This window comes from Cupriavidus sp. GA3-3, assembly GCF_000389805.1.
GTDB lineage: Bacteria > Pseudomonadota > Gammaproteobacteria > Burkholderiales > Burkholderiaceae > Cupriavidus > Cupriavidus necator_D.
This window is the reverse complement of the sequence record NZ_KB944506.1, coordinates 1-56,577: the sequence shown is the minus strand read 5'-3', so window position 1 is coordinate 56,577 and position 56,577 is coordinate 1. Positions and strand designations below refer to the sequence as shown.

General features: G+C 68.0%; 49 protein-coding genes. 28 read left to right on the top strand and 21 right to left on the bottom strand.

Translation table 11 applies throughout. The features are described from left to right. Positions 1-7 precede the first annotated feature (7 nt). Together fur and C265_RS30755 are read left to right on the top strand one after the other, a co-directional pair. Positions 8-496, top strand: a complete 489-nt coding sequence (gene fur / locus C265_RS30760) for a ferric iron uptake transcriptional regulator (RefSeq protein WP_011616358.1) — start codon at positions 8-10, stop codon at positions 494-496. Positions 497-524: 28 nt separating this feature from the next. Continuing rightward, complete coding sequence (locus tag C265_RS30755; protein ID WP_010814037.1) at positions 525-788, top strand: hypothetical protein; 264 nt, start codon at positions 525-527, stop codon at positions 786-788. Positions 789-810: 22 nt separating this feature from the next. On the opposite strand, the gene C265_RS30750 is transcribed toward C265_RS30755, so the two are convergent. Both C265_RS30750 and C265_RS30740 read right to left on the bottom strand, forming a co-directional pair. Next, positions 811-1,140, bottom strand: coding sequence for a helix-turn-helix domain-containing protein (locus C265_RS30750; RefSeq protein WP_010814038.1), 330 nt, complete (start codon positions 1,138-1,140; stop codon positions 811-813). Between the two features lie 314 nt (positions 1,141-1,454). Continuing rightward, the gene (locus tag C265_RS30740) at positions 1,455-2,384 is read right to left on the bottom strand and encodes a DMT family transporter (RefSeq protein ID WP_037025814.1); all 930 of its coding nucleotides are present in this window, start codon (positions 2,382-2,384) and stop codon (positions 1,455-1,457) included. A 519-nt stretch (positions 2,385-2,903) separates the two neighbouring features. On the opposite strand from C265_RS30740, the gene C265_RS30735 reads away from it, so the two are divergent. Beyond that, positions 2,904-3,227: a PadR family transcriptional regulator gene (locus tag C265_RS30735; RefSeq protein ID WP_010814041.1), complete on the top strand. Its 324-nt coding sequence runs from the start codon at positions 2,904-2,906 to the stop codon at positions 3,225-3,227. Positions 3,228-3,309: 82 nt separating this feature from the next. Here C265_RS30735 and C265_RS30730 read toward each other — a convergent pair whose 3' ends face one another. The 4 genes from C265_RS30730 to C265_RS30715 form a co-directional block, all read right to left on the bottom strand. After that, positions 3,310-4,338 (bottom strand): putative 2-aminoethylphosphonate ABC transporter substrate-binding protein, encoded by a 1,029-nt coding sequence (locus C265_RS30730; RefSeq protein ID WP_010814042.1) that lies wholly within the window; start codon positions 4,336-4,338, stop codon positions 3,310-3,312. A 61-nt stretch (positions 4,339-4,399) separates the two neighbouring features. After that, positions 4,400-6,127, bottom strand: a complete 1,728-nt coding sequence (locus tag C265_RS30725; protein ID WP_037025812.1) for a putative 2-aminoethylphosphonate ABC transporter permease subunit — start codon at positions 6,125-6,127, stop codon at positions 4,400-4,402. Further along, the gene (locus tag C265_RS30720) at positions 6,124-7,218 is read right to left on the bottom strand and encodes a putative 2-aminoethylphosphonate ABC transporter ATP-binding protein (RefSeq protein WP_010814044.1); all 1,095 of its coding nucleotides are present in this window, start codon (positions 7,216-7,218) and stop codon (positions 6,124-6,126) included. The genes C265_RS30725 and C265_RS30720 overlap by 4 nt, the downstream gene beginning before the upstream one ends. Positions 7,219-7,381: 163 nt before the next feature. Beyond that, complete coding sequence (locus C265_RS30715) at positions 7,382-10,639, bottom strand: EAL domain-containing protein (protein WP_037025810.1); 3,258 nt, start codon at positions 10,637-10,639, stop codon at positions 7,382-7,384. A gap of 224 nt (positions 10,640-10,863) precedes the next feature. Here C265_RS30715 and C265_RS30710 point away from each other — a divergent pair, with 224 nt between their 5' ends. Next, positions 10,864-12,855 carry a diguanylate cyclase domain-containing protein gene (locus C265_RS30710; RefSeq protein ID WP_010814046.1) on the top strand — a complete coding sequence of 664 codons (1,992 nt, stop codon included), beginning with the start codon at positions 10,864-10,866 and terminating at the stop codon, positions 12,853-12,855. 18 nt (positions 12,856-12,873) lie between these two features. On the opposite strand, the gene C265_RS30705 is transcribed toward C265_RS30710, so the two are convergent. After that, positions 12,874-13,248: a hypothetical protein gene (locus C265_RS30705; protein WP_010814047.1), complete on the bottom strand. Its 375-nt coding sequence runs from the start codon at positions 13,246-13,248 to the stop codon at positions 12,874-12,876. A gap of 323 nt (positions 13,249-13,571) precedes the next feature. Between C265_RS30705 and C265_RS30700 the strand changes: the two genes are divergently transcribed. After that, positions 13,572-13,922, top strand: coding sequence for a four-helix bundle copper-binding protein (locus C265_RS30700; RefSeq protein ID WP_010814048.1), 351 nt, complete (start codon positions 13,572-13,574; stop codon positions 13,920-13,922). On the opposite strand, the gene C265_RS30695 is transcribed toward C265_RS30700, so the two are convergent. Continuing rightward, the gene (locus C265_RS30695; protein WP_010814049.1) at positions 13,919-14,809 is read right to left on the bottom strand and encodes a LysR family transcriptional regulator; all 891 of its coding nucleotides are present in this window, start codon (positions 14,807-14,809) and stop codon (positions 13,919-13,921) included. The genes C265_RS30700 and C265_RS30695 overlap by 4 nt on opposite strands. 134 nt (positions 14,810-14,943) lie before the next feature. Between C265_RS30695 and fumC the strand changes: the two genes are divergently transcribed. Then, a complete protein-coding gene (gene fumC, locus C265_RS30690) occupies positions 14,944-16,350 on the top strand; it encodes a class II fumarate hydratase (protein WP_010814050.1) in 1,407 nt (468 codons plus the stop codon). A 72-nt stretch (positions 16,351-16,422) separates the two neighbouring features. On the opposite strand, the gene C265_RS30685 is transcribed toward fumC, so the two are convergent. Then, the gene (locus C265_RS30685) at positions 16,423-17,193 is read right to left on the bottom strand and encodes a ferredoxin--NADP reductase (protein ID WP_010814051.1); all 771 of its coding nucleotides are present in this window, start codon (positions 17,191-17,193) and stop codon (positions 16,423-16,425) included. Between the two features lie 261 nt (positions 17,194-17,454). Here C265_RS30685 and C265_RS30680 point away from each other — a divergent pair, with 261 nt between their 5' ends. Next, entirely contained in the window at positions 17,455-18,204 is a 750-nt protein-coding gene (locus C265_RS30680) for an SDR family oxidoreductase (RefSeq protein WP_010814052.1), read from the top strand. Between the two features lie 23 nt (positions 18,205-18,227). Here C265_RS30680 and C265_RS30675 read toward each other — a convergent pair whose 3' ends face one another. Continuing rightward, the gene (locus tag C265_RS30675) at positions 18,228-18,566 is read right to left on the bottom strand and encodes a hypothetical protein (protein WP_051398545.1); all 339 of its coding nucleotides are present in this window, start codon (positions 18,564-18,566) and stop codon (positions 18,228-18,230) included. A 504-nt stretch (positions 18,567-19,070) separates the two neighbouring features. On the opposite strand from C265_RS30675, the gene C265_RS30670 reads away from it, so the two are divergent. Next, positions 19,071-20,000: a LysR family transcriptional regulator gene (locus C265_RS30670; protein WP_010814054.1), complete on the top strand. Its 930-nt coding sequence runs from the start codon at positions 19,071-19,073 to the stop codon at positions 19,998-20,000. Positions 20,001-20,082: 82 nt separating this feature from the next. Beyond that, positions 20,083-20,556 carry an aminoacyl-tRNA deacylase gene (locus C265_RS30665; protein ID WP_010814055.1) on the top strand — a complete coding sequence of 158 codons (474 nt, stop codon included), beginning with the start codon at positions 20,083-20,085 and terminating at the stop codon, positions 20,554-20,556. 99 nt (positions 20,557-20,655) lie between these two features. Here the strand turns inward: C265_RS30665 and eutC are convergent, their stop codons facing one another. Together eutC and C265_RS30655 are read right to left on the bottom strand one after the other, a co-directional pair. After that, entirely contained in the window at positions 20,656-21,441 is a 786-nt protein-coding gene (gene eutC / locus C265_RS30660) for an ethanolamine ammonia-lyase subunit EutC (protein ID WP_010814056.1), read from the bottom strand. A 10-nt stretch (positions 21,442-21,451) separates the two neighbouring features. Continuing rightward, the gene (locus C265_RS30655; RefSeq protein WP_010814057.1) at positions 21,452-22,834 is read right to left on the bottom strand and encodes an ethanolamine ammonia-lyase subunit EutB; all 1,383 of its coding nucleotides are present in this window, start codon (positions 22,832-22,834) and stop codon (positions 21,452-21,454) included. 204 nt (positions 22,835-23,038) lie between these two features. On the opposite strand from C265_RS30655, the gene C265_RS30650 reads away from it, so the two are divergent. After that, on the top strand, positions 23,039-24,076 hold the full coding sequence (locus tag C265_RS30650) for an AI-2E family transporter (protein WP_010814058.1): 1,038 nt from the start codon (positions 23,039-23,041) through the stop codon (positions 24,074-24,076). Positions 24,077-24,121: 45 nt separating this feature from the next. Here the strand turns inward: C265_RS30650 and C265_RS30645 are convergent, their stop codons facing one another. Continuing rightward, on the bottom strand, positions 24,122-24,793 hold the full coding sequence (locus C265_RS30645) for a FadR/GntR family transcriptional regulator (RefSeq protein WP_010814059.1): 672 nt from the start codon (positions 24,791-24,793) through the stop codon (positions 24,122-24,124). A gap of 180 nt (positions 24,794-24,973) precedes the next feature. On the opposite strand from C265_RS30645, the gene C265_RS30640 reads away from it, so the two are divergent. From C265_RS30640 to C265_RS30625, 4 genes are all read left to right on the top strand, one after another. Then, entirely contained in the window at positions 24,974-25,756 is a 783-nt protein-coding gene (locus tag C265_RS30640) for a (Fe-S)-binding protein (protein ID WP_010814060.1), read from the top strand. After that, complete coding sequence (locus tag C265_RS30635) at positions 25,753-26,454, top strand: LUD domain-containing protein (RefSeq protein ID WP_010814061.1); 702 nt, start codon at positions 25,753-25,755, stop codon at positions 26,452-26,454. The genes C265_RS30640 and C265_RS30635 overlap by 4 nt, the downstream gene beginning before the upstream one ends. After that, positions 26,451-27,896: a LutB/LldF family L-lactate oxidation iron-sulfur protein gene (locus C265_RS30630; protein WP_010814062.1), complete on the top strand. Its 1,446-nt coding sequence runs from the start codon at positions 26,451-26,453 to the stop codon at positions 27,894-27,896. Before C265_RS30635 ends, C265_RS30630 begins: the two co-directional genes overlap by 4 nt. 94 nt (positions 27,897-27,990) lie before the next feature. Next, positions 27,991-29,691, top strand: coding sequence for a lactate permease LctP family transporter (locus tag C265_RS30625; protein WP_010814063.1), 1,701 nt, complete (start codon positions 27,991-27,993; stop codon positions 29,689-29,691). Positions 29,692-29,764: 73 nt separating this feature from the next. Here C265_RS30625 and C265_RS30620 read toward each other — a convergent pair whose 3' ends face one another. The 3 genes from C265_RS30620 to C265_RS30610 form a co-directional block, all read right to left on the bottom strand. Continuing rightward, positions 29,765-30,886 carry a CaiB/BaiF CoA-transferase family protein gene (locus C265_RS30620; protein WP_010814064.1) on the bottom strand — a complete coding sequence of 374 codons (1,122 nt, stop codon included), beginning with the start codon at positions 30,884-30,886 and terminating at the stop codon, positions 29,765-29,767. A 20-nt stretch (positions 30,887-30,906) separates the two neighbouring features. Next, positions 30,907-31,881: a tripartite tricarboxylate transporter substrate binding protein gene (locus tag C265_RS30615; protein WP_010814065.1), complete on the bottom strand. Its 975-nt coding sequence runs from the start codon at positions 31,879-31,881 to the stop codon at positions 30,907-30,909. Positions 31,882-31,963: 82 nt separating this feature from the next. Continuing rightward, positions 31,964-33,760, bottom strand: a complete 1,797-nt coding sequence (locus tag C265_RS30610; RefSeq protein WP_010814066.1) for an acyl-CoA dehydrogenase family protein — start codon at positions 33,758-33,760, stop codon at positions 31,964-31,966. 120 nt (positions 33,761-33,880) lie between these two features. Between C265_RS30610 and C265_RS30605 the strand changes: the two genes are divergently transcribed. The 4 genes from C265_RS30605 (at position 33,881) to C265_RS30590 (ending at position 37,777) form a co-directional block, all read left to right on the top strand. Beyond that, entirely contained in the window at positions 33,881-34,801 is a 921-nt protein-coding gene (locus tag C265_RS30605; RefSeq protein WP_010814067.1) for a LysR substrate-binding domain-containing protein, read from the top strand. A gap of 457 nt (positions 34,802-35,258) precedes the next feature. Further along, on the top strand, positions 35,259-35,573 hold the full coding sequence (locus C265_RS30600; protein WP_035820831.1) for a FeoA family protein: 315 nt from the start codon (positions 35,259-35,261) through the stop codon (positions 35,571-35,573). A gap of 15 nt (positions 35,574-35,588) precedes the next feature. Beyond that, entirely contained in the window at positions 35,589-37,445 is a 1,857-nt protein-coding gene (gene feoB / locus C265_RS30595; protein ID WP_010814069.1) for a ferrous iron transport protein B, read from the top strand. A gap of 14 nt (positions 37,446-37,459) precedes the next feature. After that, entirely contained in the window at positions 37,460-37,777 is a 318-nt protein-coding gene (locus C265_RS30590; protein ID WP_010814070.1) for a DUF6587 family protein, read from the top strand. Positions 37,778-38,154: 377 nt separating this feature from the next. On the opposite strand, the gene C265_RS30585 is transcribed toward C265_RS30590, so the two are convergent. After that, entirely contained in the window at positions 38,155-39,504 is a 1,350-nt protein-coding gene (locus C265_RS30585) for a hypothetical protein (RefSeq protein ID WP_246840269.1), read from the bottom strand. 590 nt (positions 39,505-40,094) lie between these two features. Between C265_RS30585 and leuA the strand changes: the two genes are divergently transcribed. Both leuA and C265_RS30575 read left to right on the top strand, forming a co-directional pair. After that, positions 40,095-41,792, top strand: coding sequence for a 2-isopropylmalate synthase (gene leuA, locus C265_RS30580; protein WP_010814072.1), 1,698 nt, complete (start codon positions 40,095-40,097; stop codon positions 41,790-41,792). 345 nt (positions 41,793-42,137) lie between these two features. After that, on the top strand, positions 42,138-42,782 hold the full coding sequence (locus tag C265_RS30575) for an OmpW family protein (protein WP_011616341.1): 645 nt from the start codon (positions 42,138-42,140) through the stop codon (positions 42,780-42,782). 63 nt (positions 42,783-42,845) lie between these two features. Here the strand turns inward: C265_RS30575 and C265_RS30570 are convergent, their stop codons facing one another. Then, on the bottom strand, positions 42,846-43,739 hold the full coding sequence (locus tag C265_RS30570) for a response regulator transcription factor (RefSeq protein ID WP_010814074.1): 894 nt from the start codon (positions 43,737-43,739) through the stop codon (positions 42,846-42,848). Further along, positions 43,723-47,058, bottom strand: coding sequence for a hybrid sensor histidine kinase/response regulator (locus C265_RS30565; protein WP_010814075.1), 3,336 nt, complete (start codon positions 47,056-47,058; stop codon positions 43,723-43,725). The genes C265_RS30570 and C265_RS30565 overlap by 17 nt, the downstream gene beginning before the upstream one ends. Before the next feature lie 230 nt (positions 47,059-47,288). Between C265_RS30565 and urtA the strand changes: the two genes are divergently transcribed. From urtA to C265_RS30530, 7 genes are all read left to right on the top strand, one after another. After that, a complete protein-coding gene (gene urtA, locus C265_RS30560; protein WP_010814076.1) occupies positions 47,289-48,578 on the top strand; it encodes an urea ABC transporter substrate-binding protein in 1,290 nt (429 codons plus the stop codon). A 64-nt stretch (positions 48,579-48,642) separates the two neighbouring features. Continuing rightward, positions 48,643-49,557, top strand: a complete 915-nt coding sequence (urtB, locus tag C265_RS30555) for an urea ABC transporter permease subunit UrtB (RefSeq protein ID WP_010814077.1) — start codon at positions 48,643-48,645, stop codon at positions 49,555-49,557. A gap of 22 nt (positions 49,558-49,579) precedes the next feature. Then, a complete protein-coding gene (urtC, locus tag C265_RS30550; RefSeq protein WP_010814078.1) occupies positions 49,580-50,716 on the top strand; it encodes an urea ABC transporter permease subunit UrtC in 1,137 nt (378 codons plus the stop codon). Positions 50,717-50,733: 17 nt separating this feature from the next. Further along, complete coding sequence (gene urtD, locus C265_RS30545) at positions 50,734-51,477, top strand: urea ABC transporter ATP-binding protein UrtD (protein ID WP_010814079.1); 744 nt, start codon at positions 50,734-50,736, stop codon at positions 51,475-51,477. Between the two features lie 32 nt (positions 51,478-51,509). Next, the gene (gene urtE / locus C265_RS30540; RefSeq protein ID WP_010814080.1) at positions 51,510-52,199 is read left to right on the top strand and encodes an urea ABC transporter ATP-binding subunit UrtE; all 690 of its coding nucleotides are present in this window, start codon (positions 51,510-51,512) and stop codon (positions 52,197-52,199) included. A gap of 61 nt (positions 52,200-52,260) precedes the next feature. Beyond that, the gene (gene fmdA, locus C265_RS30535) at positions 52,261-53,493 is read left to right on the top strand and encodes a formamidase (RefSeq protein WP_010814081.1); all 1,233 of its coding nucleotides are present in this window, start codon (positions 52,261-52,263) and stop codon (positions 53,491-53,493) included. A 40-nt stretch (positions 53,494-53,533) separates the two neighbouring features. Continuing rightward, entirely contained in the window at positions 53,534-53,848 is a 315-nt protein-coding gene (locus C265_RS30530; RefSeq protein WP_010814082.1) for a zinc ribbon domain-containing protein, read from the top strand. Between the two features lie 38 nt (positions 53,849-53,886). Here C265_RS30530 and C265_RS30525 read toward each other — a convergent pair whose 3' ends face one another. Continuing rightward, positions 53,887-55,374: an AMP nucleosidase gene (locus C265_RS30525; RefSeq protein WP_011616336.1), complete on the bottom strand. Its 1,488-nt coding sequence runs from the start codon at positions 55,372-55,374 to the stop codon at positions 53,887-53,889. Between the two features lie 187 nt (positions 55,375-55,561). On the opposite strand from C265_RS30525, the gene C265_RS30520 reads away from it, so the two are divergent. Continuing rightward, positions 55,562-55,951 (top strand): GNAT family N-acetyltransferase, encoded by a 390-nt coding sequence (locus C265_RS30520; RefSeq protein ID WP_010814084.1) that lies wholly within the window; start codon positions 55,562-55,564, stop codon positions 55,949-55,951. 24 nt (positions 55,952-55,975) lie between these two features. Here C265_RS30520 and C265_RS30515 read toward each other — a convergent pair. Continuing rightward, the coding region (locus C265_RS30515) for an NADPH-dependent F420 reductase (RefSeq protein ID WP_010814085.1) at positions 55,976-56,577 on the bottom strand (602 nt) is incomplete at its 5' end.

Here is a 56,577-nt window from a genome sequence, read left to right as displayed (position 1 = left end):
CAGCCGCATGCCAATGCCTTCCGCCATGTCATTCGAGAGCACAAACCCGATCCATCTCAAGCGCGCCGGCCTGAAGGCCACCTCGCCGCGCATGCGGATCCTTGAAGTGTTCCGCACCAGCGCCCGGCGCCACCTGAGCGCCGAAGACGTCTACCGCATCCTGCTGACGCAGGACGAGGACGCGGGACTGTCCACGGTGTATCGCGTGCTCAACCAGCTGGTGCAGGCCGACATCCTGCTGCGACACAGCTTCGAGTCCGACCACGCCGTGTTCGAACTCAACGAAGGCGGCCACCATGACCACCTGATCTGCGTCGCCTGCGGCCGCGTGGAGGAATTCCGCGATGAAAGCATCGAGCAGCGCCAGCGCCAGGTAGCCGCCGACAACGCCTTTGTCTTGCGCGAGCACATGCTGGTGCTGTACGGCGTCTGCCCGCAATGCCGGGCCGGCGCCACCGAGGCCGAACCCACGCCGGAGCTGCCCGCCCGGGCGTAAGCTCGCCGCGCACCTGACGGAGCCATCCATGGAGCGCCTGAACAAGCCCCTGTCCGAACTGAAACGCCTGATCAACCTGTGCCTGCGGCAGGAGCCCGGCTGCCACGACTGCCAGCTGCGCGCGGTCTGCGTGCACCGGCCCGACCACACCGGCTGCAACTGGAGCGCCGAAGTCGATTTCCCCGAACGCAGCGAAGCCGACGCCGTGCGCCACCTGCGCCAGGCACGCCGTGTGGTGATGATGGTGCGCGAGCAGTACAACGTGGCGGCGGGCACGGCGGCACAGGCCTGAGTCAGGGACCTCGCGTCCTGGCTCAGATATCGAGTTGCGCTGCAGTGATGCCGAGTGCGGCGGCAATGCGCTCACGCGAGGTCTTGCGCAGGCGGGTGCTGTTCTCCTGCTGCGCATAGGCTGGCTGTGAAATGCCGAGGCGCACTGCGACGTCTGCCTGGGTCAGGCCAAGATGCTCGCGCCAGGCGCGCAGAGGCGGCACGTCATCGGCTAGCACGCGACGCACGACCGCATGCGGAACCAGATCACTGGCGCGCGCATATTGCGAGAGGTAGTCCCCATAGGGAATCACGACAAACGCCGGCTTGCCATCCGGCCCGATGATCGTCTGGATGTTAGTAGGTGCGTTCATCCCGCTTTCTCACTTCCTGTATTTCCACGATTCATATCGCTCCGTCCCCGTCGGACAGCACCCGGTAGTTGCCGACTCCGAGCCGATAGCCATAGGCATGGTTGGCTAGCGCTTTGACATGTTGGCAGTTCGGCATATGCCCCAAGTCCTCAATCGCATCAAGGATCGTGGCGCGCATTGGCTTGTCGAGCTTTCGGACTTGCCTCGTGGCCTTCGTTGCCCAATATATCGAGTTCATCACTCGAATATAAGAAATTTATAAGCAATAAAGGCGTTATGGCAATGAATATAAGTTTATTCTTATCCAGAGGCGCTCAACGTTTGACCGCTACACCACCTGCCGGACTGGCGCCGTGCTCCACCCCCGCCACCGGCCGCAACACCAGCCATACCGCCACCCCGATCAGCACGCCACCCGCCGCGTGCGCCCACGACAGTGCCTCGCCCAGGAACAGCGCGCCCCAGACGATGCCGAACGGCGGGATCAGGAAGGTGACGCTCAGCGAGCGCACCGGGCCCAGGTCGGCAATCAGTCGGTAATACAGGATGTAGGCCAGCGCCGTGCACAGCACGCCCAGCCCCAGCATGGCCGCCCACACGCCGGCGCCGGCAGCGGGCAGCGTGTTGTGGCGCCACAGCGCGGCGAGGCAGAAGGGCAGCAGGAACACGGTGGCACCGACCATGCTGCCGGCGGCGACCAGCCGGCTGTCTAGCCCGCCGCGCCGCGTGATCCAGCGCCGCGCGAGAAAGCCGGAGAGGCCGTAGCAGGCGGTGGCCGCCAGGCAGGCCAGCGCGCCCAGCAGCACGTCGGTCGAGAACGCCACCGGTCCGGTGCGGGTCAGCACCGCGACGCCCGCCACGCCCAGCAGCACGCCCAGGGTCTTGGCGCGCGTGAGCCGTTCGGAAAACGCCAGCGCGCCGATCAGCACGCCCATCAGCGGGGTCATGGCATTGAACACGGCCGAATAACCGGCCGGCAGCCACAGCGCGGCGATGGCGTACATGACAAACGGGATACCGGAATTGACCACACCCAGCGCCAGCACCGCCGGCCATTTGCCCTGCATATCCCAGCGCAGCTTCAGCAGCGGCAGGCATGCCGCCAGCGTGAGCGCGCCGATCAGCACCCGGGCGAACGCGGTCGGCATCGGTCCCAGCGCCGGCACGCCGATGCGGATAAACAGGAAACTGGCGCCCCAGATGGCGGCCAGGGCAAGCAAGCGGGCGAGATCGGCGGGTTTCATCAGGGGAACCGGGAGGCGCGGGTTGGAGGTTGCCGCGATTTGACGCCTGTGCAGCGCATGCCGCAAGCCGGATTCGGACCTGTGCCCCGCCGTCGCCACGATGGCGATCCGCTTTCCGCCAGGAATTTAGGTGATGTTGACTGATTTACGACATTTTCGAGCGCCGCTCCCTGCACAATCTCACGCCAATTCGTCACTTTTCCAATCAAAAGCTTTCATCATCACCCCACGCTGGAGGGGGGCTGTTACCGGCGCGTGACAAGCCGCCTTCGATTAAATTAAACTCTGGTCTGCGCCAGAGTTAATTGACCCCTCCGACGCATTCCCGACAAGCCGCCAGGGCTCCTGGCGGCTTCTTTTTTGTCCGAACGGGTAAAATGCGCCTTGCCCGGCGCATGAGCACTGCCAGTCCAGCAGGATGACAGGTGCCGCGCCACAGGCATCACAAGGCCTGCAAACCCCGAGTTCCGGACGGCGCCTGCGTCAACCGGCGCGGCGTCTGCCGCGTTGCCAGTCCACATGAAACGACAGTTCCTGGGCCTGCTGGCCCGCGTCTACGTCCTGCAATTCGCGCTTGAAGTCCCGGCTACGGTGGCCATGCTTGCCGACATGTTGCTGGAATACGGCTTCCAGGTCGATATCGGCTCAGTGCGCCCGTTGCTGCGTGCCCTGCAAATGGAAGGCTATCTGGAAAGCGTGCTGCGCGACGGCATCGGCCGGGTCTACCTGCTGACCGAGCGCGGCCGCGAAGAGCTCCAGGCCAGCCGCCAGCGCATCGACGATCTCTACCGCCGCCTGCACGCCGGCCAGCCGGCCACCGACGAAGTGCCGCACCAGGCCTGATCCGGCCAGGGCGGCCGCCGCGGCGCGGGGAGCGTACCCGTTTCTGCGGGCCATCTCCTCGCCGCCGGGCGCGCCGTGTGCCTTACTTCTTCTCCGCCTTCCCTTCGTAGCGCTTGCTCCATTCAGCCAGGATGCGGTCGCGGTTGTCGCTCGCCCAGCGGAAGTCGTTCTTGATCAGGCGCTTCTCGTAGTCGGCGGGCAGCAGCGCGTCGGGCCTGGCAATGCCGGGCACGGCCAGCACGGCAAAGTTCTTCTCATACAGCGCCATCGCTTCACGCGAGGCCGAGAAGTCAGCCAGCTTGCGCGCGGCGTCCAGGTTCCTGGTGCCCTTGACGATGGCGGTGGCCTCGATGTCCCAGCCCAGGCCTTCGCTCGGCAGCACGATATCGATCGGCGCGCCTTCCTTCTTCGACTTCATGGCACGGTACTCGAACGCAATGCCGATCGGGAACTCGCCCTGCGCGGCCATCTTGCACGGCTTGGAGCCCGAGTGCGTGTACAGGCCGATGTTCTTGTGCAGGGCATCCATGTACTGCCAGCCCTTCTGCTCGCCCATCATCTGCAGCCAGGCGCTGACATCGAGGAAGCCCGTGCCCGACGAGGCCGGGTGCGGCATCACCACCTTGCCCGCGTAGATCGGCTTGGTCAGGTCGGCCCACGAGGCCGGCTTGGGCAGGCCCTGCTTCTGCGCCTCTACGGTGTTGAAGCAGATCGCCGCGCCCCACACGTCCATGCCGACCCATGCCGGCGGATTGGCCGGGCTGCGGTACTTGGCATCGATCGCGGCCAGGTTCTTCGGCGCATACGGGTCGAGCATGCCTTCCTTGTCCAGGATCGCCAGGCTGGAGCCGGCCAGGCCCCACACCGCATCGGCGCGCGGCGCGGCCTTTTCCGCCAGCAGCTTGGCGGTGACGATGCCGGTGGAATCGCGCACCCACTTGATTTCGATATCGGGATGCACCTTCTCGAACGCGGACTTGTAGGCGGCGATCTGGTCGGCTTCGAGCGCGGTATAGACCGTCAGCACGGTGGCGGCGCTGGCGTTGCCGGCCAGCATCGGCAGGGCGGCCGCGGCGGCAAGCGCCGCGACAAGGTTGGTGATGCGGGACATGGTTTCTCCTTGGGTTCGGTGAGTGTTCCGGAATGCAGGGGTACGGCGAATCGGGCAAAGGTCAGCCGGCGCGCCAGCGTTGTGCGCGGCGCAGCCAGCCGGCCGAGACCGCGTGCAGCAGCAGGGCCGCCAGCACCGAGGTCAGCAGGATCAGCGTCGACATCGCGGCAGCGGGCGCGGTGTCGCCGGCATCGTCCATGTTCAGCACCGAGATCGCCGCCAGCACGGTGTCGGGGCTGTACAGGAAAATCACCGCCGAGACCGTGGTCATCGACGACACGAAGAGGTAGCGGAAGATATCGAGCAGTGCCGGCAGGCACACCGGCACGGTCACGCGCCAGCACGTCACCAGCGGCGCCACCCCGAGCGACAGCGCCGCGGCCTCGAACTCGTTGTCGAGCTGGCGCAGCGCCGCGGCCGCGGTCAGATGGCCGGTGGTGTAGCAGTGCGCCACGTTGCACAGCACCAGCAGCGCCATGGTGCCGTACAGCGCGTGCAGCGGATTGCCGGGCGCGTTGAAGAAGAACACATAGCCCAGGCCCAGCACCAGCCCCGGCACCGCCATCGGCAACAGGAAGCCCGCGCGCAGCACGCCGTGCAGCCAGGCCGGGCCGCGCGTGCGCAGCGTCAGCCAGGCGCCCAGGAAGATCGCCGCCGTGCCCGCCAGCGCGGTCAGTGCCGACAGCTTCAGGCTGTTGCGGTAGGCCAGCCAGCCGCCGCCGTCCATATTGTCGAAGTCGTAATGCGCCAGCGTCAGGCCCAGGTTGTACGGCCACAGCTTGACCAGCGACGCGCCCAGCGCGGTGGCGATCACTGCCAGCAGCGCGGCACTGACCAGCGCCACCAGCAGCAGGCACGCGCCGTCGCGGCCGCGCTCGGGCGCCGGCACATACACCTGCGCGCGGCTGCCCATCTGTGTGCGCTGGCGCTGCTGCATTGCCATGTCCACGGCAAAGGTCAGCAGCGCGGGCGCCAGCAGCAGCATGCCGATCAGCGCGCCGCGGTCGAACTGCTGCTGCCCGACCACCGCCTTGTACGCTTCCAGCGCCAGCACCGGATAACCGCCGCCCACCACCTTGGGTACGCCAAAGTCCGTGATCACCAGCGTCAGCACCAGGCAGGCGGCGGCGAACAGGCCCTGGCGCGCGCCCGGCAGCGTGACCGTGCAGAAGGTACGCCACGGGCTGGCGCCCATCGCGCGCGCCGCCTCATAGAGGCGCGCATCGGCCAGCGACAGCGTCGCCACCAGCACCATCAGCGCATGCGGGAAGGTGTAGAAGGCCTCGCCCAGCACGATGCCCCAGAAGCCATAGATGCCACCCGGCCCGAAGGCGCCGCGAAAGATGCCCTGGTTGCCGAACAGGTAGACCAGCGCGATCGCCGGCAGCAGCGACGGCGCAAACAGCGGCAGCAGCGCGATGCCGCGCCACAGCGGCCGCAGTGCGATGCAGGAACGCTGCAGCGCATAGGCAAAGCCAAATGCCAGCGGCACCACCAGCGCCACCACCGCCAGCGACACCGCCACGCTGCGGCCGAGCATCGGCAGGAAGTTGGAGCTGGTCACCAGCGCCGCCATGCGCGCGCCCAGCGCCCATTGCCCCGCCGCATCGAACCACGCCTGGCGGAACAGCGCCAGCAACGGCAGCAGCAGGCCGACGGCCAGCCCGGCCAGCCAGAGCCACTTCATCGCGGCCGGGGCACCGTGCGCCAGCCGGGAGGCCAGGCCGGTGCCGCGCGGCGATGCTGCCTGCGTAGCCTCGGGCAGGACGGCAGTGACCGCGCGCATCATGCAAACACCCGCAACGCCTGCGCGGGCAGCGCAATCCAGAACTTGTGGCCGCCCGCGTCGGGCAGCCGGTGCCGCGCCTCGCGCGCCACGTCGGCAAACAGGGTCAGCCCCGGCAGGCGATCCGCTTCCAGCGCCAGCCGGTAGCGGTTGCCGAGGTAGGTCTGGTCGACCACGCGCGCCAGCAGCCGGTTGGGCTCGGCAGGATCCGGGTCCAGCCGCACCGCTTCCGGGCGGCAGCACAGCCGGCCGGCGGATGCCGCCGGCTGCGGCGAGTCGACCAGGAAATCGACGGCCTGGCTGCCCTCGCCGACGGTGAAGCGCCCGGCCTGCACGCTGCGCCCCGGCAGCCAGTTGGCCTGCCCGACAAAACCGGCGACAAAGGCCGACGCCGGCTGCTCATAGATTTCGGCGGGAGTGCCGGCCTGCACGATGCGCCCGCCGTCCATCACGGCAATGCGGTCGGCCATGGTCATGGCCTCTTCCTGGTCGTGGGTGACCATCACGGTGGTGATATTCAGCCTGCGCTGCAGCTGGCGCAGCTCCAGCCGCAGGTGTTCGCGCACGCGGGCGTCGAGTGCCGACATCGGCTCATCAAGCAGCAGCAGCGAAGGCGCCGGCGCCAGCGCGCGGGCCATCGCCACGCGCTGCTGCTGGCCACCGGAGAGCTGGCCCGGGAACTTGCGCTCGCTGCCGGCCAGGCCGACCAGGTCGAGCATCTCGGCCACGCGCGCGTCGCGGTGCGTGCGTCCCATGCCGCGCCCGTGCAGTCCATAGGCCACGTTCTGCGCCACGGTCAGGTTGGGAAACAGCGCATAGGACTGGAACAGGATGCCGTAGTCGCGTGCCTGCGGCGGCAACCCGGTCAGTTCACGCGCGCCGGCATGGACGCGTCCTGCGTCCTCGCGCTCAAGTCCCGCGATGATGCGCAGCAGCGTGGTCTTGCCGCACCCGGACGGGCCCAGCAGGCACAGCAGCTCGCCCTGCCCGACCGACATCGACACGCCGTCCAGCGCCACGAAGCTGCCAAAGCGCTTGCTGACCTGCTCCACCGCCAGGAACGCCCGGCCCTCCCCGGACTTGCCTGCCTGCATCACCGAATCTCCGCAATCTCAATTGAATCGGTCGCCAGCATAGGCAGCGCAGATGCCAGCCGTGTGGCAGATCGGCAAAGTATTTCGATGGAGGTATCGGGGGATTTGGGATGGGGCAGCGGCGCGGGCACGCCGGCAAGTTATGAATGGTGCCCCTGGACGATTATGACTCGCGCAGCGCAGTGGCGCCCGCAGACGTGGGGGTCGGCACCCGAATCCCCTGTTCCAGGATCTCCCGCAGCACCTGCTGCGGCACCGCCTGGCTGAACAGGAACCCCTGCAGCCCGTCGCACCCCTGCGCCCGCAGGAACTCGAACTGCGCCGCCGTCTCCACCCCTTCGGCAATCACCTTGAGGTGCAGCTGGTGGCCCAGCGCGATGATCGCCGCTGCCACCGCCTGGTCGTGGCCGGGCGTGGCCACGTCGTCGACAAAGGACTTGTCGATCTTGAGCCGGCTGATCGGCAGCCGGGTCAGGTAATTGAGCCCGGAGTAGCCGGTGCCGAAATCGTCGATCGACAGCCCCACGCCCAGCTCGCGCAGCCGGCGGAAGGTCTCGATGGTGGTCTCGCCGCCGTCGACCAGGATGCCTTCGGTGACTTCGATCACCAGCCCCTGCGGCGGCAGGCCGGCCTGCTGCAGGCAGTGCGCCACGGTATCGGGGAAGTTGGCCTGGCGCAGCTGCAGCGGCGAGATATTGACCGCGACCTCGATCTCGCTGCCCAGCGCCTGGCGCAGGGCCTGGATTTCGCGGCAGGCGGTGGCCAGGGTCCATTCGCCCAGCGGCGCCACCAGGCCGCTCTGCTCGGCGATGGGGATGAACTCGGCCGGCTGCATGGCGCCGCGTTCCGGGGTGTTCCAGGTAATCAGCGCCTCGACGCCGGTTATAGCCAGGGTCGCGGCATCGACGATCGGCTGGTAGCGCAGCCGGAACTCATCGCCGGCGAGCGCGCGCCGCAGCAGCCCTTCGATGGTGAAGCGCGCCAGCGAGGCCTCGGCCATGGCGCTGGCAAAGCGGCGCAACTGTGCGCGCCCGTCGTGCTTGGCCGCGTAGACGGCCGAATCGGCAGCCTTGAGCAGCTCGGTCAGGCTATCGCCATCGTCCGGGTAGATCGCCATGCCGATCGATGGCGTCACGCGCAGGCGCTGGCCGCCGGCCTGCAGTTCTTCATTGACGCGCGCCTGGATCTTGGCGGCAATCAGCTCGGCTTCGCTGTCGTGGCGCAGGCCGCCCAGCACCACGCCGAATTCATCGCCGCCCATGCGCGCCACCAGGTCGCCCTGTCGTACCGCGCCCTTGAGGCGGTCGGCCATGGTGCGCAGCACGTCGTCGCCGACGGGGTGGCCGAGCGAGTCGTTGATGTGCTTGAAATGGTCCAGGTCGAGCAGCAGCAGCGCCACGCGCTCGCCGTGGCTGCGCGCGTACAGCAGCAGCGCCTGCGCGCGCTCGCTCAGCTCGGCGCGGTTGGGCAGGCCGGTCAGCGGGTCATGCAGCGCGAGGTGTCGGATGTACTCGTCGACGCGGAGGCGCTCGGTCAGGTCGTAGCCGATGGCCTGGTAGCCAGGCGACGGCGCGGACCGGGGCACATCGGCACGATCGGCACCATCGGCGGGACCAGCTGGCGCTGCGTCAGCGGCTGGAGCCTCGATGGGCGCCGGCAGGGCGAACACCGCCAGCTGCACCGGCATGCGCGAGCCGCCCTTGCGCACCCAGGTCCATTCGCGCTCGTCGGTCAGGGCAAGCCGTGCCTTGGCCACCAGGGCGGGCAGCCCCGGCGGCACCGGCTCGCCCAGTTCGCCACTGAGCATGCGGGCATGGTCGGCCAGTTCGTCGGCAACATGCAGGCCGGTCATGTGCATGTGGCCGACCAGTTCCGCGGCGTTGTACCAGAGCATGCGCTGGCCAGCCGCGTTGATGCCGGTGATCAGCCCGTCCTCATCGAACGTGATCACGCAGAAGGCGGCATGGTCGAGCAGCCCGGCATAGCGCGCGGCCTGCACCGCGGCGGCCTGCTGGGCGCGCCGTTCCGGTTCCAGGTCCGTGACCGCCCACAGCCAGTGCGCCGCGCCGCCGTCGGCCGCAGGCAGGCGCGCGGCGCTGGCGCGCAGCGTGAAGCGGCTGCCGTCTGCGCGCACGCCCGCCAGTTCACGGTGGACTTCGGACCCCGGCGCAGCATCGCCGGGGACAACGCCGGTGGCGCCGGGGACCAGGGTGTCCAGGCTGCGTCCGGCCAGCCGCTGCGGATCAGCGCCGAACAGTTGTCCCGCCCGCTCGCTCGCGCGCACCACCACGCCCTGCGCATCGATCAGGATAAAGCCGTCGGCCGACTGCGCCAGGCACGCCTGCAGCATCGCGCTGTCATCTTCCCAGGCATGCACGGCCTGCGCTTCGCGCTGGCATGCGGCACGGCCCTGGCGTGCCAGCGCATGGGTGAGCCACGCCAGCAGCAGCGTGGCCAGCGTGCCCGCGGCCAGCGCCAGGTACGCCTGCCGCGGGCCATGCGCGGCTTCGAAGGCGGGGCGCGTGGCGGCGCGCAGCGTCCAGGTGACACCGCCATACTGGAACTGGCGCTCGCCGTGCAGCAGCGCCGCACTGCCGTCCTCGCGGCGCTCGCCCTCGGTCGGCCCGCCGGACAGCATCGGCCCGGGCGCGGCCGGGGAGCCCTCGTGCAGCGAGAGCTCCAGTTCCGCCGCCGCCGGGGCACCGACCGCGCGCATCAGGTCGCCCAGGCGCAGCGACACGTAGACATAGCCAAGCACCGCCTGGCGCCGCTGCGCCACCGTGCTGACCGGCGCCTCGCCGGCGTAGACCGGCAGGAATACCAGCGCGCCGTGCTGGTGCTGCGCCGCCTCGGTTTCGCGGACCAGTGCCAGGCCGGGCGTGAGCCGCGGTTCGCCGCTGTCGCGGGCGGCTTCCAGCGCCGCCCGGCGCGCCGGCTCGGACAGCATGTCAAAGCCGGCGGCGCGCGTGTTGCGCCCGTCCAGCGGTTCGATATAGAGGATCGGTGCGTACAGGTCGCGCTTGCCGCCGGGATGAATGTCGTAGTCGGCAAGGCCGTCGGCACGGGCGGCCTGCACCAGCCGCGGCACCCGCTGCAACGGCGTGAGCGGCGCGTAGCCGATCGACTGGGTGCCGGCGGGCAGGTCGTCGAGCTGGGCAGTATAGAGATAGTCGCGCCACTGCGTGCGCGAGGTGTCGGGGTTAGCGGTCAGCACGGCGGCCACGCCGCGCAGCAGGCGTTCGTTCTCCAGCATGCGCTCGCGCAGCGCGCTGCCGGCCTGTCCCAGCAGCGCGTCGAAATGCTGCTGCGCCTCGCGGCGCTCGAGCCGCTCCGCCTGCAGCCATGCCCCTGCCGTCAACAGCGCGCCGCCGGCCGCGACCAGCAATGACAACAAGGCAGGGGAAAGCGAAGTCAGTCTCATGGTCGATCAGTTCCGGCATGCAGCAGGGGCATGCCGTCTGCGTGGACGTGCCTTCGCATTAACGGGGGACTATACCGTGGCACGGGCAGCGCGCACACCCCCGCCGGGGATGGACCCGTTCGGGGGAAAGATCGCATGCCCCCCATGGCGGGGTATGGTAGGGTTGCACCGGAGATGCCCCCAAGTACGCGGTCTGCGCCACTGGTGCTCCAACTGCGCCCTACATGCCCGTCTACACACCCACGCTGAAAGCGCGCATTGCGATCATCACCACCGTGCTGGCCGCGGTGTTCGGCACCGGCATCGTACTGACCGCCCTGTACGATGCCCACCGCGACCTGCACGATGCGCTGCAGGTCCAGCAGGATTCCGTCGTCAAGCTGACCGCCAACCAGCTCGACACCGCCATGAACGACCGCATTGTGCTGCTGTCGCACCAGGCTGCGCAACTCAGCGGCCTGCTGGTGCAGGCACAGGGCGCGCAAGCCGCCGCGGCGCGCGAGCGGGCACTGGATACGCTGTCCGCAGCGATCCCGGTGCCGGCCGCGTTCAACGCGCTGCTGGTCGCCGACATGCAGGGCAACATCGTCACCCACCGCGGCGCCGGGGCGGACATTGGCGACCGCAGCTATTTCCGCGAGGCCGCCCGCTCGCTCGCGCCCGTAGTGTCGCCGCCCATCCGCTCGCGCACCAACGGCCAGATGGGGGTGATGGTGGCGGTGCCGGTGCTGACGCCGAACCGGACCTTCGTCGGCCTGGTGGGCGGCTGGCTGGACCTGTCCAGCGCCAACTTCCTGGTCGAGATCCTGCACAACCGCCTTGGCACCACCGGCTACTACTGCCTGGTATCGGCCGGCCCCAAGCCGGTCTATATCCGCCATCCCGATCCCGCGCAGGCGCGCCAGCCGGCGCTGGCCGTGGCCGATACCTGCGGCGAGGATGACAGCCCCGCGCCGCTGGAATTCCTCACGCCGGCGCGGCCGGTGATCGCGCGCTACCTGATGTCGAGCACCGGCTGGGAACTGGTGGCGCTGCTGCCCGCGCGCGAGGCCTACGCACCGCTGCACCAGATGCAGCAGCGCTTCCTGGGCATGGCCGGGGTGGCCATGGCGGCGGTAGCCCTGCTGATCTGGCTGGCGGTGCGGCGCCAGCTGGCGCCGCTGGCGCGCCTGCACAAGGTGGTACAGGCCAGCGCCAACGACCTGTCCGCGTTCGAGCGGCTGCCAACACGGCAGCAGCGCGACGAGATCGGCGACCTGACGCGCGCCTTCATCAAGCTGATGCGCGACGTGCGCGAGCGCCGCCAGGCGCTGGACCGCAGCGAACGGCGCCTGCGCGCGGTGACCGACACGCTGCCGTCGCTGCTGGCCTTTATCGACACCGATGAGCGCTATGTGTTCAACAACCAGGCCTACGAACGTGTCTTCGGCCTGAAGCCGGAGGAACTGCGCGGCAGGCACGTGCGCGAAATCCTGGGCGAGGCCCGCTACGCGCGCGTGCAGCCCTTCATGCAGCGCGCGCTGGCGGGCACTGCGGTGACCTTCGAAACCGAAGACAGCGACCCCGAATACCACTGCATGGAGAGCAGCCTGCGCCCGGAATGGAGCGCCGACGGCAGCGAGGTGGTGGGCGTGCATATCCACGTGCAAGACATCACGCAGCGCAAGCTGGAGACGCAGCGCCTGGCGCGCATGTCGCGCACCGACCACCTGACACAGCTGATGAACCGCAGCGCCTTCGAGGGCCAGCTGCATGCGGCGATGGTGCGCAGCCGCGAGCATGGCACGCTGATGGCCCTGCTGTACCTGGACATGGACCGCTTCAAGGCCGTCAACGATATCCACGGCCACGCCGCCGGCGACCAGCTGCTGCAGACCTTTGCCCAGCGCGTGCGCCGCTGCGTGCGCGAGCGCGACACCGTCGCCAGGCTGGGTGGCGACGAGTTCGCGGTGGTGCTCGAAGACATGACCCAGCCCGCCGCGGCACGCCGCGTGGCGCAGGCCATCCTGCAGGCGATGGACGAGCCCTTCTACTTCGAGGGCGTATCCGCCGACGTTGACGTCAGCATCGGCGTGGCGCTCTACCACGGCGGCCCGGCGCAGGACCGCGAACTGATGCGGCTGGCGGACGTGCTGCTATACCGCGCCAAGGGCGCGGGCCGCGGGCGCTATGAGATCGGCCCGCCGGAACTGGCGGGCGAGCTCAGCCCGCAGTAGGCGGCCCCGGCCGGGGGCTCAGTGGATAGTGCCGCCGGGCTTGTCCGACGCCGCGCCGCCGGCCCCCTCGGGCTCGAACGGCACGTGGCGGCCATCGCTGGACTGGTAGCCCAGCTGCGCATCGGCGCCCAGCATCTTCTCCCACGCGATCATGGCCTGGGCCACCGCATCGGGCGCGCCCTTGAACACCACCACGTCGTTGCCGCAGCCGGGGCATTCGCCGCCGAACACGGCATCGATGCCGGGCAGGCCCGGCACGTCGAGCGCGTCGAATTGCGCGAACGCGGTCTTGCAGTGCCCGCAGACCAACTGGGCGGGGCGCAAGGCCTCGATCTTTGCGCGTGCCTGTGCCGCACGCTCCTCGGGGGTTCCCCGCCGTTTTGCCTCGCCCATGATGTGCCTTCCTTCCCCGTGCTGCCGGTGTGTGTTTGCATCGGCCCCGCCAGTGCGGCCGGACCCGTGCCTGTTAGATGCGCAATGCGGGCCGGTGGTGCCCGGCCATGGTCGCAGGTGACGGCGGCGCTGCGTGCGCGCCGTCGCCGATCTGCTGCGCTCAGTTGGCATTGTAACCAGCGGCGCGCAGCAAATACCGGGCCGACAGGAACCGGCAGCGCCTGCTATTGTGGATAACGATGCCTCGTGCGCGTGCGGATGCGCCGCTTCCGCCACCGTGGGCATGCTGGTCCCCATCCACCTACCCCGAAGGAGGACGTTCCATGATCCGACCCACCGTGCAGGAAAACGCCGCCCGCTACGCCGACTGCATTGCCGCCTGCAATGCCGCATCCGCTGCCGCACTCAAGTGCGCCGCGGCCTGCCTGGAAGAACAGGACGTGCGCAAGATGGCGCGCTGCATCGCGCTGGACATGGATTGCGCCGGCATCGCCCAGCTGGCCGCGTCCTATATGCTGCGCAACAGCGAGTTCGCGACGCTGGTGTGCGAAGACTGCGCCGAAGTCTGCAAGTGGTGCAAGGAGGAATGCGAGCACCATGACAACGAGCACTGCCAGGAATGCGCCCGCGCCTGCGCAGCCTGCATGGAGCAGTGCCTGAAGATGACGGCTTAGCGGTCCGCGCCCGATTCCTGCCGCCCCTGCGGCGGCTCGGCCAGTGCGACGAAGGCATCGATCAGCCTGGCGCCGCGCCGCTCGCGCAGGCAGTAGAGATACTCGTGCAGGCAGGGCGAGGCATCGGTGAAGCCCAGCACGCGCAGGTCCGGATGGCTCGGCACCTCGTGCCGGGCGATCACCGATACGCCCAGGTTGCGGATCACCGCCTCGCGGATCGACTCCCGGCTGCCGATCTCCATCTGCGCGGCGGGGCTCACGCGCGCCTGCGCCAGCATGTCTTCGGTTGCGATGCGCGTGGTCGACCCGAGCTCGCGCATCAGCAGGCGGCAGCCCGCCAGCGCACTGACGGCCACTTCGGTGTGCCCGGCCAGCGCATGGGTGCGATGCACCACCAGCATCAGCGGGTCCACGCCCAGCAGCACGCGCGACAGGCGCGCATCGTCCACCCGCTGCGACGAGGTGGCGATATCGACGCGGTATTCCTGCAGCGCTTCCAGCACCTCCTGCGAATTGCCCGTCACCACGCTGACATCGATGGCGGGAAAGCGCTCGCTGAAGCCGCGGATCAGCTCCAGCACATAGTAGGGCGCGGTCGCGCCCACGCGCAGGCTGCCGGTGCGCAGGTCGCCCGAATGGCGCAGGAAGAAGTCGATCTCGGTTTCCTGCTGCACCAGCGCCTCGACGCGCGGCAGCAATGCCAGCCCCGCGTCTGACAGCGCCAGGCGGCGCCCGCCGCGGTGGAACAGCTCGACCCCGTAGGCTTCTTCCAGCGCGCGGATCTGCGCGGTGATGGTGGGCTGCGACAGGCCCAGGCGCTTGGCGGCCTGCGTGACGCTGCCGATGCGGGCCACCATGAAGAAGGACTTGAGCTGGGCGATGAGCATGCGGCCGAGGGATGTCGCTAAGGGCAAGGCAAGGCGGCGGGCGCCTGGGCGCCGGCCGCGGTGAAGCGGTATTCTAATGGACTGCACCAAGCCACCCGGTCCAACCGTCCGCTGCCTTGCATAGGAGTCTGCCCATGTCTGACCCGTCCACCGCCGCCACCCGCATCGAGAAAGACAGCCTGGGCGACGTGCCCGTGCCCGCCGACCACCTGTGGGGCGCGCAGACCGAGCGCTCGCGCCAGAACTTCCGCATCGGCAACGAGAAAATGCCGCCGGCGCTGATCGAGGCCTTTGCCGTCCTGAAGCTGTGCGCGGCGCGCGCCAATGGCGAGCTTGGCGTGCTCAAGCCCGAACTGGCACACGCGATCGAACAGGCCGCGACCGAAGTCATCGAAGGCCGCTGGCCCGACGAGTTCCCGCTGTCGGTCTGGCAGACCGGATCCGGCACGCAGACCAACATGAACCTGAACGAGGTCATCGCGAACCGCGCGATTCAGTTGCTGGGCGGCAAGGTCGGCAGCAAGACGCCGGTGCATCCCAACGACCACGTCAACGCCAGCCAGTCCTCCAACGACAGCTTCCCCACCGCGATGCATATCGCCGCCACGCGCGCGATTCAGCAGCAACTGCTGCCGGCGCTGGAGCAGCTGCAGCAGACCTTCGCGCGCAAGGTGGAAGCCTTTGCCGATATCGTCAAGGTCGGCCGCACCCACCTGCAGGATGCGGTGCCGCTGACGCTGGGGCAGGAGTTCTCGGGCTACATGACGCAGGTGGCCGATGCGCAGTCGCGCCTGCAGCAGGCCATGCTGCGCGCGATGCCGGTGGCACAGGGCGGCACCGCGGTGGGCACCGGCCTGAACGCCCCGCACGGCTTCGCCGCGGCCTTCGCGCGCGCGCTGGCCGACTACACCGGCCTGCCGTTCGAGCCCGCGCCCAACCGCTATGCGCTGCAGGCCTCGCACGATGCGCTGGCCGACCTGTCCGGCGCGCTCAGCACCACGGCCTCGTCGTTCCTGAAGATCGCGCGCGACTTCATGCTGCTGGGCTCAGGCCCGCGCGCCGGCTTTGCCGAGCTGGTGCTGCCGGCCAACGAGCCAGGCTCATCGATCATGCCGGGCAAGGTCAACCCGACCCAGGCCGAGGCACTGGCGATGGTGTGCTGCCGCGTGATCGGCAACCACACCACGGTGACGCTGGCCAACGGGCTGGGCACGCTTGAGCTGAACGCCTACAAGCCAGTGATCATCTACAGCCTGCTGCAGTCGGTGAGCCTGCTGGCAGGGGCCGCGTCGAGCTTTGCCGAGCATATGGTCGAAGGCGTCGAGGCCGACCGCGAACGCATCGCCGAACTGCTGGAGCGTTCGCTGATGCCGGTGACCGCGCTCAATCCGCATATCGGCTACGACAAGGCCGCGGAGATCGCCAAGCTGGCGGTCAAGCGCAACCTGTCGCTGCGCGAGGCGGCGATCGCGTCCGGGCATGTCACTGAGGCGCAGTTTGCCGAGTGGATCGACCTGAAGGGGATGACGCGGGAGGTGTAGCGGGAGGTATAGCGGGGGTACAGCAGGGGTGCGCCCCGGCACGGAACCGATCCGCGCCGGGGCAGGCCGGCCTTAGCCGACGAAGGCCTTTTCCAGCACGAAATGGCCGGGATGGCTCATATTGCCTTCGGCAAAGCCGCGCTCTTCCAGGATGGCGCGGACGTCCTTGAGCATGTCAGGGCTGCCGCACAGCATGATGCGGTCGTTCTCCAGCGAGAACGGCTCCACGCCCAGGCGCTCGAACAGCTCGCCCGAGGCAATCAGGTCGGTGATGCGGCCGCGGTTGTCGAACTCTTCGCGCGTCACGGTCGGGAAGTACACCAGCTTTTCGCGCACCAGATCACCCAGGTGCTCGTGCTGCGGCAGGTGTTCCTGGATCAGCTCGCGGTAGGCCAGTTCTTCAACGAAGCGGCAGGTGTGGGTCAGCACGACCTTGTCGTAGCGCTCGTAGACCTCCGGATCGCGGATGATTGACAGGAACGGCGCCAGGCCGGTGCCGGTGGCCAGCAGCCACAGCGTCTTGCCGGGCAGCAGGTTGTCCACCAGCAGCGTGCCGGTCGGCTTCTTGCCGACGAAGATCTGGTCGCCCTCGCGCAGGTGCTGCAGGCGCGAGGTCAGCGGGCCGTCGGGCACCTTGATGCTGAAGAATTCCAGCGTTTCCTCATAGTTGGCACTGGCAATGCTGTAGGCGCGCAGCAGCGGGCGACCGTTCACCTCCAGCCCGACCATGGCGAACTGGCCATTTTCAAAGCGAAAACCAGGGTCGCGCGTGCAGGTAAAGCTGAAAAGGGTGTCGGTCCAGTGATGGACGGAGAGGATGGATTGCTGGTTCAGGTTGCTCATGGCGAAACGCGGGATACAGCGGCAGGATGCAGCGCCAAAGACGGCTGGAAAGGAAGAATCTTAACGCATGCTTGGGGGCGGCGCAGGCGGAGCCTGCAACGCCAGCGCGGGATTTCCGGGATGTGCATGCGGTGCGGCCTATGCGGCACGCCCGATATTGTTGATAAATTCCGTCTAATCAATTTGATTTCCACACATTTATCCAAAGACAGCCAACATCCAACATGAGGTCATCTTCCCTTTGCTCCCAAGGAAACTGCCATGACCTCCACCCCAGCTATCTCCCGCCGCGCCGCGCTCGTCACCGGCGCCTCCCGCGGCATCGGCCGCGCCATCGCGCTGCGGCTGGCCGCCGACGGCTTCGACGTGGCCATTGGCTACGCCGGCAGCGCCGCCCGGGCCGAAGAGACGGTGGCGGCGGCGCGCGAGGCCGGCAGCAATGCCATCGCCATCCAGGGCGAGGTGGCGCAGGCGCCAGACGTGGCACGCCTGTTCGACACCGCGCAGCAGGCCTTCGGCCGGCTCGACGTGGTCGTCAACAGCGCCGGCATCATGCAGATGGCGTCGGTCGCGCCCGCCAGCCTGGACGCCTTCGACCAGACCATCGCCACCAACCTGCGCGGCGCTTTCCTGGTGCTGGGCGAGGCCGCCGCACGGCTGGGCCAGGGCGGACGCATCATCGCGCTGTCGACCAGCGTGATCGCGCGTTCCTTGCCCGGTTACGGTCCCTATATCGCGGCCAAGGCAGGCGTGGAAGGGCTGGTGCGGGTCCTGGCCAACGAGCTGCGCGGGCGCGGCATCACCGCCAACGCGGTGGCGCCGGGGCCGGTCGCGACCGAGCTGTTCCTCGATGGCAAATCGGAAGAGCAGGTGGCGCAGCTGTCCAAAGTGGCGCCGCTGGAGCGGCTGGGCACGCCCGAGGACATTGCCGCGGCAGTGTCGTTCCTGGCCGGGCCGGATGGGGCGTGGATCAATGCGCAGGTGGTGCGGGTGAACGGGGGCTTTGCCTGAGCCGTTGCCCGCCGGGGCAGAAGTCAGCCCCCGGGCGCCGGCAAGGATAGTTCGCAGCGCTGGCGCGCCAGCGTGTCGCGCGAGTAGCCGTGGCGCACGCGCAGCTGGTGCTCTACGGCGTCGGCCTGGTCCAGGCAGGCGAACACCAGGTCGTCCTTTACGCGCTGCGAAACACCCTTCAGGCGCGGCGCTTCATACGCGACCTGGCGCGCACGGCAGCGCAGGAACAGCAGCGTTTCCTGCGAGGCGGTGATCAGCTGGTCGTGCTCGATCCGCTTGCATTCGACCAGGTCCTGGGCAGGGGCGCTGGCGCCGGCAAAGAGCAAAGGCAGGCACAGCCATCGACGCAACGAGCGGTGCATGGCAAACGGGGGGCGCAGTAGGCCAGTTGAAGGTCCGGCTCGCATCATTGCCCATCCCCGCGCACAGTGCAAGCCGCAGCGCACGCAATACCCTGTTGCGTTTGGGCGCCAGACGGGCCGCAGCCAGATTCAGTGTCCAGCCACATGGACAATCGCGCGCAAACCCCGATGGCTGCGTCGACCCGGCCGGTCCATGCTGCATCGCAGCACGATCAAGGGGTGGGCAGGTCCGGCGGATCGGCTACGCTTCGATGGCAAATGCGCCGCCGTGCGCGCCAGTTCACGCCCCAGACCGGCGGGCTTCCGCCCGGCCTTCCCCCACGCTGATCGGCGGCCAGTTGCTGGCGGTGCTGGTGGTGGTGATCCTGCAGCAATGCCGCGCCAGACCAGATACCTGCATCACGAGCATTGATGCGCACCCCGCGGTGCTATGCCGCGGGACGCCGCCAAGAGCATGGCAATATACGGGGGCCGTAATCGCCCCCCTCTTTCGTTGATCACCCCATGGACCTGAACGCCCTGCGCCTGTTCGTCGACATCGTCGATGCGGGCAACCTGAGCGCGGCCGCGCGCAAGCTCAAGATGACGCGCGCCAATGTCAGCTACCGGCTCAAGGCGCTCGAAGAAGAGCTGGGCGTGCAGCTGCTGCGCCGGACCACGCGCCATGTCGAGCCGACTCCGGTCGGTGCCGGCTTGTACGAGCACGGCCGCAACATCCTGGGCGAGGTAGCCGCCGCCAATGCGCTGATCAGCAATATGGGCAAGAGCCTGAAGGGCCATGTGCGGCTCTCGGTGCCTACTGGCCTGGGCCATTCACTGCTGTCGCCGCTGCTGGTGCTGTTCAAGCAGCGCTATCCCGACATCACGCTCGACGTGGTCTTCGACAACCGTGTGCACAACCTGGTGTCCGAGGACGTCGAAGTGGCCCTGCGCATCATCTCCACCCCGCCGGATTCAGTGGTCGCCACCGAGATCGGCGAAGTCGACTGGATCGTGTGCGCGTCGCCAGCCTACCTGGCCGGCCACCTGGCGCCGCAAGCGCTGTCCGAGCTGCAGGGGCATGCGTTCGTGTGCGCGTCGCCCGAGGGGCAGAAGCTCAAGGCAACGGGCATCCGGCACAGTGGCGGCGGCGACGGCGGTGAGATCCGTGAGCAGGTGGTGCTGGAGCCAACGCTCACCTCCGAGAACTTTGCCTTCCTGAAAGAGGCGGTGCTGGCGGGCCTGGGCATCGGCATCTTCCCGATCTATGCGATCGGCGCGGAACTGGACAGCGGCGCCCTGGTGCCGCTGCTGTGCGACTACCGCATCAGCGTGTTCGGCAGCAAGCTCTACATGCTGACCATGCCCAACCGCTACCAGACGCTGGCGACGCGCTACCTGCTGAACTTCCTGAAGACCGAACTGCAGGCAGTGTGGCCGCGGCTGCACCGCTAGCGGTGCCTCCGGCAGCGGTCGCCACGGACTATAGTAGGAGCACAAGGATAACCGTCGGCGCATCCGCACCTGAGGAGCTACCATGGCCCTGGCTAGCACGCTTGCAAGCTGCCTGAGCAGCAAGAACACCCAGTACGACATCATCCGCCACCCTTATACCCTCAGCAGCATGGCCACTGCCGAGGCAGCGCATGTTCCCGGGGACCGGCTGGCCAAGACGCTGTTGCTGGAGGATGACCGCGGCTATGTGGCTGCCGTGATTCCTTCAAGCCACCATCTGCACATGGCCGCCATCTGCGAACAGACCGGGCGCAACCTGGTGCTGGCGCATGAGGACGAGATCCGCGAGATCTTCAAGGATTGCGACCTCGGCGCGATCCCGCCGGTGGCGATGGCCTACGGCATGCAGACCTATGTGGACGACAGCCTGATGGCGCAGCCCGACGTGTATTTCGAAGGCGGCGACCACCAGGAACTGGTGCACATGAGCGGCGAGCAGTTCTCGAAGTTGATGTCGGACGCTGGGCACGGGCAGTTTTCGCGCCGCATGATGTAAGCGGCGCCTTTTATTGGCCACTGGACGGCCGCCACGCGGGTTGCTAACCCGCGTGGTGGCCGTTTTGCTGCTGGCGGGCGGGTGAGCGAGGGAGACGCTTCAGCCTTCAGGCAACGCCGGCACGCTGTCGTCCTTCAGGTCCACGCCCGAGCGGCCCAAAGCCGCCGCGCCGCGCAGCAGGAAGGCCAGCCGGTCGGCGGCCTGCGCATACGGCAGGCCTTCGGGGCGCACGTTGGAGATGCAGTTGCGCTCGGCATCGGTGCGGCCCGTGCGCGGCGCATGGGTCAGGTAGATGCCAAGGCTGTCGGGCGAACTCAGGCCCGGCCGTTCGCCGATCAGCATCACCACCTGGCGCGCGCCCAGCAGCTCGCCGATCTCGTCGCCCAACGCCACGCGCGACTGCTCGGCCACCACCACCGGGCCGATGCGCCATGTCAGCGGCAGGCGCGGGCGGGTGGCATCGAGCAACGGCAGCGCGTGCGTCTGCGTGGCCAGCGCGGACAGACCGTCGGCAACCACGAACACCACATCGGGCGCCTCGCCAGGGCGTGCCGCGGCCAGCCGCGCGCGGCTGGCATCGTCCAGGCGCCGGCCCAGGTCTGGGCGCCGCAGGTAGTGCGCGCGGTCCGGCGCGGCGCTGTGCACGGCAAGGTTCGGCACCCCCGCCGCATCCAGCGCCGCGGTGACCGCGCCCACGTCCAGCGGCAGGTGCACCGCATCGCGCGCCTGCGCATGGGCCAGCCCGAAGGCCAGCACCGCATCGGTGGTCTGGCTGTGGCCGGTACGGCCCAGCGCTACACGCGCGCGCGTGAACTGGCGCAGGCGTTGCCAGGGATCGGCATCGGTGTTGGCAGGATCGGCGGGAGGCGGGCGTCTGGCCGTCATCGGCTGTACCTTACAGGCTGTGGGCCATCTGCAGCAGCGGCTGGCGCGCGGCGGGCTCGAGCAGCCTGCCGCTGGCATCGGCAATGCCCATGCGCTGCAGCCAGGCCTCGAACTCCGGCGCGGGGCGCAGCCCCAGCACCTCGCGCAGGTACAGCGCATCGTGGAACGAAGTGCTCTGGTAGTTGAGCATGATGTCGTCGGCGCCGGGCACGCCCATGATGAAATTGATTCCGGCCACGCCGAACAGCGTCAGCAGCGTGTCCATGTCGTCCTGGTCGGCCTCGGCATGGTTGGTGTAGCAGACGTCGCAGCCCATCGGCACCCCCATCAGCTTGCCGCAGAAGTGGTCTTCCAGACCGGCGCGGATGATCTGCTTGCCGTCGTACAGGTATTCGGGACCGATAAAGCCCACCACCGTATTGACCAGCAGCGGCGCGAACGCGCGCGCCACCGCGTAGGCGCGCGCCTCCATGGTCTGCTGGTCGACGCCGTGGTGCGCATTGGCCGACAGCGCGCTGCCCTGCCCGGTCTCGAAGTACATCAGGTTGTCGCCAACGGTGCCGCGCGCCAGCGCCTGCGCGGCGTCGTGCGCCTCGGCCAGCAGCGCCAGGCTGATGCCGAAGGCCGCATTGGCGCGCTCGCTGCCGGCCACCGACTGGAACACCAGATCCACCGGCGCGCCCTGCCCGATCGCGCGCAGGGTATTGGTGACGTGGGTCAGCACGCAGGATTGCGTGGGGATGTCGAAGCGGCTGCGCAGCTCGTCGATCATGCGCAGCAGCGAGACAATGGCGCCCAGGTTGTCCGAAGCCGGGTTGACGCCGATGGTGGCATCGCCGCAGCCATAGAGCAGCCCGTCGATGATCGACGCGGCAATGCCCTTGGGATCGTCGGTCGGGTGGTTGGGCTGCAGCCGCACCGAGAGCCGGCCCGGCAGCCCCACCGTGCTGCGAAAGCGCGTCACCACCTGGCACTTGCGCGCCACCGCCACCAGGTCCTGGTTGCGCATCAGCTTGCTGACCGCGGCGGCCATCTCCGGGGTGATGCCCGGCGCCACCCGCGCCAGCATGGCGCTGTCGGTTTCATGCAGCAGCAGCCAGTTGCGCAGGTCGCCCACGGTAGTGGCGCCGATGGCGGCAAAGGCCGCGCCATCGTGCCGGTCCAGGATCAGGCGCGTGACCTCGTCGTCCTCGTACGGCACCAGCGCCTCGGTCAGGAACTGCTTGAGCGGCACCTCGGCCAGCGCCAGCCGCGCGGCCATCCGCTCCTGCTCGCTGGCCGCGGCAACGCCCGCCAGCGCGTCGCCGGAACGCGCCGGGCTGGCCCGGGCCAGTAGCGTGCGCAGGTCGGCAAAGACGTGGCGGTGGGTACCGATGGTGTGGGTGTAGGCCATGCGTTCCGTTCCTGGACTCTGGAGAAAACGATGACAGCGGTGCGCCGGGCGCCTTGCCGGGCGCGATTCCCCCTAATATAGACAGCCTTTGCGTGTGCCGTGATGCCAACATCGCCTCAGCGCACACGGCCTGACTCAGGAACAACATCTGGATCGGCGAGAATCCAGAATAAATTTTGAGCAAATTGCATGCCGGAGACCCCGATGAAAGACCCAGACCCGACCGCCACCCCGCGCCTGCTGCCGGCCGCGTGGTACAGCGTCGGCACCGTCGCCTACCTGCTGACCGCCCTGGCGCTGTGGACCGTGCTCCACGCCAACCTGGTGGCGGCATTGCTGTCCGGCCTGCTGCTGTACTCGCTGGTGGACGTGCTGGCGCCGCGCCTGCAGCGCCTGCACCAGCGCCACGACGCCCTGGCCGTGGCCATCCTGTCGGCGCTGATCCTGCTGGGGCTGACGCTGGCGGGCTGGCTGCTGGTGCGCTTTGTCAGTGGCGAAGGCAATACCCTGGACGGGCTGCTCAACCATGTGGCCGACATCATCGACCGCTCGCGCGGGCAGATGCCGCCGTGGCTTAGCGATGCGCTGCCCAAGGGCGTGGACGAGCTGGCCAACACGCTGATCGAGACGCTGCGCGAGCATGCCGCGATGGCGCAGAAGCTGGGCGCCGAGGTGCTGCGCACGCTGGTGCATATCCTGATCGGGCTGGTGATCGGCGCGATGGTGGCGCTGTACCGCGCGGTGGTTCGGCCCAATCGCCGGCCGCTGGCCGCGGCGCTGGTGGCGCGCGCACGCACGCTGCAGCAGGCGTTCTCGCAGTTCATCTTCGCGCAGATCCAGATCTCCACCATCAACACCGTGCTGACGGCGATCTACCTGCTGCTGATGCTGCCGCTCTTTGGTGTGCACCTGCCGCTGACCAAGACGCTGGTGGTGATCACCTTCGTTGCCGGGCTGCTGCCGGTGCTGGGCAACCTGATTTCCAATACGGCCATCGTGGTGGCCTCGCTGTCGGTGTCGCTGCCGATCGCGGTGGCGTCGCTGGTGTTCCTGGTGGTGATCCACAAGCTGGAGTACTTCCTGAACGCGCGCATCATCGGTGCGCGCATCCAGGCCGCGGCGTGGGAACTGCTAATGGTGATGCTGCTGATGGAAACGCTGTTCGGCATCCCGGGCGTGATCGCCGGACCTATCTTCTATGCCTACCTGAAGCGGGAGCTGGCCGGCGCCGGACTGATCTGAGTGCCGCAGCCGGCTCGCCGTGGCGGTGGTAGGACCAATGCCTGCTCAGGCGCCGTCCTGCTCCACCCGGCTGCGCACGAAGTCGATATGGGTCTGCATGGCGGTGCGCGCCTCTTCCGGGCGGCGCGCGCAAATCGCATCGCACAGCGTGCGATGCTGCAGCAGCAACAGGTCTGACGCGCCGTCGTCCTGTTCGCGCAGGCCGGTGCCATTGATGGTGATGTGCTCGCGCAGCATGCCGATCACGCTGGTATGCAGGTGCAGGAACATGGTGTTGTGCGAGGCCTGGGCAATGGCGTCGTGCAGCTGCGCATCGGCATCGGCCTCTGCCTGCTTGTCGTCGGCGGCGCGCGCGCGTTCCAGCTCGGCCATCAGGGCGCGGATCCGCTTCACGTCAGCGGCATCCGCGCGCAGCGCCGCAAAATACGCGGTCGCGCCCTCCAGCACGCGGCGGAACTCCAGGATGTCGTCGCGCAGCGCGGGGTGGTCGGCCACCAGCTGGCCCCAGGGCGAGGCAATGCCGGCGCGCAGCTGGTCGGTGGCGTAGACCCCGGCACCGCGCCGGCTCTGCAGCAGGCCGCGCGCGGCCAGGCGCTGGATCGCCTCGCGCACGGTGTTGCGCGCCACCTCGTATTGCCCGGCCAGCACCCGCTCGGCCGGCAGCCGCGTGCCGGGCGGCCAGGTGCCGTCGAGCAGCGCGGTCTCGATCCGGCGCATGACCGACTCCACGCGTCCGCGGGTGCGCCCGTGCCTTGCTGCCGCTGCCGTCATGCCGTGTGTCCTCGCTCCTGAGCTTGCGCGCGTCGTCGGGCAGATTGGTCCAACCAATTTGTACCGCCGCGCGGAAGCGGGAATTATGCGCCGAAACGTGCGACCCCAGCACGTCCGGAGCGAGACATGAAGGATCGTCAGTACCCCACCGGCCCTGCCCCCACGCAGGCCTACCTGTTTGCCACCTGCCTGGTCGACATGTTCGTGCCGCAGGCCGGCCTCGACGCCGTGCGGTTGCTTGAACGCGAAGGGCTCACCGTGCACTTCCCGCGCGGCCAGAGTTGCTGCGGCCAGCCCGCCTACAGCAGCGGCAACCCCGACGCGGCCCGTGCGGTGGCGCGCGCCCAACTCGACCTGTTCAGCCAGCCCTGGCCGGTGATCGTGCCATCGGGCTCATGCGCGGGCATGATGCGCCACCACTGGCCGCAGCTCTTTGCCGACGATCCGGTGGCCGGCCCCAAGGCACTGGAACTGGCCGGACGCATCTATGAACTGGGCGAATTCCTGCTGCATGTGCTGAAGGTGGACTTTGGCGATGCCGCAGCGGCGGGCCAGGCGCAGGAGCGCATCGTGCTGCATACCTCGTGCGGCGCCCGTCGAGAAATGGGTACGCGCCAGCACGGCGTGGCCCTGGTCGACGCGCTGCCGGGCGTGACCCGCGTGGAGCATGAACGCGAGTCCGAGTGCTGCGGCTTCGGCGGCACCTTCTCGCTCAAGCATCCCGATATCTCCGGCGCCATGGTGCGCGACAAGGTGGCCTCGGCCTGCGCCACCGGTTGCGACCGGCTGGTCTCGGCCGACTGCGGCTGCCTGCTCAATATCGGCCATACCGCGGCGCATGACCGCGCCCCGCTGCAGGTGGAGCACCTGGCCACCTTCCTATGGCGCCGTAGCGGAGGTGCCGCATGAGCACGCCCGGCGCCCGCGAACGCATGCTCGGCCGGCTGCGCGCCGCCGCGCCTGCACCGTCCCCAGGCACCGCGGAACTCGACCGCCGCATCGACGGCCATTTCGAGGCACGCCGCCATGGCACGCCAGCCGTTGGCGAACTGGCCGGCGCGATGCAGGCGGCACTGCAAGGGCTGCATGCCGAGGTCTGGTGCGCCAGCGAAGCGGCCTGGCCGGCATTGCTGGCCACTGAGCTGGCCAATGCCGGCGTGAAGCGCCTGCTGCTTGATCCCGCCAGCCAGGCCGGTGCCGCACTGGCGGCCGCCTTGCCGGCCCACATCGAAGCCATCGGCTACGACCGCCCGATCGAAGCGTGGAAGGCGGAGCTGTTCGACACCATCGATGCCGGCTTCACCGTGGCGCGCTCCGGCATTGCCGCCACCGGCACGCTGGTGGTCGCGCCCGATGCGGGCTCGCCACGCACGGTGTCGCTGGTGCCGCCGCTGCATGTCGCGCTGGTGCGCGCCTCGACGCTGCACGCCGACCTGCATATGGCCGTGCGCACCGAGCGCTGGTCCGACGGCATGCCGGCCAACCTGGTGCTGATCTCCGGCCCCTCCAAGACCTCCGACATCCAGCAGACGCTGGCCTACGGCGCGCATGGTCCGCGCCGGCTGTGGGTCGTGATCGAGACCGACACTGCGGAGGCCGGGCAATGAGCCAGCACGCACTGAATTTTGTTCCGCCGCAGGACTTCAAGGCACGCGCCCGCGAAGCGCTGGACGATCCCAAGCTGCGCCAGAGTTTCCGCGGCGCGATGGACTTCCTGCAGGGCAAGCGCCTGGCGCAGTTCCCCGACGCGGATGAGCTGGAACGCTTGCGCGACCTGGGCGAGGCGGTGCGCCAGCACGCGCTGGCCAACCTGCCGGACCTGCTGGTGCAGCTGGAGGCAAAGCTCACCGCCGCCGGCGTGCAGGTGCACTGGGCCGAGAACGCCGACGAAGCCAACGCGATCATCCACCGCATCGCGGCATCGAAGCAGGCGCAGCGCGTGATCAAGGGCAAGTCGATGGCCAGCGAGGAGATCGAGCTGAACCATTACCTGGCCGAGCGCGGCGTGGACTGCATCGAGTCGGACATGGGCGAGTACATCGTCCAGCTGGCCGGCGAAAAGCCCTCGCATATCGTGATGCCGGCGATCCACAAGACCAAGGGCGATATCGCGCAGCTGTTCCAGGCGCATATCCCCGACACGCCCTATACCGAGGATGTCGACGCGCTGATCCAGACCGGCCGCCGTGCGCTGCGCCAGGCCTTTGTCGAAGCGGATATCGGCTTGTCCGGCGTGAACTTCGCAGCCGCGGACACCGGCACGCTGTGGCTGGTGGAGAACGAAGGCAACGGCCGGCTTTCCACCACCGTGCCCGACGTGCATATCGCCATCATGGGCATGGAGAAGGTCGTGGCCCGGCTGGAGCATATCGTGCCGCTGTCCACGCTGCTGACGCGCTCGGCCACCGGGCAGGCCATCACCACCTACTTCAACCTGATCTCCGGGCCGCGCCGCGCCGGCGAGCGCGACGGCCCGCGCGAGGTCCACCTGGTGCTGCTCGACAACGGCCGCACCCAGGCCTATGCCGACACGCAGCTGCGCGCCACGCTGCAATGCATCCGCTGCGGCGCATGCATGAACCACTGCCCGGTCTACACGCGCATCGGCGGCCACGCCTACGGCACGACCTATCCCGGCCCCATCGGCAAGATCATCTCGCCGCACCTGCTGGGGCTGGACGCCACCGCCGACCTGGCCACCGCCTCGAGCCTGTGCGGCGCCTGCGGCGAAGTTTGCCCGGTGCGCATTCCGATTCCGCAATTGCTGGTGCGCCTGCGCACCGAGGCCAACCGTGATCCCGCAGAGCAGGTCGTCAACCCGCTGCGCGGCCAAGGCGCCAAGTACAGCCGCGGCGAGCACCTGGTGTGGCGTTTCTGGAGCGGCGCGTATTCGCACCCGGCGACGTACCGGCTGTTCCGCTGGGCCGCCACGCGGCTGCGCGCGCTGACGCCGTCGAAGCAGATGGGATGGACGCAGCACCGCACGCCGCTGAAGCCGGCGGCGAAGAGCCTGGCGGACTTGCTGAAGGAGAAGGGGCAGCCGGAGTAATCCGTCATCACGGGCGCGAGCGGAACCGCTCGCGGCTGTGTTCACCAACAAAACAAAGATTTCCCGAAACACCACCGAAGCAGGAGACTAAACCGTGCAACCCTGGACCCAACTCTATACACCGCTGGGCAGCCTGTGGCTGTCGTCGCTGGCGGCAGCCATTCCCATACTGTTCTTCTTCATTGCGCTGGCCGTCTGGCGCATGAAGGGCCATGTCGCCGCGGCCGTGACGCTGCTATTGGCGCTGGCCGTGGCGATCTTCGCCTACGGCATGCCTGCGCAGCAGGCGCTGGCCTCGGCCGGCTTCGGCTTTGCCTATGGGCTGTGGCCGATTGCATGGATCATCGTGACCGCGGTGTTCCTCTACAAGATCGTGGTCAAGACCGGCCAGTTCGACGTGATCCGCGCCTCGGTGCTGTCGATTACCGACGACCAGCGCCTGCAGATGCTGCTGATCGGCTTTGCCTTCGGCGCCTTTCTGGAAGGCGCGGCGGGCTTCGGCGCGCCGGTGGCGATCACCGCGGCGCTGCTGGTGGGCCTGGGCTTCAACCCGCTGTATGCGGCGGGCCTGTGCCTGATCGCCAATACCGCGCCGGTGGCGTTCGGCGCGATGGGCATCCCCATCATCGTGGCCGGTCAGGTCACGGGCATCGATCCCTTCCATATCGGCGCCATGGCCGGCCGCCAGCTGCCGCTGCTGTCACTGCTGGTGCCGTTCTGGCTGGTGTTCATGATGGACGGCGCCAAGGGCGTGCGCGAGACGTGGCCAGCGGCGCTGGTGTGCGGCGGCAGCTTTGCCGTGACGCAGTACTTCACCTCCAACCATATCGGGCCCGAACTGCCGGACATCACTTCGGCACTGGTCAGCCTGGTGTCGCTGGCCGCGTTCCTGAAGGTATGGCAGCCGCGCAGCGCGTCGCAGCGTGCCGGCGGCAATGTCAGCGGCGGCACCGTCGCGCTGGCTGGCTTCGGCGGCGGCTTCGGCGGTGCGATGTCCAGCCGCAAGGCTTCGCCCTACACCCTGGCGCAGACGCTGCGCGCGTGGGCGCCGTTCGGCATCCTGACCGCCATCGTCACGGTGTGGAGCCTGCAGCCGTTCAAGGCGCTGTTCGCGGCCAATGGCGCGCTGGCGGGAACGGTGCTGAAGTTCAAGATCCCCGGGCTGGACCAGATGGTGATCAAGGCCGCGCCGATCGTGGCCACGCCCAAGGCCTATGACGCGGTGCTGAAGCTCGACCTGCTCTCCGCCGTCGGCACCGCCATCCTGCTGACCGCTCTGATCTCGGCGGTGCTGCTGCGCATGAAGCCGCGCACGCTGCTGGCCACCTTTGCCGAGACCCTGGTGGAACTGGCGCGCCCGGTGCTGTCGATCGGCCTGGTGCTGGCATTCGCCTTTGTCGCCAACTACTCCGGCATGTCGTCGACACTGGCGCTGCTGCTGGCCGGCACCGGCGCGGCCTTCCCGTTCTTCTCGCCGTTCCTGGGCTGGCTGGGGGTGTTCCTGACCGGTTCGGACACTTCGTCCAATGCGCTGTTCTGCGCGCTGCAGAACACCACGGCGCATCAGATCGGCGTGTCGGACACGCTGCTGGTCGCCGCCAACACCACCGGCGGCGTCACGGCCAAGATGATCTCGCCGCAATCGATCGCCGTGGCCTGCGCGGCGACCGGGCTGGTGGGCAAGGAGTCGGAGCTGTTCCGCTTCACGGTCAAGCACAGCCTGCTGTTTGCCGTGATCATCGGCATCATGACGGTGGTGCAGGCTTACCTGTTGCCGGGGATGATCCCGGGGTGATGAGCTAGCCGGAATCAATGAAGAAAGGCGGCCATATGGCCGCCTTTTCGTTTGCCGCGCGGCAACGTCGCGTCTAATCCAGGAACTCGTCCCCTTCGGTGAGCGGCGCATACCGGTACGTCGCCGGCGTCCGGCTCAGCTTGACCGGCGCACCCAGCCCTTTGTAGCCACCCTCCATCTCCACCACCATCTCGCGGTACTGCGTATGCGGATGCTGCAAGGCGTCGGCCACGGACAGCACCGGCGCGCAGGGCACGCCCGCGGCCACCAGCTCGTCGGCCAGCACCTTGCCATTGAACTCGCACAGCCTGGCTTCCAGTTCCGCCTTCAGCGCCACGCGGTTCACCGAGCGCGCGCCCGCCGTGGCATAGCGCTCGTCATCGGCCAGTGCAGGCAGCCGCAGGTGCTCGCACAGGATGCGGAACTGCCGGTCGTTGCCCACCGCCAGGAAGATCGGGTCGGTGGCGGTCGCCACCGTGTCGTACGGGTAGATGTTGGGATGCGCATTGCCGGTGCGCTGCGGCGTCTTGCCGCTCATGAACCAGTTGGCCGCATGCGGATGCAGCAGCGACAGGCCGGAGTCATAGAGCGCGGCCTCGACGAACTGGCCGCGCCCGCTGCGCGCGCGCTCCTGCAGTGCCAGCAGCACGCCGATCACGGCGTTCAGGCCGGTCACCATGTCCACCACCGGCAAACCCACGCGCAGCGGATCGCCATCGGCCTCGCCGTTGATGCTCATGATGCCGGACATGGCCTGGATGGCGGCGTCGTAGCCGGGCAGGCCGCCCAGCGGGCCATCCGCGCCGAAGCCGGACACGCGGCAATGGACCAGCCGCGGGAAGCGCGCGGACAGCGTGTCGTAGCCCAGCCCCCACTTCTCCATGGTGCCGGTCTTGAAGTTCTCGACCAGCACGTCGGCCTCGGCCAGCAGCGCAAGCAGGACTTCACGATCCGCCTCGGCGGTCAGGTCCAGCCGCATCACGCGCTTGTTGCGGTTCAGGCCGAAGTAGTAAGAGGCCACGCCGTCCTTGAACGGCGGCCCCCAGGTGCGGGTGTCGTCGCCCTGCGGCGGTTCGATCTTGAGCACGTCGGCGCCGTGGTCGCCCAGGATCTGGCCGCAGTACGGGCCGCCCAGGATGCGCGACAGGTCGACCACGCGGATGCCGGCGAGCGCGCCGGGGCTGGTTTGGGTCATGGCTGGTTTTCCTGTGCGGTTCAGTCAAGCTGGGCGCCGGACTTCTGCACCACGGCGCGCCACTTGCCGACCTCGGCCTTGACGAAGCCGCCAAGCTGCTCGGGCGTGGTCGACGGCGCGAACTCCAGGCCCTGCGCCTGCAGGGTCTTGCGCACCTCGGGCTGCTTGAGCGCATCGGCAAAGGCACGGTTGAGCTTGCCGATCACTTCGGGCGGCGTGCCGGCGGGCGCGACCACGCCGAAGAACACCGATACATCGAAACCTGGCACGCCCTGCTCGGCCACGGTCGGCACATCCGGCAGCGCCTGCGAGCGCGCCTTGGTGGTGACGCCCAGTGCGCGCACCTTGCCGCTCTTGATGAAGGGCATCGCGGTCAGCACATCGGTGAAGGTCATGCTGACCTGCCCGCCCAGCAGGTCGTTCAGCGCGGGACCGGTGCCCTTGTACGGGATGTGCTGGAAATCGGTGCCGGTGACGTTGTTGAACAGCACCCCCGCCAGGTGCGACGAGGCGCCGTTGCCGGACGAGGCATAGGTCAGCTTGCCCGGGTGCGCCTTGCCATAGGCGATCAGCTCCGCGACGTTCTTCGCCGGCACGGACGGGTTGACCACCAGTACATTGGGCAGCTGGCCGATCTGGATCACCGGCGCGAAGCTCTTGACCGGGTCGTAGTTGATCTTGCGGTACAGGCTGACGTTGATCGCCAGCGGCGCCGAGGTGCCGAACATCAGCGTGTAGCCGTCGGGCTCGGCGCGCGCCACCACCTCGGCACCGATGTTGCCGCCGGCGCCGGCGCGGTTTTCCACCACCACCGGCTGGCCAAGGCTGGTCTTGAGCGCAGCGGCAAGCGTGCGCGCCATGGCATCGGTGGGGCCGCCCGGCGGGTAGGTGACGACCATCATGATCGGCTTGGACGGAAAGTCCTTCTGCGCGAAGGCGGGGGCGATAAAGAGCGAGCAGGCGGCGATGGCCGCTACGCGGTGCCAGAGTTTCATGGCGTTGTCTCCTGGGTATAGGACGTCTCCCGCCTCGGGGCAGGATGGTTTTGCGGGGGATTGGTGCCGGACGTGGATCCGGTCAGAACACGTTGACCTGGTCGACCGCGCCGGCGGCACGCACGGTGCCGTCAACCGGCGCGACGGTCTCGGCCAGCCATTCGGGCTCGGCCTGCGCGGCCAGCGGGTCCTGCGGCAGCACGCGATGGCGCAGCACCAGTTGCGCCAGCCGCATGCGGCGCACCGAGCCGATGCGCCCGGCCTCCCAGGCCATCGCCACCGCGCTGGTGACGTGGTACAGCGCCGAGGCCGCCTGGCGCGCCATCAGTTCGCCGTCGGCGCCGGCATCGGCGGCTTGCGCGGCCAGATTCGCAGCGGCGGCGATGGCGCGTTCGAACACGGCACGCGCCGCCGCATGCATCGGCGTATCGGCCAGCAGGCCAGCCAGGTGTGCCTGCAGCACCGGCAGCGCGCCTTCGCGGCGGACCGCGCGCAGCACGTCGAGCGCAACGATATTGCTGGTGCCCTCCCAGATCGAGCCAAGGTGGGCGTCGCGCACCAGGCGCGGATCGCTCCATTCCTCGATATAGCCGCAGCCGCCGCGGATCTCCATGGCGTCGCCGGTGACCTTGCGCGCATCGCGGCAGGCGCGGAACTTGATCAGCGGCGTCAGGATGCGCATCAGCGGGTAGGCGTCGGCCTCGCCGGCATCTGCGCGGCGCAGCGCTTCGGCGGTCTGGAACACCATGGTGCGCGCCTGCTCGGTGGGCAGGGTCAGCTTGAGCAGCTGGCGGCGCATCAGCGGCATGTCCTGCAGGCGCTTGCCGAACGCCTGGCGCTCGCGTGCGATGAACAGGCCCTCGGTCAGCGCGCGGCGCATCAGGCCGGCGGCGCGCACGCCGTTGGACAGGCGCGAGTTGTTGATCATGTCGGCCATCTGCACGAAGCCGCGGCCGGGTTCGCCGACCAGCCAGGCATGCGCGCCTTCCAGCCGGATCTCGCCGCTGGCCATCGAGCGCGTGCCCAGCTTGTCCTTCAGGCGGATGATGCGGTAGTGGTTGTCGCTGCCATCGGCCAGCTTGCGCGGCAGCAGGAACAGCGACACGCCCTTGTGGCCCGGCACGGCGTTGCCGGCCTCATCCTCCACGCGCGCCAGCACCATCGCCAGCGCGGCATCGGGGTTGGAGCAGAACCACTTGTCGCCCAGCAGGCGCCAGCCGCCCTCGGCCGAAGCGTCGCGCACCGCGCGGGTGGCAGTGGCGGCGACGTCGGAGCCGGCGCCCTGCTCGGTCATGAACATCGCGCCCTGGTGCAGATCATCGAACACCTGGGTGGTCAGGTTGGGCAGGTAGCGCCCGACCAGCGCCGGGTCGCCGAACTTGCGCAGCGTGCGCGTCAGCGAATCGGTCATCGAGAGCGGGCAGCACAGGCCGAACTCGGCCTGCACAAACAGATATGTGAGTGCATACTTAGCCGCTGGCGGCATGGGCTTGTCCCAGCCCAGCACCCCGCCGCGGTGCGACGCCGCCGCCAGGCCGAATTCGGCAAAGGCCACGCGCTCCATCTCCACATAGGCCGGATGCTTGTCGATGCGCTGCGCATCCACGCCCGCGCGGGTACGGTAGGTGAGTTCGGGGGGATGGCGGTCGGCCACGCCGGCCAGTTCGTCGAGCACGCCGCCGGCCAGCGCACCCATGCGCTCCAGGTGCGGCAGCAGGTGGTTGAACAGGTCGGGCGGCAGGTAGAGCGGCAGCAGCGCGCGCAGGTCGGGGTCGGCGGCAAACAGGCTGCCGCCCTGGCGGTCCGGTACCGGGTGGGCAGCGGCCGGTGCGGCGCAAGGGGCTTGAAGTGTGGTGTCGCGCACGGCGCTGGATGGCATGGCGGGTCTCCTGGGATTGGACGGTGCCGGCTTGCGGCCCCTTTGACCTCCATTATTGAAACCCCAAGGATTCGCGTCTAATTCTAAAATTGGCTTGATCAATATGAATTCTGTATCGCCATGGAATTCCGCCACCTGCGTTACTTCCTCGTGCTGGCCGAGGAACTGCACTTCGGGCGTGCCGCGCGCCGGCTTGCCATTTCCCAGCCGCCGCTGTCGCTCAATATCCAGCAGCTGGAGGCCTCGGTCGGGGCGCGGCTGTTCGACCGCGACAGCCGCGGCGTGCGGCTGACCGCGGCCGGACGGGCCTTCCGCGAATCGGCCACGGCGCTGCTGGCGCAGGCCGAGGCGGCGCGGGTGCTGGCACGCGAGATCGAGGCGGGCGCGATCGGGCGGCTGCGGGTGGGCTTTGTCGGCTCGATGCTGTATCGCGGCTTGCCACAGACGCTGCGCGCGTTCCAGGCGGCCTATCCCGGCATCCAGGTGGCGCTGACCGAGCTCAACTCGCAGGAGCAGATCGACGCGCTGCTGCACGACGAACTCGACGTCGCCTTTATCCACACCGGCCGCGTGCCGGACACGCTGCAGGCTACGCTGGTGCACAGCGAGCCCTTTGTCTGCTGCCTGCCGGCCGACCATGCGCTGGCCGCGCTGCCGGAGTTGCCGCTGGCGGCATTGCGCGGCAAGCCATTCGTGCTGTTCTCGCGCAAGGCCTCGCCGGACTACTACAGCCGCATCTTCGACATGTGCGCGGCGCAGGGCTTCTACCCGCAGATCCGGCATGAAGTCCGGCACTGGCTGTCGGTGGTGTCGCTGGTGTCGCAGGGAATGGGCGTGGCGGTGGTGCCGGCGGCGCTGGCGCGCTCCGGCATGGCCGGGGCCGCGTTCCGGCCACTGGCCGACGCGTCGGTGCGCTCGGAGGTCTACTGCGCGTGGAAGACGGCGCCGGACCATCCGGCGCGCGACCATTTCGTCGGCATGGTGCGGGAGATGACAGCCGCCGCCCATGGCAGCCCCAAAGAAAAAGCCACCGGTCCATAGACCGATGGCTTGTGAAGTACGCGTGGAACGGGGTGTTCAGCGTGCTTGAAGCTTAACCCTGCCCGCTTACGGCATCCAATAACGCAAATGCAGTAATTGATCGGCGCTGCAGGAGGCTGGTTGCATTCGGCTTCGCAAAGCCGAACTGCGCTGCATCAGGCTGAATTCATGCGCAGCCTTCTACACTTTTACCAGCGCCCTGCGGCACCGGTCGCGCGTGACGCCAGGCCCGGGAAATGTTGCCAAGGCCGCCCGCGCCCCCCAGCCACCCATACCCCGAACGGTTATCATTTGCCTCCTGCGGCGCAATGACGGCGGCAGCAGGCCGGCGTGCCCGCCCTTTGAGGGGCAACGCCATGCCTCAATTACGATACAATGAAAACGATTTTCATTTACACACCCCGGCGTGGTCGCGCTGACCGCTTGGCGGCAGACCGCGCCACGGACTGGAAGCATGATGCGGTTGTCTGAACTTCCACGGCGCACGCCCGCCGTTGTGCAATCGGTGGACGACGCCACCCCGGGAGACCCGGTCGCGCGCCGCCTGCGCGAACTGGGCTTCGTCCCCGGTGAAGCCGTACAGATCATCGCCTACGGCCCCTTCGGCATGGACCCGCTGGTGGCACAGGTAGGCTTCACCCGCTTTGCGCTGCGCCGCTCGGAAGCGGCACGCATCGGCGTAGAGGTCGCCAGCGCCTCGGTCACCAGCATCGCCCCCGCCACGCAGGGCGGCGACCAGACCGCCAAACCGTCCGCAAAACGGACTGCCTGAGCCTTCCCCCGGATTATGTCTGCAGCTCCTTCCACTTCCGCCCTGCGCATTGCGCTGGTCGGCAATCCCAATTGCGGCAAGACCGCACTGTTCAACCGCCTGACCGGCAGCCGCCAGAAGGTGGCCAACTATGCGGGCGTGACCGTCGAGCGCAAGGAAGGCTACTTCGTGTCGCCGGCCGGGCGCCAGGTGCGCATCCTGGACCTGCCGGGCGCCTACAGCCTGCACGCGGCCAGCCTCGATGAAGCCATCACGCGCGATGTCTGCCTGGGCAGGCGTGCCGGCGAGCAGCGCCCGGACCTGCTGGTGTCGGTGGTCGATGCGACCAACCTGCGCCTGCACCTGCGCTTCGTGCTGGAACTGCGCCGCCTGGGCCTGCCCATGGTGGTCGTGCTCAATATGAGCGACGCCGCCGCGCGGCGCGGCATCCAGATCGATCGCGACAAGCTGTCGGCCGCGCTGGGCGTGCCGGTGGTCAGCACCGTGGCGGTGAAGCGCGACGGCGCCGCGACACTGGTCAGCCTGCTTGACGACACCCTGCCGCCGGCCCCGCCGGTCACGCCGGAACCCGCCAACGACATTGACGTGCATGCCGAGGTCAACCGCCTGCTGGCGGCCGCGGTCAGCATGCCGGCGCGCACCGCCGCGCTGGATGACCGCCTCGACCGCATCGTGCTGCATCCGGTGATCGGCCTGCTGCTGCTGGCGCTGCTGCTGTTCCTGATGTTCCAGGCGGTGTTCTCGTGGGCCGAGCCGTTGATGGACGGCATCGAGGGCGGTGTGCACTGGGTCGGCGAGATGCTGGGCGCCTACCTGCCCGACGGCATGCTCAAGAGCCTGCTGGTCGACGGCCTGGTCGCAGGCCTGGGCAGCGTGGTGGTGTTCCTGCCGCAGATCCTGATCCTGTTTCTGTTCATCCTGACGCTGGAGGAATCCGGCTACCTGCCGCGCGCGGCCTTCCTGCTGGACCGCCTGATGATGGGCGCGGGGCTGTCGGGGCGCTCGTTTATCCCGTTGCTGTCCAGCTTTGCCTGCGCCATCCCCGGCATCATGGCCACGCGCACCATCCAGGACCCGCGCGACCGGCTCACCACCATCCTGGTGGCGCCGCTGATGACCTGCTCGGCACGGCTGCCGGTGTATGCGCTGCTGATCGGCGCCTTCATCCCCGAGCGCACCGTGATGGGCCTGTTCAACCTGCAGGGGCTGGTGCTGTTCGCGCTGTACGTGGCCGGCATCGTCAGCGCGCTGGTGGTGGCCTACGCGCTCAAGTTCTTCCGCCGCGACCGCACCGACCATCCGCTGCTGATGGAGCTGCCGTCGTACCGCATCCCCAATCCGCGCGATGTGGCCATCGGCCTGTGGGAGCGTGCCCGCATCTTCCTGTCGCGGGTGGGCAAGGTGATCCTGGCGCTGACGGTGCTGCTGTGGTTCCTGTCGACCTTCCCGTCCGCGCCCGTGGGCGCGACCGCGCCGGCCATCGACTACAGCTTTGCCGGCATGATCGGCCATGCGCTGCAGAAGGTGTTCGCACCGGTGGGCTTCAACTGGCAGATCTGCATTGCGCTGGTGCCGGGCCTGGCCGCGCGCGAAGTGGCCGTGGGCGCGCTGGCTACCGTCTATGCGCTGTCGGGCAGCGAAGAGACCGTGGCCACGCAGCTGGCGCCGATGATCGCCGCGCAATGGTCGCTGGCCACCGCGCTGTCGCTGCTGGCCTGGTACGTGTTCGCACCGCAGTGCATCTCCACGCTGGCAGTGATCCGGCGCGAGACCGACTCGTGGAAGGTGATGGCGCTGTCGGCGGCCTACCTGACCGGGCTGGCCTACCTGGCGGCCTTCGTGACCTACCGCGTCGCGCTGATGTTCAGCTGAGGCACCGCGCCGCCATGACCCTCTACCACGCCATCGAAACGCTGCTGGTCCCGCTGATCGTGCTGGCATGCGCGGTGTCGGTGATCGCGCGCTACGCGCCGCGCACGCGCGAGCGCGTCAAGGCGGCGCTGGCCGCGCGCCTGGGCGGCGGCGCCGCCACCGGCTGGCGTGCCCGGCTGGTGCGCTGGCTGGCCCCGAAAGCCGCAGCGGGCTGCGCCAGCGGCTGCGACGACGGCGGCTGCAATACCTGCGGATCCAACACCGCCGGCACCACCTCCGGCACGCAGGACAAGCCTGCCGAACAGGTGATTCGCTTCGTGCCCAAGCGCTGAACGGCGCGATTTCCTCCTCCACAGATCCACGCAGAAACGGGTACGCCCGCTGCTTCCGCCCGGCGCGGAGGCAGCGCTTTGCGCTCGCCTGCAGGCTGTCCAGCGGCGATAAAACGTGCCTGGAAGGGCTGGCACTTTCGCACGCAGAAACGGGTACGCTTTGCGCACTGGCTTGCCTGGTGCGCATATAGGGGACGTCCCGCAAAGGCAGGCTCAGCCTTGTCCCGACGCCTATGCTGGCCTGCCCCGGCAGCACCTGAAACGCTTGGCGCCGGTCACGCAGAAACGGGTACGCTTTGCCGGCAGCCTGCAATTTGCCCACAAAGCGAAACGCCCTCCGGATGGAGGGCGTTTCGCCAGGCGCGGGAACCTGCTGCTTACTTGACCGTACCGTAGAAGACCAGCTTCAGCGGCGTATTGTCGGCGACGGCATTACAGGTCACGGTAAGAGTGAAGTCGCCCTGCGCTGTGCCAGTGACGTTCTTCTGATGATCCGCGACGCCAGGCGACAACTCCACCGGGCCGGTGCTGGTCCACGCCCAGTTGATGCACGCGGTGTACTGCGCATCGTCGCCAAGGTGCTTCATGCGCGCGGTCACCGGGATACTCATCGGCGGCATCAGCAGCAGCGTCATCGGATCCTGGTTGTCGCCAACCAGCGCCCAGACCGGGTTCTCGGTCACCGTCAGCGTGGCGCTGCGGCGTTCGCCGAGCCTGGTGCTGACAGCCGTCACCGTCAGGCTGCTCTGGACCGGACCCTTGTCGTTGGCCAGGCTGGTGCTGACCGTGGCGTCATGCGTACCCGCCGCTTCCGATGCGGACAGCGTGGCCGAGGTCGCCGTGTAGGTCCAGGCGCCGTCGAACTCCGCGGTCACGTCCTGGCCATCGTGACGCAGCACACGCGAGGTGAAGGTTTCCGGACGGTTGCTGAAGACCTGCAGCGCATTCACCTCGCGGCCGCCCTTGGTCGTCACCACGCGATAGGCGGCGGCGCCGTTCTTCTGCACTGTCACCGCGATCAGCCCGGCAATGGCATGCCCGTCCGGTGCGGTCACCGATACCGAGACACTGGCCGTGGCCACGGCAGTGGGTGAGCTGTTGCTCGCCTTCAGCGTGGCGCTGTTCTGGCTGGCAGTGACCTGGACCGCGGAGCCGCTGCTGGACCATGCCCAGCTGTTGACGCTGGCGGACACATCGGCGCCGTTGCTGTCGACCAGCGATACCTTGACCGGCAGCTCCTGCCCGTCGCTCATCGACAGGCTGCTGTTCGGGATCGCCAGGCTGTAGCTGAGCGCCGAGGCCGGCACCACGGTGATGGTGGCGGATTGCGCGGGCAGCTGCACCGTAGTGTTGTCGGCGCCCTTGACGCTCGCCACCACCTGGACGGTGGTCGTCCCGGTTGCAATGCCCTTGACCACGGCGCTGCCCGGCGTGGTGGCACTCGGCTCCACGGTGGCAATGCCGCTGTCGGTACTGGTCCAGTTGAAGGTGGTGTTGCCGGAGACGTCGATGCCGTTGCTGTCCACTGCCAGCGCGCTGATGGTGATCGTGCGGCCGACGCCGACCTCGCCCGAGGTCACGCTCATCTTCACCGTATAGGTCAGCGGCGTGGAACCGCCTGCGTTTGGCGTAGCGGGCGTGCTCGAACCACCGCCGCCACCGCACGCTGCCAGCAGCATGGTCATGGCAGCGCCCGCCAGCCAGGATGCCCACGTTCTCAGTCTCATGATGTTCCCCCCAGTCATGTGTTTTTTCCCGCGCTACCAGCCTAGGCACAAAGGTGCCAGCGCAATACCGGCCAGAGGACTGAGGCGCAGCGCACAGAGCATGCGCGTGATTCATCCTTTCAGCGCAGCGGCACCGCCGTTCGGGCGAGGCAAACATGACCGGCAGGGTCCCGGCCGCAACCTGGCCCCAGCCGTTTGGCGCAACCCGCGCATGGCAGTCCCCCGATCGGGCCACGTTCGCACCCGGCGCTCCCCCACGCTTGACCGGGGCCGGCCTTGTCGACTAACCTTTGCCAGTCATCCGGCTCCTGCCGGATGCGCACCAACCACGAGCGGCCCCGGCCCTCCTCCTCCAGGCACGATGAACCGTTACACCAGCACACTCAGCCAGGCTGCCGATGCGTCCCGCATCGCTGCCCGCGCGCGCGTGCTGGCTGCCCTGGCATCGGGCCGCGCCCTGCGCGCTTCCTCGCTACTGCTAAGCCTATCGACCGGTTGCCGGGCCTAGTGCCCCGTGGCAGTTCGGCAGCCTTTCGCCACCGTTTCTTCCGTTTTTCCTTTACTTCCCTTAGCGAGGAAGGAGACCCCGTATGCTCAGCAATCCCGCCACCAAGTACCACCCCGCCGCCACCGTCGACATCCCTGACCGCACCTGGCCCGCCCGCACCATCACGCGCGCACCGCGCTGGATGAGCACCGACCTGCGCGACGGCAACCAGGCCCTGATCGAGCCGATGAACCCGGCGCGCAAGCTGCGCTTCTTCGAGCAGCTGGTGAAAATCGGCCTGAAGGAAATCGAAGTGGCGTTCCCCGCCGCCTCGCAGACCGATTTCGACTTCGTGCGCATGCTGATCGAGGAGCAGCGCATCCCCGACGACGTCAACATCGTGGTGCTGACGCAATCGCGCGAAGACCTGATCCGCCGCACCGTCGAGTCCGTGCGCGGCGCAGCGCGGGCCACGGTGCACCTGTACAACCCGATCGCGCCAGCCTGGCGGCGCATCGTCTTCAATGCCTCGCGTGAAGAGATCAAGGAGGTCGCGGTCTCGGGCACGCGCCTGATCAGGTCGCTGACCGATGCCATGCCTGGCACGGCATGGGCCTATGAATATTCGCCCGAGACTTTCAGCCTGGCCGAGCTCGACTTCTCGCTGGAAGTCAGCGACGCCGTCTCTGCCGCCTGGCAGGCCGGCCCGGACCGGCCCATGATCCTGAACCTGCCGACCACGGTCGAATGCAGCACGCCCAACGTGTTCGCCGACCAGGTCGAATGGATGCACCGCCGCCTGGCACGGCGCGAACACATCGCGCTGTCAGTGCACCCGCACAACGACCGCGGCACCGCGGTGGCCGCCGCGGAGCTGGCGCTGATGGCGGGCGCGGACCGCGTCGAAGGCTGCCTGTTCGGCAACGGCGAGCGCACCGGCAATGTCGACCTGGTGACGCTGGCGCTCAACCTCTATACGCAGGGCGTGGCACCCGGGCTGGACTTCTCCGATATCGACGCGGTGCGCCAGTGCGTTGAGCACTGCAACCAGCTGCCGGTGCATCCGCGCCACCCGTATGTGGGCGACCTGGTATTCACCGCGTTCTCGGGCTCGCACCAGGATGCGATCCGCAAGGGCTTTGCACAGCAGCAGCCGGACGGCATCTGGGAAGTGCCCTACCTGCCGATCGACCCGGCCGACCTGGGCCGCAGCTATGACGCGGTGATCCGCGTCAACAGCCAGTCCGGCAAGGGCGGCATGGCCTACCTGCTGGAGCAGGTGCATGGCATCTACATGCCGCGCCGCCTGCAGATCGAATTCAGCCGCGCGGTGCAGGCCATGACCGACGACACCGGGCTCGAGGCGAGTGCCGATGATCTTCATGATTTGTTCCAGCGCGAGTACCTCGCGCAGCAGACACCGCTGCGCTATGTATCGCACCAGCTGGTATCTGACAGCGGTGGCGCCACGGAGATAGAAGTGCAGATGGTGCGCGACGGCAAGCCGTGCAGCGTGCGCGGCACCGGCAACGGGCCCATCGATGCCTTCGTCAATGCGCTGGACTTGCCGGTACGCGTGATGGATTACCACGAGCATGCGATGAGCGCCGGCGCGGATGCACGCGCGGCCTGCTACGTGGAAGTGCGCGTGGGCGATTCGCCGACGGGGTTCGGCGCCGGCATCGACGCCAACCTGGTCACGGCATCGCTGCGCGCGGTGATCTCGGGCGTGAACCGGCACCTGCAGGCCGGCTTTGGCGCGGCGCAGGCCCCGCAGTCCGCCGAGGCCGCCGACGCCTGACACCGCAAGCCGCCGCAAGAAAACCGGTGTGCCCCGCCCCCACGGGGCACACCCGGAAAGACGCCCTTGCGGACGCCCACGACATGCTCGGTGCCGATCCGCACACGCTGCATGCGTGCTCGGATCTTTCGCACAGCGTAAGGGGCAGCATCGCACCGCGCCACGAATAATTCCGCATGTGTTTAGAAGCGTCGGCGCAGCTGGCACACCACGGCGCCTTCCTCGCTGTAGCGCCTGCGCGACGCAGCCAGCCCACGTTCCCTTCTACTTGTCTTGGGTCAAAGCCCAACCCGGCCTGCTCGGCCAAACTGGGTCCGGATTTGATACCAGACCAAGCAGAACCTCATGAAAACACTCTCTCTCCGCACCCGGGTCACCTGTTCCGCCATCGCCGCCTGCGCCATGCTCGGCGCCTTCGCCACCCCTGCCGCCGCCGCGGACGATGCCCAGGGCAACTGGATGGTGCGCCTGCGCGGCACCTATCTCGACATGGCCAACAGCTCCGACCCCGTCGGCGGCGTCGGCCCGTCGGACCGCATCACGGTCAACAACAAGTGGATTCCCGAGTTCGACGTCACCTACTTCTTCACGCCGAACATCGCCGCCGAACTGGTGCTGACAGTGCCGCAGAAGCAGGACGTCTACCTGGACGGCAACAAGGTCGGCACCTTCAAGCATCTGCCGCCGACGCTGCTGGTGCAGTACCACTTCATCCCCAACGGCACCTTCCGCCCGTATATCGGCGCGGGCCTGAACTTCACCCGCATCTGGGGCGCGGACATCGCCAACAACTCGCTGCAGCTCGATAGCTGGAGCGTCGGTCCCGCGCTGCAGATCGGCATGGACTACAAGCTGACCAAAAACTGGTTTCTCAACGCCGACATCAAGAAGATCTGGCTGTCGAGCGATGTGAAGGCGGGGGATGTCAAGGTATCCAAGGTGAACCTGGATCCGTGGCTGTTCAGCATGGGGGTGGGTTACCGCTTCTGATCGGGATCCGACTGGCAAGAAGGGCCGGCAACGCCGGCCCTTCTTGCATTGGCGCACGGCACGTCACGCCGTCCTCAAGTTGCGCCGGGTGGCGGCGACTGCCGCCGTTCGCGTTTCCACGCCGAGCTTCTCGTAGATGTGTTCCAGGTGCTTGTTCACCGTGCGCGGGCTCATGCCGAGGATGTCGGCGATATCGCGATTGGTCTTGCCGCGCGCCACCCAGGCCATCACCTCGGCCTCGCGCAGTGTCAGGGCCGGGCCGGCCGGGGCCAGACCGCTGCACGACAGTTCCACCACGACCACGTCGCCCGCCTCGCCTGTCAACCGGCGCAGGTGAAGACTATCAGCGCCAGTTTCCGCTTCGCTGCAGAGGCGGAACACCGCGTCGCGCAGCGCGGGAGGCAGTACCGCGCCGGCAATCGCTACCGGCCATCCCTGGGCCTGCAGCAAGGCTGACGCGCTGCCGTTTATCCACAGGAGCCGGCCGTCGATGCCGGCCGCGAGCATCGGCACCGTGCTGCCGAATACGGCCTCCCGTGCGCTGCGCGCCAGCCGTGCCTTGCCCGCATGAGACCGCACGCGCGCCACCACCTCGGCAATCGCCACCGGTTTGGTCACGTAGTCGCATGCGCCGACTTCGAAACCGCGCACGATATGACCGGTATCGCCAAGTCCGGTCATGAAGATCACCGGCAGGTCCGCGTGGCGGTCCAGCAGCGCCGTGCAGGCGGCAAAGCCGTCCATGCCCGGCATGTCCACGTCCAGCAGCACCGCATCCGGCGCGAAGGACGTCAGCGCATCCAGTGCCGCGTTGCCGTTCGCGGCGGTGTGGACCAGCATGGCTTCGCCACCCAGCGCGCGCGTCAGGAAGCCGCACGCGTCGGCATCGTCGTCGACCACCAGTACGCGGGTCTCGATCGTCGGCAACGGGCGAAAGGTGTCAGGTTCGGGATGCATGGAGCGCCTCGCCAAGTGATGCGGTCAGGGCAGTGCCATCGGTCCGCGCGAGCGCCAGCATCTGCAGTGCCCACGTGGCCACGGCGCCGCCGCCTTCCGCCAGTTCTGAAAGCTGGGCCTCCAGCGCGCGCAGCCGGCCGGTGGCGCCCAGTTGCAGCAGCTCACGCAACAGGTCCGGCGCCGGGGTGAGCGCAGGCTGCGGCTGCGTCAGCGCGCGTCGGACCATCTCGACCAGATCGCGCTCACGCACCGGCTTGCTGACGAATCCCAGATAGCCGTGCAGCGCGCGCGCTTCTTCCGTGTTTTCGTGCGCGTTGGCGGAGACGATCACCACTTGCGGCGCATTGGCTTCGGCGCGGATCTGGCGGCACAGGTCCCAACCCGATGCATCGGGCAGGTTCAGGTCGAGCAGCACCAGGTGCGGACGCCACTGGCACAGCGCCGGGAGCACGCCGGCGCCATCCCCCGCCTCATGCACGGCCAGCCCGTGCGGCGCCAGGAAGCCGCGCAGCACCGCCCGATGGGCCCTGCGGTCGTCGACGATCAGCACGCGCGCTCCCGCCGGCATTGGCGGCGCGGGCGCCCGCTGCGGGCACGTCACCGCCGCGGCCACGGTCGGGAGATAGAGCCGCACGGAGAACTCGCTGCCTTGGCCCGGTGCGCTGCGCACGCGGATGTCTCCACCCATCAGGTCTGCCAGCAGGCGCACAATGGCCAGGCCCAGGCCGATGCCTTCGCGATCGTCATGCGGCGTGGCGCGTTCAAACGGATCGAAGATGCGCGCCTGGTCTTCCGCGGCAATGCCAGGACCCGTATCGCTGACCGTGATCATTGCCAGTTCGCGCTGGTGGCGCACGGTCAGCGACACGTCGCCGTGGTCCGTAAATTTGATGGCATTGGTGACAAGGTTGATGATGATCTGGCGCAAGCGCTTGGCGTCGCCATGCACATGCGCCGGCAGCTTGCCGGTCACGCGATAGTGGAACGCCAGCCCGCGCGCCGCTGCCAGTGGCCGGAACATGCGGACGAGTTCGTCCAGCAGGTCTTCCAGCGCCACCGCATCCTGTTCCAGCCGCAGCTTGCCCGCCTCGATGCGCGACAGCTCCAGCAGGCCGTCGACAAGGCTCGACAGGTGCTCGCCGGCGCGGCCGATGGTCCGCACGTCCTCGCGGCATGCGGCGGGCAGCGCCGGCGTGCGCAGCAGCAACTGCGAGTAGCCAAGGATCGAATTGAGGCCCGCGCGCATCTCATGGCTCATGCCGGTGATGAAGCGGCTCTTGGCCAGGTTGGCCTGCTCGGCGACTTCCTTGGCGCTTTGCAGCAGCGCATCGGTACGGCGGTGGGCGTCGATTTCCTTCTGCAGCAACTGGTTCTGGCGCTCCGACTCTTCCTGCGCCACCGCCCGGCTCTCATTGGCCAGCACCAGCCACCACGCGGCCACGGCAGCAAACAGCATCAGGCCGGCGCCGATCTTCAGGAACAGGCTGGCACGGGGCGCGGCAGCCAGCACCACCGGGCCGGACAGTTGCTCCTGCGTATAGAGCAGCCACAGCAAGGTGCCGAAGGCAAACACCATCCCCGCCAGCATCAGGCCGAACTTGCCGATCCGGCGGGCCATGACTGGTGGCGTGCCGGCCGGCAGCACGCGCGTGAGCGCAGTGGCGATCTGTTCCTGTGCGCTGGCGCCCGGTTTACACCGGTCGCCGCAGCGCGCGTCGAGCGTGCAGCAGAGCGAGCAGATCGGGCCGCGATAGGCCGGGCAGGCTGCCACGTCCTCCTTCTCGAACGGATTGCGGCAGATCGCGCAACGGATCACGGCGTGGCGCCGGCCAAAATCGACCGGCGTGCGCGCAACGAAATAGCGGCTGTGCGTGGCGATGGCGATCAACGGTGGCAACACGATCGCCAGCAGAAGTCCCACACCAACCGACGCCGGTCGCAGTGTGTCGCCAAACACCCCCAGGTGGACCAGCATCGACAAGGCCGAGGCCAGCATCATCGCGCCGAAGCCGGCCGGATTGATATCGAACAGGTAGGCGCGCCGGAACTCGATGTCCTTGGGAGAAAGCCCGAGCGGCTTGCTGATGACGAGGTCGCCACAGATCGCGCCGACCCACGCAACGGCCAGGTGGGCATAAAGCGCCAGTACCTGCTCCATGGCCTCGAACACGCCCATCACCATCAGCATTACGGCGATCAGCACATTGAACGCCAGCCACACCACACGGCCCGGGTGACTGTGCGTGAGCCGCGCGAACACGTTCGACCACGCCAGCGAGCCCGCATAGGCATTGGTGATATTGATCTTGGTCTGCGAGATGAGGACAAACAGTCCCGTCAGCACCACCGCGACCCATCCCGGCCAGCTCCCGCCGAGTCCGTGTGCAAAGCCAGCCAGGTACATCTGAGTGGGCTCCAGCGCATGGGCAATCGGCAGTTCCGACTGCAGCACCACAAAGGCGAGGAACGCACCCCCTGCCATCTTCGCTGCTCCCGGCACGATCCAGCCCGGGCCGGCCGCGATCAGCGCGCTCCACCAGCGCACGCGGTTGCGCTGCGTCAGCGGCGGCATGAAGCGCAGGAAGTCCACCTGCTCGCCGATCTGAGCGATCAGCGCAGCCGCCACGGTGGCCGCGGCCCCGAATGCCTGCCACGAGAAGCCATCGCCATCGGCCAGCCGGCCGTTCAGGGACAGGAATTCCGCATAGCGGTGCGGCTCGCGCCAGAGGATCAGTGCGTAGGGCAGCACCAGCAGTGCCAGCCACACCGGCTGCGTCCACAGCTGGATGCGCGACAGCAGCGTCACGCCATGGGTGACCAGCGGGATGACGACAATGGCCGACAACAGGTAGCCGACAGGCCGTGGCAGGCCGAACAGCAGCTCGAAGGCCTGCGCCATGATGGCGGCCTCGAGCGCGAAGAAGATGAAGGTAAAGCTCGCATAGATCAGCGAAGTGATCGTCGAACCCAGGTAGCCGAAGCCGGCACCGCGCGCCAGCAAGTCTATGTCGAGTCCGTGGCGGGCCGCGTAGTAGGAAATCGGCAGGCCGGTCAGGAAAATCACCAGGCTTGCCGCGCCGATGGCCCACATCGCGTTGGTAAAGCCGTAGCTCAGCGTGATGGCGGCGCCGATGGCCTCTAGCGCGAGGAAAGCAACTGCACCAAAAGCGGTATTGGCCACGCGGAAGGCGCTCCATTTTCGGAACGACTTTGGTGCAAAGCGCAGGGCGTAGTCCTCAAGGGTCTCGTCGGCCACCCAGCGGTTGTAGTCGCGCCGGATCTTGCTGATGCGCTGGACTGGCTGGCTGGCGCTCGACATGGTTGGAAGGGGCCGGGGGCACCTGGCAGGGAGTGATGCCGCGCTGACGCAAGAGCCATGCCGTGAGGCGACATGCCATTGCCGGTTGCGAAGGCCGCCGCCACACTCTCCCCCGCGTACGTTGAATGACGTATGGCCGCCAGTGTGGCGACGCAGCATGATCGGCCCGCAGGAGTGCTTTGACCAAGACGGATCAGCCAATCTCACCTCGCCTCCAAGGAGCGTCGATCATGCGTGACAAAGACAGTAGCGGTTCCCCTTCCACACCCGACGGCGGCGCGGTCTCGCTGCCGCGCCGTCGCCTGATGCAGGGACTGGCCGCCCTGCCCGCGCTGCCGCTGGCCGGCATGGCGGCGCCGGCCCATGGCGCCAGCCTGCCCACCGCCACGGTCAATACCACCAGGCTGGCCGTGACCGATACCGAAGTCACCGTCGGCCAGCTGCACTCGGCCACGGGCACCATGGCAATTTCGGAAACCGGCTCGATCCAGGCCGAACAACTTGCCATCGACCAGATCAACGCGGCGGGCGGCATCCTGGGCCGCAAGGTCCGGGTGATCAAGGAGGACGGCGCCTCCGACTGGCCGACCTTTGCCGAGAAATCGCGCAAGCTCCTCGTCAATGACCGCGTCGCGGCCGTGTTCGGCTGCTGGACTTCAGCCTCGCGCAAGGCGGTGCTTCCGGTCTTCGAGAAAGAGAACGGCCTGCTCTACTACCCCACGTTCTACGAGGGGCTTGAGCAATCCAAGAACGTGATCTACACGGGCCAGGAGGCCACGCAGCAGATCATCTGGGGGCTGGACTGGGCCGCGAAGCAGAAGAACGCCAAAAGCTTCTTCCTGATCGGCTCCGATTACATCTGGCCGCGCACGTCGAACAAGATCGCGCGCAAGCATATCGAGAACTTCCTGAAGCTGAAGGTGGTGGGCGAGGAATACTACCCGCTGGGGCATACCAACTTCAACTCGCTGATCAACAAGATCAAGGTGGCCAGGCCGGACTGCATCTACGCGATCGTGGTGGGCGGCTCCAACGTGGCCTTCTACAAGCAGTTGAAGGCTGCCGGCATCACCGCCGACAAGCAGTTCCTGCTGACCATCTCGGTCACGGAGGACGAAGTGCTCGGCATCGGCGGCGAGAACATCGCCGGCTTCTATGCCGCCATGAAGTACTTCCAGTCGCTGAACAACGCCAACAACAAGCAGTTCGTCGATGCCTTCAAGGCCAGATACGGCGGCAAGGCCGTGATCGGCGACGTCACCCAGGCCGCGTACCTGGGCCCGTGGCTGTGGAAGGCCGCCGTCGAGAAGGCCGGCAGCTTCGATATCGACAAGGTCGTGGCGGCGTCGCCCGGCATCGAGCTGAAAACCGCGCCGGAAGGCTACGTCAAGGTCGACACCAACCATCACCTGTGGAGCAGGACGCGGGTGGGCCTGGCGCAGCTTGACGGCCAGTTCAAGGTGGTGGCCGAATCTCCGCAGCTGATTCCGCCCAACCCGTTCCCGAAGGGCTACCAGTAAGCGCTTTGCCGTACCGGCGCCGGCAGGCGCCTTCCTGATCCGATGACCGCCGGAGCCGTCTTCCATGAATCTGTCCGACATGCTGAACATTGCCCTGATGCAGGGCTTTGCCGGGCTGAGCCTGTTCTCGGTGCTGCTGCTGATGGCGCTGGGCCTGGCCATCATCTTCGGCCAGATGGGTGTCATCAACATGGCCCATGGCGAGTTCATGGCCATCGGCGCCTACACCATCTTCCTGGCATCCACCACGGTCGAGCGCCTGGCGCCGGCGTGGATGCCCCATTACTTCCCCGTGGCCATTTGCGCCGCGTTTGCCATTGCCTTCAGTGCCGGCTGGCTGGCCGAATGGGCGCTGATCCGGCACCTCTACAAGCGGCCGCTGGATACGCTGCTGGCCACCTGGGGGCTGTCGCTCGGCATGCAGCAGGCATTCCGTTCGACCTTCGGCCCCAAGGAAGTCAGCCCGACGCTGCCCGACTGGCTGATGGGTTCGTGGGCGCCTGCCCCCGGCCTCGATATCCCGATCAACGGCCTGTTCGTGATGGCGCTGACGCTGTGCGTGGCCGGGCTGGTCTGGCTGGCGCTGTACCGCTCGCGCTGGGGGCTGCGCGTGCGCGCCACCACCGCCAACCGGGCCATGGCCAACGCCGCCGGCATCAACACGCGCCGCACCGACCGGCTGACGTTTGCCATCGGCTGCGGCATCGCCGGCGTGGCTGGCGCGGCCTTCACGACGATCGGCTCCACGGGACCGACCAGCGGCTCGCTCTACCTCGTCGACGCCTTCCTCGTGGTCACGTTCGGCGGCGCAGCCAGCCTCGCCGGCACGGTGGCGTCGGCCTTCGGCATCGCGCAGACGCAGTCGATCACGGAATTCTTCATGACGGGGTCAATGGCACGCGTGCTGACGCTGCTGCTGATCGTAACGATCCTGATGATCCGCCCGCAAGGCCTGTTCGCCCCGGCGGTGCGTCGCTGAACCATTGCCAAGGAGCCCGACGATGTGCCCTTCGAAATCCATCCTGCCCCTGCTGCAGCGGCTGCGCGCCGGCGGCGAATGGGCCGGCTACGCACTGCTTGCGCTGGTGCTGCTGGTGGCCATGCCGCTGGCGCTGGACGTGTTCCGCCTGAACCTGGTCGGCAAGTATCTCAGCTACGCCTTCGTGGCCGTGGGCCTGGTCATGCTGTGGGGCTACGGCGGCGTGCTGAGCCTCGGGCAAGGCGTGTTCTTCGGCCTCGGCGGCTACGCCATGGCCATGTTCCTGAAGCTCGAAGCATCCGACCCCAGGAGCACGGCGATCCAGTCCACGCCGGGCATTCCCGACTTCATGGACTGGAACCAGCTGAGCGCGCTGCCGTGGTGGTGGGAGCCGTTCCGGCACCTGCCGTTCGCGATGGCCGGCGTGGTCGCGATCCCGGTGCTGCTGGCCTTCGTAGTCAGCTTCGCCATGTTCCGGCGTCGCGTCAGCGGGGTCTACTTCGCGATCATCACCCAGGCGGTGGCGCTGATCCTGTCGGTGCTGATCATCGGCCAGCAAGGCTATACCGGCGGCGTCAATGGCATTACCGACCTCAAGACGATGCTCGGCTGGGACATCCGCACGGACAGCGCCAGGCTCAATCTCTACTTCGTCAACGTGGCTCTGCTGTTCGGCGCCGTCGCCCTGTGCCGCTGGATCCAGCGCAGCAAGCTTGGCGTGCTGCTGCTGGCCATGCGCGACAAAGAGGATCGCGTGCGCTTCTCCGGCTACGACGTGGCGATGTTCAAGGTGTTCGTGTTCTGCCTGGCCGCCGCGCTTTCCGCCATCGGCGGCGCCATGTTCACGCTGCAGGTCGGCTTCATGTCGCCATCGTTCGTCGGCATCGTGCCGTCGATCGAAATGGTGATCTTCGCGGCCGTGGGCGGGCGCATGAGCCTGGTGGGCGCGGTCTGGGGCACCTTGCTGGTCAATGCCGGCAAGACCTATTTCTCCGAGAGTTTCCCGGACCTCTGGCTGTTCCTGATGGCGGCGCTGTTCATCGGCGTGGTGGTGGCCTTCCCTGACGGGCTGGCCGGCCTCTACCGCAAGTACCTGGCGCGCCGGCGTGCCGACGATCCGCCCGCGCCGGCCGAGCGCATCCCGGCCACGACGGCCTGACCCGCGAGGCAGACACCATGAGCAATACCGACTTCATGCTGGCAGTGGAAGATCTGACGGTCTCGTTCGATGGCTTCAAGGCCATCGACAACCTCACGCTCTATGTCGACCGCAACGAGCTGCGCGTGATCATCGGCCCGAACGGTGCCGGCAAGACCACGCTGCTGGACCTGGTGTGCGGCAAGACCCGCGCCAGCGGCGGCAGCATCAAGTTTGCCAACCGCGAGCTGACGGGCCTGCCCGAGTACCAGATCGTACGCGCCGGTGTAGGCCGCAAGTTCCAGACGCCATCGATCTACGAGAACCTGAGTGTGTTCCAGAACCTGGCGGTGTCGTTCCCGCGCGGACGCGGCGTGCTGGGCGCCCTGGCTTTTCGCGCCACCGTCGAGGTCCGCCAGCGCGTGGCCGAGGTGGCCGCGGAGATTGGCCTGGCCGATGCGCTGGAGCACGAGGCCGCGCAACTGTCGCATGGCCAGAAGCAGTGGCTGGAGATCGGCATGCTGCTGATGCAAGAGCCCAGGTTGCTGATGCTTGACGAGCCGATTGCCGGCATGAGCGTGCGCGAGCGCGAACAGACCGCCGAACTGCTCAAACGCGTCAGCAAGGGCCGCGCCGTGATCGTCATCGAGCACGACATGGACTTCGTCAAGCAGATCGCCGACAAGGTCACCGTGATGCACCAGGGAAAGATCCTGGCCGAGGGTTCGATGACCCAGGTGCAGAACGACCCGCGCGTGATCGACGTCTACCTGGGCCATTGACGCGGCCACCTGCTACCGACGGAGAATCTCACATGCTCACAGTCGACAACGTGGTCGTGAACTATGGCCAGAGCGAGGCACTGCACGGCGTTTCGTTTGCCGCCGCGCAGGGCGAAACGGTGGCCATCATGGGCCGCAACGGCATGGGCAAGACCACGCTGTTCAAGGCGATGATCGGCATGCTGCCGGTGCGCTCGGGCCAGGTCTACATCGATGGCAGGGATGTCGCCCGCGACGAGAGCTATCGCCGCGTGCGCGCGGGCCTGGGCTATGTGCCGCAGGGGCGCATGATCTTCTCGCACCTGAGCGTCGAGGAAAACATCCTCACCGGCATGGCGCAGGGAAAGCGCCGGCGCATCCCCGAGGAGATCTTCGCGATGTTCCCGGTGCTGTTCGACATGCGCCGGCGCAAGGGCGGCAACCTGTCCGGCGGCCAGCAGCAGCAGCTGGCGATCGCGCGGGCGCTGGTGGCCGATCCCAAGGTGCTGCTGCTCGACGAGCCCACCGAAGGCATCCAGCCGTCGATCATCAAGGACATCGCCCGCGCGCTGGACGAGATCCGCCGCACGCGCGACATCACGATCGTGTTTTCCGAGCAGGTGCTGAGCTTTGCGCTGGACGTGGCAGACCGGCTGCTGGTCATCGAAGGCGGCCGCTTCGTACACGAGACGCAGCGCAACAGCACGGATGTGGACCACATCCGGCAACTGCTGTCGGTCTGAACCGGTTTCAACTCCCCCATCCCCGATCCCCCACCCCCTTTTCCACCCAGGAGGCAACGTCATGACGGACACCCTGATCAAGGTCGATCTGGCCGAATCGCCGTACGAGAACCCCAACGTCCACAACCGCTGGCACCCGGACATCCCGATGGCCTGCTGGGTCAAGCCGGGCGACGACTTTATCCTCGAAACCTACGACTGGACCGGCGGCTTCATCAAGAACAACGATTCGGCCGACGATGTGCGCGACATCGATTTGTCGATCGTCCATTTCCTGTCCGGTCCAGTAGGCGTGGAAGGCGCCGAACCCGGCGACCTGCTGGTGGTGGATCTGCTGGACATCGGCGCCAGGCCGGAAAGCCAGTGGGGCTTCAACGGCTTCTTTTCGAAGCAGAACGGCGGCGGCTTCCTGACCGACCACTTTCCGCAGGCGCAGAAGTCGATCTGGGACTTCCACGGGCTCTACACCTCGTCGCGCCATATCCCCGGCGTGAGCTTTGCCGGGCTGATCCACCCGGGGCTGATCGGCTGCCTGCCGGACCAGGCCATGCTGGAGACGTGGAACAAACGCGAGATGGATTTCATCGCCACCGATCCCGGGCGCGTGCCCCCCCTGGCCAATCCGCCGTTTGCCGCCACCGCGCACATGGGCAGGCTGCAAGGCGATGCGCGCGCCCAGGCTGCCGCGGCCGGCGCGCGCACGGTGCCGCCGCGCGAGCATGGCGGCAACTGCGACATCAAGGACCTGTCACGCGGTGCCAAGGTCTACTTCCCCGTCTATGTGGACGGCGCGGGCCTGTCCGTGGGCGACCTGCATTTCTCGCAGGGCGATGGCGAGATCACGTTCTGCGGCGCCATCGAAATGGCCGGCTGGGTGCATATGCGCGTGTCGCTGATCAAGGGCGGCATGGCCAAGTACGGCATCCGCAATCCGATCTTCAAGCCCAGCCCGATCACGCCGAGCTACAACGACTACCTGATCTTCGAAGGGATCTCCGTCGATGAGTCAGGCAAGCAACATTACCTGGATGTGCACGTGGCCTACCGGCAGGCATGCCTGAACGCGATCGAATACCTGAGCAGGTTCGGCTACTCGCGGGCCCAGGCCTATTCGATCCTCGGCACAGCGCCGGTTCAGGGGCATATCAGTGGCGTGGTGGATATTCCCAATGCCTGCGCCACGCTGTGGCTGCCGACGCAGATCTTCGATTTCGATATCCGGCCCAACGCCAGCGGGCCGGTGAAGATGATCCAGGGCGGCGTGGACCTGCCCCTTTCCCCCGACCTGGCCTAGCCTGGAAGGTGGTTGTCGTGATCCCACTGGCGGAGATGCAATGCCCACCTACGACTATCGGTGTGAAGATTGTGGCGATTTCGCGGTGATGCGGCCAATGTCGCGGCGCGACGAAGCCGCGGCCTGCCCGCAATGCGGCGCGCTGGCAGCGCGCGCGCTGGTGGCCGCACCGGCGCTGGCCAGCATGGCGAGGTCGGCGCGCGCGGCGCATGCGGTCAATGAGCGCAGCGCGGCCGAGCCCAGGTCATCGTCGGCGCATGGCGCCGGGTGTGGCTGCTGCGGCCCGGTCCGGCTGGCCGGGCGCACGGACGCGGCCAAGGCCCCCGGGGGGCGGCCCTGGATGATCAGCCACTGAGCGGAAGTTGCCTTTTGCGGCTGCCGGGAGCGGGGCGACTAGCGGAACGCCGGCTCGTCGAAACTGCGCAGCTTGCGCGAATGCAGCTGCTCCACCCCGTTCTCACGCAGGATGCGGATCGCCTCCAGCCCGATGGTCATATGCTGGCTGACACGCTGGCGATAGAAGGCGTTGGCCATGCCGCGCAGCTTGAGCTCGCCATGCAGCGGCTTGTCCGACACGCATAGCAAGGTGCCATAGGGCACGCGCAGCCGGAAGCCGTTGGCCGCCACCGCCGCGCTTTCCATATCGATGGCAATCGCGCGCGACTGGTTGAAGCGCGCATACAGCGACTTGGACTTGAGTTCCCAGTTGCGGTCGTCGGTCGAGACCACCGTGCCGGTGCGCATGCGGGTCTTCATCTCGTTGCCGGACAGCCCGGTCACGCGCGCAACGGCCTCCTGCAAGGCCACCTGGATCTCGGCGATTGGCGGCACCGGCACCCACGGCGGCAAGTCGTGGTCGAGCACGTGGTCGTCGCGCACATAGGCGTGCGCCAGCACGTAGTCGCCGAGCTGCTGCGAGCGGCGCAAGCCGCCGCAGTGGCCCACCATCAGCCAGCAATGCGGGCGCAGCACGGCCAGGTGGTCCGTCATGGTCTTGGCGTTGGACGGTCCCACGCCGATATTGACCAGCGTCACCCCCAGCTTGTCTTCGCGCACCAGGTGATAGGCCGGCATCTGCGGCAGCGCGCGCGGGCGCGAGGCGTCGTCGGGTTCCGCGCCGCCCAGTTCCTGCATCACGTCGCCGGGTTCGACAAAGCGGGTGTAGCCGCCGCCGTCGCTGCTGGCCATCAGGCCCCGGCCCAGCTCGACAAACTCGTCGACATAGCGCTGGTAGTTGGTGAACAGCACGAAGCGCTGGAAATGCTGCGGTGCCGTGCCGGTGTAGTGGTACAGCCGCTGCAGGGCCAGGTCCACGCGCTCGGCCGGGAACAGCGACAGCGGCCAGGCCTCGCCCGGGATCGGCTCATAGGTGCCATTGGCGATGCCGTCGTCGATGCGGCTCAGCTCGGGCAGCACGAACGATGCCTCCAGCTCGCGCGCCTGGGTGTAGCTGATGTCGGTGGTCGAAGCCTCGATCACGAACGGCAGCGGGATCGGGCGCCGGCTCAGCCCTACCACCACAGGCACGCGGTGATAGCGCATCAGCCGCTCGATCTGGTCGCGGTAGTAGTCCGCCAGCAGGTCGGGGCGGGTCACGGTGGTGCCATACACGCCCGGGTAGGCCACCGTGCCCCATGACGGCCGGCTGTCGGTGACCATGGTCTCGATATTGACCGAGATGCCCAGGTACGGATAGCACGCATGCGCGGCCGAGGGCAGCGGCTTGCCGCTGGCGAAGGCATCGAAGCGCGCGCGCACGGCGCCGACAGAAGCTTCGTAGATGTCGCGGATGCGCGCGATCGCCGCATCCGCGTCGGTGAACTCGGCAAGCTGATCGGCCGGATGTGCGGAGGAAAAGACGGGGGCGTTCATGGAGGCCATGATACCGCGCCGGCGCGCCGGCGTGAGCAGCACCCGACCCCGCCGGAAGCCAAATTGACGCGCCCGCGCCCGCTCGCTACACTCCGCCAATTGCGCGGCACGGGTTCCCGTGCCGTTCTCGACTCGCGGCGCCCCTCGTGGCAGGGGGCGGCGAGGGGCCGTACACGCTTTACTGGGAGAGCCGCCGATGGAAATCCGTAACCTGTTGCCTGACGACATCGAGGCAGCCAGACAACTACTGATCGCCAACGGCTGGGCCCACCGGGTGGGCGGCCCGGAGAAATTCGCACGGCTGGTGGCCAACTCCCAACGGGTGGTCGTGGCGGTGGAGCACGGCGAGATCGTCGGCTTTGCCCGCGCACTGTGCGACGACGTCTGCGACGGCTTCCTGTCGATGGTTGCCGTCGCGCCCAGCCACCGCCGGCGCGGCATCGGCCGCGCCCTGGTGCGGCACATCGTGGGCAACGACCCCGACATCACCTGGATGCTGCGCGCGGCGCGTTCCTCCGAAGCCGCATTCTTCGGCCAGCTCGGCTTTACGCCGTCGATGGTGGCAATGGAGCGGCGCCGGCCCTGATGCGCCAGCGCGCCCGGCGCAGCGTCAGCGGGCGCCCATCTTGCGCCGGAACTCTTCGGCCGTACCCACCTGCCGGAACAGCGGCCCGCCCGGTGCGAAGCGATCCGCGCTCGCCAGCGGCCCCACCACCACCGGTTCGAATCCCGCATCGCGCACCAGCTGCGCGGCCACATCGAGCGCGGCCTTGTCGTCGCCGGCAATGGGCACCGCCACCAGGCCGCCCGCCCGGTGGTGCTCGCTGGCAAACTGTGCCGCCCCCATGAAGTTGAAGGCCCGCACCACGCGCGCGCCGCGCAGGTAGCGCGCGGTGGTGATGCCGATGCCGTCACGCCTGGCCTCCTCGGTGATCGGGCCATCGCGGTGCTCATAGGCATTGGTGGCATCGAGCACGATCTTGCCGCGCCAGGCATCGGCATGGTCGCGGCTGAGCTGCGGCAGCGCGCCGTAGGGCGTGGCCAGGAACAGCACGTCAGAGAACGCAATCGCCTCGGCCACGGTGCCGGCGCGCGCCAGCGTACCCAATTCTTCCACCAGCGGCTTGAGTGCCTCCGGGTGCCGCGACGAGAACAGGACCGGGTGTCCGGCCTTGACCCACAGCCCGCCCACCGTGCCGCCGATGCGGCCCG

What these genes read in the sequence shown, in the direction of transcription:
- fur (WP_011616358.1), top strand. Translation starts at nt 8, where the DNA reads ATGCCAATGCCTTCCGCCATGTCATTCGAGAGCACAAACCCGATCCAT.
- C265_RS30755 (WP_010814037.1), top strand. Translation starts at nt 525, where the DNA reads ATGGAGCGCCTGAACAAGCCCCTGTCCGAACTGAAACGCCTGATCAAC.
- C265_RS30750 (WP_010814038.1), bottom strand. Translation starts at nt 1,140, where the DNA reads ATGAACGCACCTACTAACATCCAGACGATCATCGGGCCGGATGGCAAG.
- C265_RS30740 (WP_037025814.1), bottom strand. Translation starts at nt 2,384, where the DNA reads ATGAAACCCGCCGATCTCGCCCGCTTGCTTGCCCTGGCCGCCATCTGG.
- C265_RS30735 (WP_010814041.1), top strand. Translation starts at nt 2,904, where the DNA reads ATGAAACGACAGTTCCTGGGCCTGCTGGCCCGCGTCTACGTCCTGCAA.
- C265_RS30730 (WP_010814042.1), bottom strand. Translation starts at nt 4,338, where the DNA reads ATGTCCCGCATCACCAACCTTGTCGCGGCGCTTGCCGCCGCGGCCGCC.
- C265_RS30725 (WP_037025812.1), bottom strand. Translation starts at nt 6,127, where the DNA reads ATGATGCGCGCGGTCACTGCCGTCCTGCCCGAGGCTACGCAGGCAGCA.
- C265_RS30720 (WP_010814044.1), bottom strand. Translation starts at nt 7,218, where the DNA reads ATGCAGGCAGGCAAGTCCGGGGAGGGCCGGGCGTTCCTGGCGGTGGAG.
- C265_RS30715 (WP_037025810.1), bottom strand. Translation starts at nt 10,639, where the DNA reads ATGAGACTGACTTCGCTTTCCCCTGCCTTGTTGTCATTGCTGGTCGCG.
- C265_RS30710 (WP_010814046.1), top strand. Translation starts at nt 10,864, where the DNA reads ATGCCCGTCTACACACCCACGCTGAAAGCGCGCATTGCGATCATCACC.
- C265_RS30705 (WP_010814047.1), bottom strand. Translation starts at nt 13,248, where the DNA reads ATGGGCGAGGCAAAACGGCGGGGAACCCCCGAGGAGCGTGCGGCACAG.
- C265_RS30700 (WP_010814048.1), top strand. Translation starts at nt 13,572, where the DNA reads ATGATCCGACCCACCGTGCAGGAAAACGCCGCCCGCTACGCCGACTGC.
- C265_RS30695 (WP_010814049.1), bottom strand. Translation starts at nt 14,809, where the DNA reads ATGCTCATCGCCCAGCTCAAGTCCTTCTTCATGGTGGCCCGCATCGGC.
- fumC (WP_010814050.1), top strand. Translation starts at nt 14,944, where the DNA reads ATGTCTGACCCGTCCACCGCCGCCACCCGCATCGAGAAAGACAGCCTG.
- C265_RS30685 (WP_010814051.1), bottom strand. Translation starts at nt 17,193, where the DNA reads ATGAGCAACCTGAACCAGCAATCCATCCTCTCCGTCCATCACTGGACC.
- C265_RS30680 (WP_010814052.1), top strand. Translation starts at nt 17,455, where the DNA reads ATGACCTCCACCCCAGCTATCTCCCGCCGCGCCGCGCTCGTCACCGGC.
- C265_RS30675 (WP_051398545.1), bottom strand. Translation starts at nt 18,566, where the DNA reads ATGCACCGCTCGTTGCGTCGATGGCTGTGCCTGCCTTTGCTCTTTGCC.
- C265_RS30670 (WP_010814054.1), top strand. Translation starts at nt 19,071, where the DNA reads ATGGACCTGAACGCCCTGCGCCTGTTCGTCGACATCGTCGATGCGGGC.
- C265_RS30665 (WP_010814055.1), top strand. Translation starts at nt 20,083, where the DNA reads ATGGCCCTGGCTAGCACGCTTGCAAGCTGCCTGAGCAGCAAGAACACC.
- eutC (WP_010814056.1), bottom strand. Translation starts at nt 21,441, where the DNA reads ATGACGGCCAGACGCCCGCCTCCCGCCGATCCTGCCAACACCGATGCC.
- C265_RS30655 (WP_010814057.1), bottom strand. Translation starts at nt 22,834, where the DNA reads ATGGCCTACACCCACACCATCGGTACCCACCGCCACGTCTTTGCCGAC.
- C265_RS30650 (WP_010814058.1), top strand. Translation starts at nt 23,039, where the DNA reads ATGAAAGACCCAGACCCGACCGCCACCCCGCGCCTGCTGCCGGCCGCG.
- C265_RS30645 (WP_010814059.1), bottom strand. Translation starts at nt 24,793, where the DNA reads ATGCGCCGGATCGAGACCGCGCTGCTCGACGGCACCTGGCCGCCCGGC.
- C265_RS30640 (WP_010814060.1), top strand. Translation starts at nt 24,974, where the DNA reads ATGAAGGATCGTCAGTACCCCACCGGCCCTGCCCCCACGCAGGCCTAC.
- C265_RS30635 (WP_010814061.1), top strand. Translation starts at nt 25,753, where the DNA reads ATGAGCACGCCCGGCGCCCGCGAACGCATGCTCGGCCGGCTGCGCGCC.
- C265_RS30630 (WP_010814062.1), top strand. Translation starts at nt 26,451, where the DNA reads ATGAGCCAGCACGCACTGAATTTTGTTCCGCCGCAGGACTTCAAGGCA.
- C265_RS30620 (WP_010814064.1), bottom strand. Translation starts at nt 30,886, where the DNA reads ATGACCCAAACCAGCCCCGGCGCGCTCGCCGGCATCCGCGTGGTCGAC.
- C265_RS30615 (WP_010814065.1), bottom strand. Translation starts at nt 31,881, where the DNA reads ATGAAACTCTGGCACCGCGTAGCGGCCATCGCCGCCTGCTCGCTCTTT.
- C265_RS30610 (WP_010814066.1), bottom strand. Translation starts at nt 33,760, where the DNA reads ATGCCATCCAGCGCCGTGCGCGACACCACACTTCAAGCCCCTTGCGCC.
- C265_RS30605 (WP_010814067.1), top strand. Translation starts at nt 33,881, where the DNA reads ATGGAATTCCGCCACCTGCGTTACTTCCTCGTGCTGGCCGAGGAACTG.
- C265_RS30600 (WP_035820831.1), top strand. Translation starts at nt 35,259, where the DNA reads ATGCGGTTGTCTGAACTTCCACGGCGCACGCCCGCCGTTGTGCAATCG.
- feoB (WP_010814069.1), top strand. Translation starts at nt 35,589, where the DNA reads ATGTCTGCAGCTCCTTCCACTTCCGCCCTGCGCATTGCGCTGGTCGGC.
- C265_RS30590 (WP_010814070.1), top strand. Translation starts at nt 37,460, where the DNA reads ATGACCCTCTACCACGCCATCGAAACGCTGCTGGTCCCGCTGATCGTG.
- C265_RS30585 (WP_246840269.1), bottom strand. Translation starts at nt 39,504, where the DNA reads ATGAGACTGAGAACGTGGGCATCCTGGCTGGCGGGCGCTGCCATGACC.
- leuA (WP_010814072.1), top strand. Translation starts at nt 40,095, where the DNA reads ATGCTCAGCAATCCCGCCACCAAGTACCACCCCGCCGCCACCGTCGAC.
- C265_RS30575 (WP_011616341.1), top strand. Translation starts at nt 42,138, where the DNA reads ATGAAAACACTCTCTCTCCGCACCCGGGTCACCTGTTCCGCCATCGCC.
- C265_RS30570 (WP_010814074.1), bottom strand. Translation starts at nt 43,739, where the DNA reads ATGCATCCCGAACCTGACACCTTTCGCCCGTTGCCGACGATCGAGACC.
- C265_RS30565 (WP_010814075.1), bottom strand. Translation starts at nt 47,058, where the DNA reads ATGTCGAGCGCCAGCCAGCCAGTCCAGCGCATCAGCAAGATCCGGCGC.
- urtA (WP_010814076.1), top strand. Translation starts at nt 47,289, where the DNA reads ATGCGTGACAAAGACAGTAGCGGTTCCCCTTCCACACCCGACGGCGGC.
- urtB (WP_010814077.1), top strand. Translation starts at nt 48,643, where the DNA reads ATGAATCTGTCCGACATGCTGAACATTGCCCTGATGCAGGGCTTTGCC.
- urtC (WP_010814078.1), top strand. Translation starts at nt 49,580, where the DNA reads ATGTGCCCTTCGAAATCCATCCTGCCCCTGCTGCAGCGGCTGCGCGCC.
- urtD (WP_010814079.1), top strand. Translation starts at nt 50,734, where the DNA reads ATGAGCAATACCGACTTCATGCTGGCAGTGGAAGATCTGACGGTCTCG.
- urtE (WP_010814080.1), top strand. Translation starts at nt 51,510, where the DNA reads ATGCTCACAGTCGACAACGTGGTCGTGAACTATGGCCAGAGCGAGGCA.
- fmdA (WP_010814081.1), top strand. Translation starts at nt 52,261, where the DNA reads ATGACGGACACCCTGATCAAGGTCGATCTGGCCGAATCGCCGTACGAG.
- C265_RS30530 (WP_010814082.1), top strand. Translation starts at nt 53,534, where the DNA reads ATGCCCACCTACGACTATCGGTGTGAAGATTGTGGCGATTTCGCGGTG.
- C265_RS30525 (WP_011616336.1), bottom strand. Translation starts at nt 55,374, where the DNA reads ATGGCCTCCATGAACGCCCCCGTCTTTTCCTCCGCACATCCGGCCGAT.
- C265_RS30520 (WP_010814084.1), top strand. Translation starts at nt 55,562, where the DNA reads ATGGAAATCCGTAACCTGTTGCCTGACGACATCGAGGCAGCCAGACAA.